Origin of the sequence: Streptomyces cavernicola (genome assembly GCF_029968035.1) — a bacterium.
Classification (GTDB): Bacteria; Actinomycetota; Actinomycetes; order Streptomycetales; family Streptomycetaceae; genus Streptomyces; species Streptomyces cavernicola.
Genome location: NZ_JASCIQ010000052.1, coordinates 1 through 55,128, shown reverse-complemented (window position 1 = coordinate 55,128; position 55,128 = coordinate 1). Strand labels below are relative to the sequence as shown.

The 55,128-nt window shown below is 72.9% G+C and carries 52 protein-coding genes and 1 tRNA gene; 23 read left to right on the top strand and 30 right to left on the bottom strand.

The window, feature by feature from the left end:
- Nucleotides 1-59 precede the first annotated feature (59 nt).
- The 3 genes from QIS96_RS33990 to QIS96_RS33980 form a co-directional block, all read right to left on the bottom strand.
- Entirely contained in the window at nucleotides 60-257 is a 198-nt protein-coding gene (locus tag QIS96_RS33990; RefSeq protein WP_282546695.1) for a hypothetical protein, read from the bottom strand.
- 41 nt (nucleotides 258-298) lie between these two features.
- Entirely contained in the window at nucleotides 299-1,171 is an 873-nt protein-coding gene (locus QIS96_RS33985; protein ID WP_282546694.1) for a hypothetical protein, read from the bottom strand.
- A gap of 62 nt (nucleotides 1,172-1,233) precedes the next feature.
- Nucleotides 1,234-2,565, bottom strand: a complete 1,332-nt coding sequence (locus tag QIS96_RS33980) for a MalY/PatB family protein (RefSeq protein ID WP_408907302.1) — start codon at nucleotides 2,563-2,565, stop codon at nucleotides 1,234-1,236.
- 245 nt (nucleotides 2,566-2,810) lie between these two features.
- On the opposite strand from QIS96_RS33980, the gene QIS96_RS33975 reads away from it, so the two are divergent.
- Nucleotides 2,811-3,998, top strand: a complete 1,188-nt coding sequence (locus QIS96_RS33975) for an MFS transporter (protein WP_282546692.1) — start codon at nucleotides 2,811-2,813, stop codon at nucleotides 3,996-3,998.
- A 192-nt stretch (nucleotides 3,999-4,190) separates the two neighbouring features.
- On the opposite strand, the gene QIS96_RS33970 is transcribed toward QIS96_RS33975, so the two are convergent.
- The gene (locus QIS96_RS33970) at nucleotides 4,191-4,631 is read right to left on the bottom strand and encodes an SPW repeat protein (RefSeq protein WP_282546691.1); all 441 of its coding nucleotides are present in this window, start codon (nucleotides 4,629-4,631) and stop codon (nucleotides 4,191-4,193) included.
- 372 nt (nucleotides 4,632-5,003) lie between these two features.
- Here QIS96_RS33970 and QIS96_RS33965 point away from each other — a divergent pair, with 372 nt between their 5' ends.
- Nucleotides 5,004-7,115, top strand: coding sequence for a hypothetical protein (locus QIS96_RS33965; protein WP_282546690.1), 2,112 nt, complete (start codon nucleotides 5,004-5,006; stop codon nucleotides 7,113-7,115).
- A gap of 154 nt (nucleotides 7,116-7,269) precedes the next feature.
- Nucleotides 7,270-7,986 carry a response regulator gene (locus QIS96_RS33960; RefSeq protein WP_282546689.1) on the top strand — a complete coding sequence of 239 codons (717 nt, stop codon included), beginning with the start codon at nucleotides 7,270-7,272 and terminating at the stop codon, nucleotides 7,984-7,986.
- Nucleotides 7,987-8,067: 81 nt separating this feature from the next.
- Here the strand turns inward: QIS96_RS33960 and QIS96_RS33955 are convergent, their stop codons facing one another.
- A complete protein-coding gene (locus QIS96_RS33955; protein ID WP_282546688.1) occupies nucleotides 8,068-9,801 on the bottom strand; it encodes a sensor histidine kinase in 1,734 nt (577 codons plus the stop codon).
- Between the two features lie 805 nt (nucleotides 9,802-10,606).
- Here QIS96_RS33955 and QIS96_RS33950 point away from each other — a divergent pair.
- Entirely contained in the window at nucleotides 10,607-11,593 is a 987-nt protein-coding gene (locus tag QIS96_RS33950) for an Acg family FMN-binding oxidoreductase (protein ID WP_282546687.1), read from the top strand.
- 300 nt (nucleotides 11,594-11,893) lie between these two features.
- Here QIS96_RS33950 and QIS96_RS33945 read toward each other — a convergent pair whose 3' ends face one another.
- A complete protein-coding gene (locus QIS96_RS33945; RefSeq protein WP_282546686.1) occupies nucleotides 11,894-12,802 on the bottom strand; it encodes a universal stress protein in 909 nt (302 codons plus the stop codon).
- Nucleotides 12,803-13,055: 253 nt separating this feature from the next.
- On the opposite strand from QIS96_RS33945, the gene QIS96_RS33940 reads away from it, so the two are divergent.
- The 4 genes from QIS96_RS33940 to QIS96_RS33925 all read left to right on the top strand — a co-directional run bounded on the left by QIS96_RS33940 (nucleotide 13,056) and on the right by QIS96_RS33925 (nucleotide 17,301).
- Nucleotides 13,056-13,137 (top strand) — tRNA-Trp (locus QIS96_RS33940).
- 84 nt (nucleotides 13,138-13,221) lie between these two features.
- The gene (locus QIS96_RS33935) at nucleotides 13,222-15,576 is read left to right on the top strand and encodes an ABC transporter ATP-binding protein/permease (protein WP_282546685.1); all 2,355 of its coding nucleotides are present in this window, start codon (nucleotides 13,222-13,224) and stop codon (nucleotides 15,574-15,576) included.
- Between the two features lie 52 nt (nucleotides 15,577-15,628).
- Nucleotides 15,629-16,258 (top strand): hypothetical protein, encoded by a 630-nt coding sequence (locus QIS96_RS33930; RefSeq protein ID WP_282546684.1) that lies wholly within the window; start codon nucleotides 15,629-15,631, stop codon nucleotides 16,256-16,258.
- 59 nt (nucleotides 16,259-16,317) lie between these two features.
- Nucleotides 16,318-17,301, top strand: coding sequence for a serine/threonine-protein kinase (locus QIS96_RS33925; RefSeq protein WP_282546696.1), 984 nt, complete (start codon nucleotides 16,318-16,320; stop codon nucleotides 17,299-17,301).
- 70 nt (nucleotides 17,302-17,371) lie between these two features.
- On the opposite strand, the gene QIS96_RS33920 is transcribed toward QIS96_RS33925, so the two are convergent.
- Nucleotides 17,372-18,631, bottom strand: a complete 1,260-nt coding sequence (locus tag QIS96_RS33920; RefSeq protein ID WP_282546683.1) for a streptophobe family protein — start codon at nucleotides 18,629-18,631, stop codon at nucleotides 17,372-17,374.
- Between the two features lie 261 nt (nucleotides 18,632-18,892).
- On the opposite strand from QIS96_RS33920, the gene QIS96_RS33915 reads away from it, so the two are divergent.
- On the top strand, nucleotides 18,893-20,158 hold the full coding sequence (locus tag QIS96_RS33915; protein ID WP_282546682.1) for a DUF6777 domain-containing protein: 1,266 nt from the start codon (nucleotides 18,893-18,895) through the stop codon (nucleotides 20,156-20,158).
- 18 nt (nucleotides 20,159-20,176) lie between these two features.
- Here the strand turns inward: QIS96_RS33915 and QIS96_RS33910 are convergent, their stop codons facing one another.
- The 9 genes from QIS96_RS33910 to hsaA (QIS96_RS33870) form a co-directional block, all read right to left on the bottom strand.
- Entirely contained in the window at nucleotides 20,177-21,619 is a 1,443-nt protein-coding gene (locus QIS96_RS33910; protein WP_282546681.1) for an MDR family MFS transporter, read from the bottom strand.
- Between the two features lie 143 nt (nucleotides 21,620-21,762).
- Nucleotides 21,763-22,383 (bottom strand): DUF998 domain-containing protein, encoded by a 621-nt coding sequence (locus QIS96_RS33905; RefSeq protein WP_282546680.1) that lies wholly within the window; start codon nucleotides 22,381-22,383, stop codon nucleotides 21,763-21,765.
- 108 nt (nucleotides 22,384-22,491) lie between these two features.
- Complete coding sequence (locus QIS96_RS33900) at nucleotides 22,492-23,268, bottom strand: SDR family oxidoreductase (protein WP_282546679.1); 777 nt, start codon at nucleotides 23,266-23,268, stop codon at nucleotides 22,492-22,494.
- A gap of 10 nt (nucleotides 23,269-23,278) precedes the next feature.
- Entirely contained in the window at nucleotides 23,279-23,497 is a 219-nt protein-coding gene (locus QIS96_RS33895; RefSeq protein ID WP_282546678.1) for a hypothetical protein, read from the bottom strand.
- Entirely contained in the window at nucleotides 23,490-24,380 is an 891-nt protein-coding gene (locus QIS96_RS33890; RefSeq protein ID WP_282546677.1) for a MaoC/PaaZ C-terminal domain-containing protein, read from the bottom strand. Before QIS96_RS33890 ends, QIS96_RS33895 begins: the two co-directional genes overlap by 8 nt.
- On the bottom strand, nucleotides 24,380-24,862 hold the full coding sequence (locus QIS96_RS33885) for a flavin reductase family protein (protein WP_282546676.1): 483 nt from the start codon (nucleotides 24,860-24,862) through the stop codon (nucleotides 24,380-24,382). Before QIS96_RS33885 ends, QIS96_RS33890 begins: the two co-directional genes overlap by 1 nt.
- Complete coding sequence (locus QIS96_RS33880) at nucleotides 24,850-25,743, bottom strand: VOC family protein (RefSeq protein WP_282546675.1); 894 nt, start codon at nucleotides 25,741-25,743, stop codon at nucleotides 24,850-24,852. Before QIS96_RS33880 ends, QIS96_RS33885 begins: the two co-directional genes overlap by 13 nt.
- 42 nt (nucleotides 25,744-25,785) lie before the next feature.
- Entirely contained in the window at nucleotides 25,786-26,667 is an 882-nt protein-coding gene (hsaD, locus tag QIS96_RS33875; RefSeq protein ID WP_282546674.1) for a 4,5:9,10-diseco-3-hydroxy-5,9,17-trioxoandrosta-1(10),2-diene-4-oate hydrolase, read from the bottom strand.
- Nucleotides 26,667-27,833, bottom strand: a complete 1,167-nt coding sequence (gene hsaA / locus QIS96_RS33870; RefSeq protein WP_282546673.1) for a 3-hydroxy-9,10-secoandrosta-1,3,5(10)-triene-9,17-dione monooxygenase oxygenase subunit — start codon at nucleotides 27,831-27,833, stop codon at nucleotides 26,667-26,669. The genes hsaD and hsaA (QIS96_RS33870) overlap by 1 nt, the downstream gene beginning before the upstream one ends.
- A 218-nt stretch (nucleotides 27,834-28,051) precedes the next feature.
- On the opposite strand from hsaA (QIS96_RS33870), the gene QIS96_RS33865 reads away from it, so the two are divergent.
- Both QIS96_RS33865 and QIS96_RS33860 read left to right on the top strand, forming a co-directional pair.
- The gene (locus QIS96_RS33865; RefSeq protein ID WP_282546672.1) at nucleotides 28,052-28,408 is read left to right on the top strand and encodes an FAD-dependent oxidoreductase; all 357 of its coding nucleotides are present in this window, start codon (nucleotides 28,052-28,054) and stop codon (nucleotides 28,406-28,408) included.
- Nucleotides 28,409-28,613: 205 nt separating this feature from the next.
- Nucleotides 28,614-29,432: an FAD-binding protein gene (locus QIS96_RS33860; RefSeq protein ID WP_282546671.1), complete on the top strand. Its 819-nt coding sequence runs from the start codon at nucleotides 28,614-28,616 to the stop codon at nucleotides 29,430-29,432.
- Nucleotides 29,433-29,636: 204 nt separating this feature from the next.
- Here QIS96_RS33860 and QIS96_RS33855 read toward each other — a convergent pair whose 3' ends face one another.
- Together QIS96_RS33855 and hsaA (QIS96_RS33850) are read right to left on the bottom strand one after the other, a co-directional pair.
- Nucleotides 29,637-31,232, bottom strand: a complete 1,596-nt coding sequence (locus tag QIS96_RS33855) for an FAD-dependent oxidoreductase (protein WP_282546670.1) — start codon at nucleotides 31,230-31,232, stop codon at nucleotides 29,637-29,639.
- Between the two features lie 176 nt (nucleotides 31,233-31,408).
- Entirely contained in the window at nucleotides 31,409-32,578 is a 1,170-nt protein-coding gene (gene hsaA, locus QIS96_RS33850) for a 3-hydroxy-9,10-secoandrosta-1,3,5(10)-triene-9,17-dione monooxygenase oxygenase subunit (RefSeq protein WP_282546669.1), read from the bottom strand.
- A 211-nt stretch (nucleotides 32,579-32,789) separates the two neighbouring features.
- On the opposite strand from hsaA (QIS96_RS33850), the gene QIS96_RS33845 reads away from it, so the two are divergent.
- The 3 genes from QIS96_RS33845 to QIS96_RS33835 all read left to right on the top strand — a co-directional run bounded on the left by QIS96_RS33845 (nucleotide 32,790) and on the right by QIS96_RS33835 (nucleotide 37,040).
- Nucleotides 32,790-33,653 (top strand): IclR family transcriptional regulator, encoded by an 864-nt coding sequence (locus tag QIS96_RS33845; protein WP_282546668.1) that lies wholly within the window; start codon nucleotides 32,790-32,792, stop codon nucleotides 33,651-33,653.
- A gap of 208 nt (nucleotides 33,654-33,861) precedes the next feature.
- Nucleotides 33,862-35,400 carry a FadD3 family acyl-CoA ligase gene (locus QIS96_RS33840; protein ID WP_282546667.1) on the top strand — a complete coding sequence of 513 codons (1,539 nt, stop codon included), beginning with the start codon at nucleotides 33,862-33,864 and terminating at the stop codon, nucleotides 35,398-35,400.
- Between the two features lie 14 nt (nucleotides 35,401-35,414).
- Nucleotides 35,415-37,040 carry a flavin-containing monooxygenase gene (locus QIS96_RS33835; RefSeq protein ID WP_282546666.1) on the top strand — a complete coding sequence of 542 codons (1,626 nt, stop codon included), beginning with the start codon at nucleotides 35,415-35,417 and terminating at the stop codon, nucleotides 37,038-37,040.
- Between the two features lie 373 nt (nucleotides 37,041-37,413).
- On the opposite strand, the gene QIS96_RS33830 is transcribed toward QIS96_RS33835, so the two are convergent.
- Both QIS96_RS33830 and QIS96_RS33825 read right to left on the bottom strand, forming a co-directional pair.
- Complete coding sequence (locus QIS96_RS33830) at nucleotides 37,414-38,340, bottom strand: alpha/beta hydrolase (RefSeq protein ID WP_282546665.1); 927 nt, start codon at nucleotides 38,338-38,340, stop codon at nucleotides 37,414-37,416.
- A gap of 20 nt (nucleotides 38,341-38,360) precedes the next feature.
- Nucleotides 38,361-39,125, bottom strand: coding sequence for a glucose 1-dehydrogenase (locus QIS96_RS33825; RefSeq protein WP_282546664.1), 765 nt, complete (start codon nucleotides 39,123-39,125; stop codon nucleotides 38,361-38,363).
- A gap of 206 nt (nucleotides 39,126-39,331) precedes the next feature.
- Here QIS96_RS33825 and QIS96_RS33820 point away from each other — a divergent pair, with 206 nt between their 5' ends.
- The gene (locus QIS96_RS33820) at nucleotides 39,332-40,069 is read left to right on the top strand and encodes a glucose 1-dehydrogenase (protein ID WP_282546663.1); all 738 of its coding nucleotides are present in this window, start codon (nucleotides 39,332-39,334) and stop codon (nucleotides 40,067-40,069) included.
- Nucleotides 40,070-40,192: 123 nt separating this feature from the next.
- On the opposite strand, the gene QIS96_RS33815 is transcribed toward QIS96_RS33820, so the two are convergent.
- The 10 genes from QIS96_RS33815 to QIS96_RS33770 all read right to left on the bottom strand — a co-directional run bounded on the left by QIS96_RS33815 (nucleotide 40,193) and on the right by QIS96_RS33770 (nucleotide 48,456).
- Nucleotides 40,193-41,278, bottom strand: a complete 1,086-nt coding sequence (locus QIS96_RS33815; RefSeq protein WP_282546662.1) for a ferredoxin--NADP reductase — start codon at nucleotides 41,276-41,278, stop codon at nucleotides 40,193-40,195.
- A complete protein-coding gene (locus tag QIS96_RS33810; RefSeq protein WP_282546661.1) occupies nucleotides 41,271-41,501 on the bottom strand; it encodes a hypothetical protein in 231 nt (76 codons plus the stop codon). The genes QIS96_RS33815 and QIS96_RS33810 overlap by 8 nt, the downstream gene beginning before the upstream one ends.
- A 1-nt stretch (nucleotide 41,502) precedes the next feature.
- Complete coding sequence (locus QIS96_RS33805; protein ID WP_282546660.1) at nucleotides 41,503-42,669, bottom strand: Rieske 2Fe-2S domain-containing protein; 1,167 nt, start codon at nucleotides 42,667-42,669, stop codon at nucleotides 41,503-41,505.
- Nucleotides 42,670-42,743: 74 nt separating this feature from the next.
- A complete protein-coding gene (gene dmpG / locus QIS96_RS33800) occupies nucleotides 42,744-43,784 on the bottom strand; it encodes a 4-hydroxy-2-oxovalerate aldolase (protein ID WP_282546659.1) in 1,041 nt (346 codons plus the stop codon).
- A complete protein-coding gene (locus QIS96_RS33795; protein ID WP_282546658.1) occupies nucleotides 43,781-44,755 on the bottom strand; it encodes an acetaldehyde dehydrogenase (acetylating) in 975 nt (324 codons plus the stop codon). The genes dmpG and QIS96_RS33795 overlap by 4 nt, the downstream gene beginning before the upstream one ends.
- A gap of 7 nt (nucleotides 44,756-44,762) precedes the next feature.
- A complete protein-coding gene (locus tag QIS96_RS33790) occupies nucleotides 44,763-45,545 on the bottom strand; it encodes a 2-keto-4-pentenoate hydratase (RefSeq protein WP_282546657.1) in 783 nt (260 codons plus the stop codon).
- 250 nt (nucleotides 45,546-45,795) lie between these two features.
- A complete protein-coding gene (locus QIS96_RS33785) occupies nucleotides 45,796-45,960 on the bottom strand; it encodes a hypothetical protein (RefSeq protein WP_282546656.1) in 165 nt (54 codons plus the stop codon).
- 147 nt (nucleotides 45,961-46,107) lie between these two features.
- On the bottom strand, nucleotides 46,108-46,683 hold the full coding sequence (locus QIS96_RS33780) for an SDR family NAD(P)-dependent oxidoreductase (protein WP_282546655.1): 576 nt from the start codon (nucleotides 46,681-46,683) through the stop codon (nucleotides 46,108-46,110).
- Nucleotides 46,684-46,695: 12 nt separating this feature from the next.
- A complete protein-coding gene (locus QIS96_RS33775) occupies nucleotides 46,696-47,616 on the bottom strand; it encodes an SDR family oxidoreductase (RefSeq protein WP_282546654.1) in 921 nt (306 codons plus the stop codon).
- Between the two features lie 63 nt (nucleotides 47,617-47,679).
- Complete coding sequence (locus QIS96_RS33770; RefSeq protein ID WP_282546653.1) at nucleotides 47,680-48,456, bottom strand: SDR family oxidoreductase; 777 nt, start codon at nucleotides 48,454-48,456, stop codon at nucleotides 47,680-47,682.
- A gap of 78 nt (nucleotides 48,457-48,534) precedes the next feature.
- Here QIS96_RS33770 and QIS96_RS33765 point away from each other — a divergent pair, with 78 nt between their 5' ends.
- From QIS96_RS33765 to QIS96_RS33730, 8 genes are all read left to right on the top strand, one after another.
- Complete coding sequence (locus QIS96_RS33765) at nucleotides 48,535-49,326, top strand: enoyl-CoA hydratase family protein (protein WP_282546652.1); 792 nt, start codon at nucleotides 48,535-48,537, stop codon at nucleotides 49,324-49,326.
- Complete coding sequence (locus QIS96_RS33760) at nucleotides 49,323-50,192, top strand: CoA transferase subunit A (protein ID WP_282546651.1); 870 nt, start codon at nucleotides 49,323-49,325, stop codon at nucleotides 50,190-50,192. The genes QIS96_RS33765 and QIS96_RS33760 overlap by 4 nt, the downstream gene beginning before the upstream one ends.
- Entirely contained in the window at nucleotides 50,189-50,956 is a 768-nt protein-coding gene (locus tag QIS96_RS33755; protein WP_282546650.1) for a CoA-transferase subunit beta, read from the top strand. Before QIS96_RS33760 ends, QIS96_RS33755 begins: the two co-directional genes overlap by 4 nt.
- Nucleotides 50,953-52,020, top strand: coding sequence for an NAD(P)H-dependent flavin oxidoreductase (locus QIS96_RS33750; protein ID WP_282546649.1), 1,068 nt, complete (start codon nucleotides 50,953-50,955; stop codon nucleotides 52,018-52,020). The genes QIS96_RS33755 and QIS96_RS33750 overlap by 4 nt, the downstream gene beginning before the upstream one ends.
- A 212-nt stretch (nucleotides 52,021-52,232) precedes the next feature.
- Nucleotides 52,233-53,168, top strand: a complete 936-nt coding sequence (locus tag QIS96_RS33745; RefSeq protein ID WP_282546648.1) for a tyrosine-protein phosphatase — start codon at nucleotides 52,233-52,235, stop codon at nucleotides 53,166-53,168.
- A gap of 13 nt (nucleotides 53,169-53,181) precedes the next feature.
- Nucleotides 53,182-54,099 (top strand): TIGR03619 family F420-dependent LLM class oxidoreductase, encoded by a 918-nt coding sequence (locus QIS96_RS33740; RefSeq protein WP_282546647.1) that lies wholly within the window; start codon nucleotides 53,182-53,184, stop codon nucleotides 54,097-54,099.
- A complete protein-coding gene (locus QIS96_RS33735; protein ID WP_282546646.1) occupies nucleotides 54,096-54,455 on the top strand; it encodes an NIPSNAP family protein in 360 nt (119 codons plus the stop codon). Before QIS96_RS33740 ends, QIS96_RS33735 begins: the two co-directional genes overlap by 4 nt.
- Nucleotides 54,452-55,048 carry a Dabb family protein gene (locus tag QIS96_RS33730; protein WP_282546645.1) on the top strand — a complete coding sequence of 199 codons (597 nt, stop codon included), beginning with the start codon at nucleotides 54,452-54,454 and terminating at the stop codon, nucleotides 55,046-55,048. Before QIS96_RS33735 ends, QIS96_RS33730 begins: the two co-directional genes overlap by 4 nt.
- Nucleotides 55,049-55,128 lie beyond the last annotated feature (80 nt).

Here is a 55,128-nt window from a genome sequence, read left to right as displayed (position 1 = left end):
CCCGCCCCGCCCCCCCCCCCCCCCCCCCCCCCCCCCCCCCACGGCCGTGTCGGTGTACGTCAACTGCCGTCGGGCTCTTGGCACTTGAGTCGCAGCAGCTGCCGGAGACGGCGGACCTCGGCGACGAGCGCGGGCACGTCTTCGCGGGCTGCGGCGATGAACCGGGCGTTCTCGTCCCAGCGTTCGTCGGCTGCGTCTGCGTGGCGCGGCTGCCGTACGAGGGTGGTGGCCACGATGTCGCGGTGGTGGGTGTTCATGGGCTACCGGTCCGTGGGCGTCCGGGCGGGCTGTCGGTCTCTCAGTCCTCGTTGCTCGGGATGGTGCGGGTGCGGATGCGCGGGCGGGTGCCGGGGGGTGTGTCCTTGCGGTGTTCGGTGAGGGCGGCTTCGGCGAGGTGGCGGGTGGCGATGCGGGCCAGGGTCTGCAGGGCCGCCTGCGCCTCCAGGTGGTCGAGGCCGTCGATGTCCCCGGTGACGAGGGGGCTGTCGCTCGTCAGGGTGGTCAACCCGGCCTCGTCGCGCCCCAGTTGGAGTGTGACGACCTCGCCCGTCGGCAGCGTGAGCGCGACACTCGCCCCGTCGGCGACCGCCCGGCGGCCGGTATGGAGCAGGGCCTTCCGCTCGTCTTCGGAGCTCGCGGCGAGCTCGCCCCGCTCGGCGAGGGCGGCCAGGGCCCGGTGGCTGTGGTGCGCGATCTTCTCCCCCTCGCCCGCGAGACCGGGCAGCGTCTCGCGGGGCGTCCAGCCGGGCCCCTGATCCGTGGGCGGTTCCAGTACGTCGGCCACGCCCTCCAGGGCGCGCGCCGCGGCGAGTGTCACACGTACGAGCGGATCGTCGGGGTCGTGGGTGGAGGCGGGCCGGGCGACGGCGTCGGCGACCTTGGCGACGGTCCGCACGGAGTCGCCCCGCAGCGGCGTTGCGCCGGCCTTCGGCGGGCCGGATGCCTGCTGCTCGCGCGAGCGGTGGTCGACGCCCCTCGCGGCCAGGTCGGCGTAGACGGTGTCGCGTGTGACACGGGCGAGCCGGGCCAGCTCGGCGACGTTGCGCGTACCGGTGCGCCAGGCCGCTGCCACGGCGTCGGCGCGGTCCGCGCTGAGCCGCTCCCGGCGCTCGGCCCAGGCGATGAGCTCGGACAGGGCGGCGATGCGTGCTGCTTCGTTGGGTTCGGTCACACCGACCACGCTATGTCGACTCACTCGACATGTCGAGTGAGTCGACACATTCGGTATCGGGTCTAGCTCGTGCGGTGCGCGGTCGCGCGGCCCATGCGGGTCAGCGCCTCCGTCAGGACGGACTGCGAGGTGGCGAAGTTGAGGCGTACGTGGCCGGCTCCGCCCGTGCCGAAGATGTGGCCGGAGGAGAGCGCCACCCGGGCGTGGTCGAGGAAGAATTTGGCGGGGCCCGACAGATCCGTCACGACCGCGAGGTCCGTACCGGCCTCCTCCGACACGAGGCCGGGGCCGGGTTCGTGGTTGAGGCCGGGCTCAGGGTTGGGGCCGGGCTCGGGGTTGGGGCCGGGCTCAGGCTCGGGTTCGGATTCAGGCTCGGGTTCGGATTCGGGGTCGAGCGAGCGGCAGTCGAGCCAGGCCAGGTACGTCCCCTCGGGCCTCGCGTACCCGACTCCGGGCAGGTGCTCGGCGACGAGCCGGCCGAGGAGGTCTCGGTTGGCGTCGAGCCCGGCGAGGAGCGCGTCGAGCCACTCGTCCCCGTGGCGGTAGGCCGCGGTGTGGGCGATGACGCCGAGGTAGCTGGCGCCGTGGCCGACCTCCTCGGGCATCCGGCGCAGATCCGCGGCGGCCTCCGGCCCGGCGAGGGCGAGGGCCGCCTTGATCCCGGCGAGGTTCCAGCCCTTGGTCGCGGACATGAGCGAGAACGCGTCCTCCGCGCCGGGCACGCTCAGATAGGGCGTGAACTCGGCGCCCGGCAGGACGAGCGGGGCATGGATCTCGTCGGCGACGACCCGCACCCCGTACCGCCGGGCCACCTCGGCGACGGCCACGAGCTCCTCGCGGGTGTGCACGGTGCCGGTGGGGTTGTGGGGGTTGCTGAGCAGGTACGCGATCTTGCCGCGACTGTTCCGATCCCTGAGGCGCCGGAACGTCTCGTCCAACGTCCGCGGGTCGATCCGCAGGTCCGGTCCGAGGGGCGCTTCGACGATGCGGCGGTCGTCGTGGGTGACGAAGGCGTAGAACGGCGCGTACACAGGGGAGTTGACGACGACCGGGTCGCCGGGGTCGGTGATCAGGCGCAGCACCTGGACCGCGCCCATCATCACGTCCGGGATCATCGCGGTGCGGTCGATCTCCACCCCGTCCCACTTCCAGCGCCGGGCGGCGAAGCCGGCGAGGGACTCGGCGAACTCGGTACCGGCGGGGTAGCCGGTGTCACCGGCGTCGATCGCCTCGCGCAGCGCGTCCGCGACCGGGCGCGCGAGCGGGACGTCCATCTCCGCGACCCACAGCGGCAGGACGTCCGCGGGATGCGCCCGCCACTTCATGCTGCGGCGCCTGCGGAGTTGGTCGAGGGACAGCTGCTCGAGCGGGTTCGCAACACCATCGCTAGTCATCCTCAGCATTGGACTGCCATCGCGACGGGGGCGCAAGAGCGAGGCGGACCCCTGCGGCCGGGCTCGGCCGGCCGGTGGCCGATGATGGGTTGGGGACCGCCAGGCGGAAACGCGTACGCGGACATGGCCGCACCGCACCCAGACCCTGGCCCAGCCCCGTGACCAGACCCATAACCAGCCCGAGACCCATAACCAGCCCGAGACCCAGACCCAGCCCGAGACCCAGACCCAGCCCGAGGGGAACCGTGAACGCTGCTGCGCAACGCGGCATGATCGCCGCCGTACAAGTGCTGGGGCTCGCCGTCTGGTTCTCCATGTCGGCCGTGGTGCCCAGCCTGCGCGGCGAGTGGGGGCTCGGCTCCACCGGCGCCGTGTGGCTGACCGCGTCCGTGCAGCTCGGCTTCGTCAGCGGGGCGCTCACGTCCGCCGCCCTCACCCTCGCCGACCGGTTCCCGCCGCAGCGTCTCCTCGCGTGCGGCGCGGGCGCGGCGTCCGCCTGCACGGTGCTGCTCGCGCTGACGGTCGACGGGCCGGCCGCCGCGTTCCCCCTGCGGTTCCTGACCGGCGTGTGCCTGGCCGCGGTCTACCCGGTGGGCATGAAGCTGATGGCCTCCTGGTCGAGCAGCGCGCAGCGCGGCCGGAACATGGGCGTGCTCATCGGCGCGCTCACGCTCGGCTCGACGCTCCCCCACCTCATCGCGGGCCTCGGCCGGCTGCCCTGGCGCGGCGTGCTGCTCGCCGCGGCGACGGCCGGGGCCCTCGCGGCCCTCGTCGCCCTGGCGTTCATCCGCGTCGGACCGTACGCCGCCCCGACCGCGCCCGCCCGCAACCCCCGCTACGCCCTCACCATGTTCACCGAGCGCCGCCCGCGCCTGGCCAACCTCGGCTATTTCGGGCACATGTGGGAGCTGTACGCGCTGTGGACCTGGATCCCGGCGTACCTCGCGGCGACGTCCGGCGCCGAGGGCCTGCCCGGCTCGGTCGGGACGACCGTCTTCCTGACCATGGGCATCGGCGGGGCGGTCGGCTGCCTGCTCGGCGGCTGGGGCGCGGACCGGTTCGGCCGGCCCTCCGCGGCCATGACGGCCCTGCTCGCCAGCGGCGCCTGCTGCCTCCTCTCCCCCTTGCTGGTCGACGCCCCGGCCGTACTTCTGGTCGTCTTCTGCGCGGTGTGGGGCGCGGCGGTGATCGCCGACTCCGGGGTGTTCTCCACGTCCCTGAGCGAGGTCGTCGACCAGCGCTACGTCGGCACCGCCCTCACCGCCCAGACGGCCATCGGCTTCGCCCTCACCGTCGTCACCATCCAGCTCACCCCGCTCCTGGCCGACGCGTTCGGCTGGCAGTACGCACTCCTGCTCCTGGCACCGGGACCGCTGGCCGGCGCGGTCGCGATGCGGGCACTGAAGACCGCCGAGCCGCTCCGGTCGAGGTGATCCAGCCGAGGTGATCCGGTCGAGGTGATCCGGTTTGGATGATCCGCTCGCGCGACCGCCCTCGGACCGGGGGGCGAACAACCCGCAACCACCCGCCCCTGCCCACCAGTTCGCACAACGTGAGATCGCACGGCATGAACAGGCCGGCCCGCGGGTGCGGACCGGCCTGCAGGGTTCCTCTCCTGTGTGCTCCTACGGCTTGGGGACGCTCTTCGCCGCCGTGCCTGCGCACAGCAGCCCGAGGCACACCGCCACTGCGCCGATGATGATGTTGTTCAGCGCGACACCGGTGTCGGGGCTCTCGCCGACGACCCACGGAGCGACGATCATCCAGATGCCCATCGCGCAGAAGGCCCAGCTGAGGCCGTACATGCGGTCCGGGGCCCGGGTGAAGCCGAGGGCCAGGAGTCCGATCGCGATGCCGAGGATCAGGTTGTGGGTGACGAGCGCGGGCTGGCTCGTCGTGTAGTGGAGTATCCAGGGGGATACGGCGCAGTACAGACCGAGCAGGAAGACCGGTCCGTCCACGAGCGCCACGTCGCGGCCGCCGAGCATACGTGCGTAGCGGTCCCGCATCTCGGAGACATCAGGGTGGGCAGTTATGTCACCTCTGGTGGGCTGCACGTTGGCCATGGCTCGTCTCCTTTGACTCACAGGCCTCACCGCGTCTGATGCGGTGTGCGGTGTGCGCCGCCTACGGACATTCTGCGCTTACTTTCCCTTTATGTGTAGAGCTTGTCGGGTTCATGTAGAAGTCGTGATGAATTGCCAGAAAAGCGTGCGCGATCTTGGTGCTCCTGGGCGTGGGCCGGGGGCGACGGCCCCCTGCGCACCGCCCCCGTCGGCGGCGTTGTCAGTGCTCCGGATTAGGGTTCCCAAGACACACGCGCAAGTGATCAAGACAGTGCGACGAGGGGGACGGCGACCGTGCGGAGCCGAGGAGTTGGGGCGGGACGTGCCCGCGGGGCGGGGGCTCTGGTCGTGCTCGCGTTGACCCTGGTTGTGTTGTTCACGCCGGCCGCGGGCGCGGCCGCGGCGCAGCCCGTCTCCAGCGCCCCGCAAGCCGCCGCGGACCCCGCCGGGCTCGACGCCCGCGCCGCGTACTTCGCCGGGCAGCTGCGCAAGTCCCCGATCTACGTCACGGACCAGACCCCACGCGTCATGCCCCGCTCCGCGTGGCCGGCGTTCCTGGAGCAGGCCCGGCGGACCGGCGTGCCCACGTACGTGCTCGTACTGCCGTACGCGGCGACCGCGGACGGGGAGGAACTGCTCACCGCGGTACGGGAGAAACTCGGCCGCAAGGGGATGTACATCCTGCTCGATGCCGAGGGCGGCGGCAGCTGGACCGACGTGACCGTCGAGTCCCACGGCGTGCGCGAGCTGCCCATCCAGGCCTCCCTCGACTCCGCGGACGAGTGGCTTCCGTCCGACGCCACGGCCCTCGACTACTTCACCGCGTTCGTCGACGGACTGCTCAACGAGGGCGACGCGAGCGGCAGCGGGAAGTCCCCGAGCGCCTTCTACACGACGCCGGACGCGCGGGCGACGCAGTCCACGACGACCGGGGTGTTCACCGGTCTCGTCCCGGTGCTCGTCCTGCTGATCGGCGTGCCCCTCGCCCTGCGGCGCGGGACGCGGCGGCGCCTGCTCGTCCCCATCACCCTGGCAGGGGTGCTCGCCGTGGCCGTGCCGCTGGGCGCGCAGAACGCCCTCTCCGAGGTCAGCTCCACCGGCGACCCCGACCCGACCGGACGGGACATGCAGCTGCGGGCCGAGCGGTTCGCGGCCGGGCTGCGCCACCGTTCCGTCTATCTCGACGCGGAGATCCCGCCCGCGCTCACGCCCCGTCAACTGCGGTCCGTGGAACGGCACTTCGCTGCGCTCGATGTTCCCGTGCACGTCACGGTGGCGCCGCTCTCCCGCGCCGACGAGTCGGAGGGCCGCCCCGAGCGATTCGCCGAGCGGCTGCACGACACGCTCGGCAAGGACGGCCTCTACGTCACCGCCTCCATCGGCGAGTTCGACGACATCTCCCTGGACATCGTCAACTACGGGGCGAAACTCGACGAGTTGGAGCTGTACGAGCTCGACGAGTGGGTGGCCTACGGCCCCGAGGACCTGGACGCGGACCCGCAGCTGCACGCCCGCCTCCTCAAGCTCGCCCAGCACATCAGGGCGACACCCGCGGGCCCGCCCGGCCGGCCGTACGCGGACGACGAGCCGCTCACGGACCCGGTCGCGGAGGACGCACTGCCCCCGCTGCTCACCGACCCCGCCGGCCCGCTCGGGCTCTCCGGCCTGTTCCTCGCCGGTCTCGCCGGTGGCGCCGGGGTGCCCGCGGCGATCGCCGGCGCGGTGTGGCTCGTACGTCGGGTGCGGCGCGGGGACGGACGATCGGAGCGCACGCGGTCGGGTCGTACGGGTTCGGGGCGCACGGGCTCGGGTCGTGCGGGTTCCGGGAGTCGCGGCAGTACGAGCACTGCGGGTGGCGGGGCGCTCGGGCGGGACGTCTCGGCCGAGGACGCACGGCCGGACGTCGCCTGGCTGCACAGCACGGCACAGCGTGAACTCGGCTCGCTGCGCGAGAAATCGGCCGCCGCACGACGGCGCAGCGGAGGCGACAGCGAGACCGAGACGCTGGCCGCTGCCCGGGACTGCCTGGAGGCGGCCGGGCTCGTGCTCGACCGGGACCACGACCGGCGCGTGGACGAGGACGCCGCCGCCGTGGACCTCGCCTCCGGGCTCGCCCTGATACGCGCCGGACGCGCGGCGCTCGACGCGGCCCACGGCAACGGCCGCTTCGCGCCCGACACGAAGCTGTGCACCCTCAACCCGCTGCACGGCCCGTCCCCGATGTCCGCCCGCCTCTCCCCCACCCCAGGGGCACGCGCCCGCCTGTACCCGGTGTGCGCCGACTGCGGGTCGACGCTCGGGAAGGTGGCCTCGGCCCACCGCGGTGGGGCAGTGGACCGGTTGCGCCTCAGCCTGCCCGGCCGAGCGGGCCGGACCCCGTACACCGCGCTGCCGGGACCGCTGGGCGAGGCCGGGGCGAGCGGCAGCGTCGAGGTGACCGGGCTCGTCCGCGGCATACGCGAGAGACACGGCGCGCAGCGCTGAGACCGCCGAGCCGGACCCGGCGCGCCGGGTCCGCCCTCGTCGGCGCCCGCCTCACCCCCCTCACCGCCCTCTTCACCGCCCGCCCGGACGCGTCCTGGCGGACAATCTTCGTGAAGGCGTACGTCTGCCGGGTGAGCGCAGCGCAGGGGGTTCCATGTCAGAGCCGTCAGGCCGGTCAGGGCCGTCGGAGCCGCAGAGTGTCGGCGCACCCGCGCGGGTCTTCCTCGTGGACGACCACGAGGTCGTCCGGCGCGGGCTGCACGACCTCATCGACGACGAGCCCGACATGGTGGTGGTCGGGGAGGCGTCGACCGCGCAGGAGGCGCTGGCCCGAGGAACCGCACTACGTCCGGACGTGGCCGTGCTCGACGTACGGCTGCCCGACGGCGACGGGATCTCCGTGTGCCGGGAGTTGCGCTCGCGCATGCCCGACCTGTCCTGTCTGATGCTGACCTCGTTCGACGACGAGGAAGCGCTGCTCGACGCGATCATGGCGGGTGCGGCGGGGTACGTCCTCAAGCAGATCAAGGGCTCGGACCTGGTGTCGGCGGTGCGGACCGTCGCCACCGGGCAGTCGATGCTCGACCCCGCCACCACCGCCCGGCTGATGCGTTCGCTGCGCACGCCCGAGGCGGAGGAGCGGCCCACGCAGGACGAGCGGCTCGCGGTGCTGTCCGATCGGGAGCGGTCCGTACTCGACCTGATCGGCGAGGGGCTCACCAACCGGCAGATCGCCGAGCAGCTCCACCTCTCGGAGAAGACCGTCAAGAACCACATCTCGCGGCTGCTCGGAAAGCTGGGCGTCGAGCGCCGCGTACAGGCCGCCGTGATCGCCACCCAGGCGCACGGCCGTGCCCCCGGGGCGAGTTGAGCCGTCGTCCGCCGGTATGCAGGTCCGTCGGTCCGCCGCTCCGCCCGTCACTCAGGGTTGACCGTCACTCGGGGTCGGCCGTCACTCAGGGTTGGCCGCGAGCGGGATCCGCCACTCCAGAACGGTGCCGGTGCCCGGCTCCGGCCGGGCCAGGACGGACAGGGTGCCGCCGAGGCGCTCCGCGCGTTCCGCGAGGTTCCGCAGTCCGCTGCGGGGGCCGTCCTGCGGGATGCCGTGGCCGTCGTCGCTCACGACGACCGCGAGTACGCCCGCGTCGGCGACGATGGACACCTCCGCGCGGTGGGCGTCCGCGTGCCGCGCCACATTGGTGAGGGCTTCGCCGACGACGGCGATGACCTCCGCGGCCGCGTCCGGCGCCACGTCCGTGTCGAGCAGGCCCTCCATGCGCAGGGCCGGGGCGAAGCCCAGGGTCGCCGTGGCCGACTCGACCGCTTTGACGATGCGGCTCCTCAGCTTCAGAGCCGTACCGGGGGAGTCGTGTTCGCGCAGGCCGAAGACGGTGGACCGGATGATCTTGATGGTGGCGTCGAGGTCTTCGATGGCCCGGCCGAGGCGGTCCATGGCCTGCGGATGCTCGACGAACCTGCGGGCGCTCTGCAGCGTCATGCCGGTGGCGAAGAGGCGCTGGATCGCCAGGTCGTGCAGCTCGCGGGCGATCCGGTCGCGGTCCTCCAGGAGACTCACCTGCTCGGCGTCCCGCCGCCGGTCGGCGAGTTCGAGGGCCAGCGCGGCCTGGCCCGCGAATCCGGGCAGGGCGGCCGTCTCGGCGCTGGTGAACTGGGCGCGCCCACGGCGACGGACGAGCATCAGCACACCGCTCAGGCGTTCCTTCGTACCGACCGTGACGACCACCGCGGGGCCGAAACCGCGCCAGCGTTCGGGCTCCACCGTGACGGCGGGCTCGTGCTCCACGTCCGGGACCTGGACCAGGCCTTCCTCGCCGAGCGCGAGCCCGGCGAGCGTCCCCTCGCTGCTCGGCAGCACCACGCCCCGGTGCTCGTCGGCGTCCTCGCCCCGGGCGAGCGAGCCGTTGAGCTCGCCGTCGGCGCCCACCAGGTAGAACGCCGCCAGGTCGGCGTCGGCGATGTCCATGGCCCGCACCAGCATCCCGTCGAGCACCTCATGCTCCCCCACCCCCGACAGGAGCGCGCTCGTGAGGTCGGAGCTCGCGGCCAGCCAGCGCTGTCGGCGACGCCCCTCCTCGTACAGGCGGGCGTTCTCGACGGCGATGCCCGCGGCGACGGCGAGGGTCGTCACGACGGCCTCGTCCTCCGCGTCGAAGTCGGCCCCGCCCCGCTTCTGCGTCAGGTACAGGTTGCCGAACACGTCGTCGCGTACGCGGATGGGGACGCCCAGGAAGGAGTGCATCGGCGGGTGGTGCGGCGGGAAGCCGTACGAGGCCGGGTGGTCGGACAGCTCCGAGAGGCGCAGCGGCTGCGGGTTGCGGATCAGCTCGCCCAGCAGGCCGTGCCCGGAGGGCAGGTCGCCGATCTGCTCCCACACGTCGTCGCTGATGCCGACCGGGATGAACTCCGAGAGGTTCTGGTCGTCGCCGATCACGCCCAGGGCGCCGTACTCGGCGTCCACGAGGGTCACCGCGGACTGCACGATGCCGCGCAGCACCTGCGGGAGATCCAGCTCCCGGCCCACGGACATGACGGCCTCTAGCAGGCCGTTGAGCCGGTCCCTCGTGCCCCGCACCTCGGCGATGCGCACCTGGAGCTCGTCGAGCAGCTCGTCCAGCCTCTGCCGTGGCATCCCGCCGCCCGGCCGCTCCGGACGCTGACCCGCCATCGCCACCTCCGCCCGCGCCGAACGCTCACTCGGCGCACGGGCGGACCTCCTTCACCGTAATCCCGGCTCAGCGGACCTTCCTGCCGGATGCGACTCGCGCCTACGGCGCACTGGTCCGGGGCGGGGCGGCCGTCGGAGCCCTTGCCTGGGCCGGGGGCGTCGGCGTCCTCCGGTTGGCCCTGGCGCGTGGCGGTCCAGTGCCAGGACCCCGCCCCGCCCCGCCCCTTCCCGGCTGTGCGGCTGGCGCCGCGTGGCTGCGGCGCTTCGGGGGCCAGCCCCCTCCCCCATCTCAAACGCCGGAGGGGCTGAGTTCGGGCGGCGACACGTGCCCCGACAGCGGCGCGGGGAACTGCGCGACCAGCCACGACGGAGCCGCAGTCGAACGACGGCGCGGGCCGGGGCGAAGCCCCGATCGGTCCGCGCGGCCCGGTGGCAGGGCCGGGGCAGTCCGACACCTGCGACCCGGACGATCCAGCGCCACGACCCTGGCAGTCAGGTGCCAAGATCCAGACGGTGCGGGCGGTCCGGTTGGGCCTCGGGGGGTCCGTTCGGCCCCTCGCGGATCGGTGGCGCGCGAGGGACGGTGGTGGCGAGGGCAGGTCGAGGGCCGCTCCTTCTCCCGCCGCTCGCCGACCGGCACGACGCCCGGGGCGCCGCCTGCACATCTCCCGGGTGCCCGTGATCGTTCGGCGGCGCGGACTGACCGGCGGCCCACGGCCTCGCCCAGCCGGCGCCCGTGAAGCCTGGCGCTCCCCGGCCCCCGTGGCCCGTACACCCTGGCCGACCGCGACAGACAGGACGCACCGTGCCCACCACCGCTCTGACCCGACCGCTCGTGACGTCGCTGGTCGAGGACGCCGTCACCGCGCCCTCGATGCACAACGCGCAGCCGTGGAGGTTCGTCCATGTGGCGGAGACCGACACCGTCGAACTGCACGGCGACCCCGGCCGCGGTCTGCCGCGTGAGGACCCCGATCACCGGGCCCTGCACATCGGCTGCGGCGCCGCCCTGTTCGGCCTCCGCGTGGCCGCCGCGCACAGCGGACTGCGCGCCGCCACCCGGCTGCTTCCCGACCCCGGCGACGCCTGGCATCTCGCCGACGCACGGCTGACCGGAGCGGACGCCGAGGAAGCCGACCTGCAGCCGCTGCACACGGCCCTGCCCCGTCGGCACACCAGCCGCTTCCCGTTCTCCGACGAGCGGGTGCCCGAGGAGATCCTCGACGGGCTGCGCGCGGCGGCCCTGCTCGAGGGGTGCCGGCTCGTCGTGCCCGACCCCTGGCACACCGACGCCGTACTCGAACTCGTCCACGACTCCGAGCGGTTCGAGGCCTCGGACGAGGCGGTACGGGCGGAGATCGCCGCCTGGACGCGCACGGGCGCCGCCGGCGAGAAGGCGACGGAGGGCATCCCCTCGTACGCCTTCGGCCCGCGGCAGTACGACGTGACCTCGCCGGTCCGGGACTTCGACGCGTCCCGCCGGGACGCGTCGCGCGCCTCCGCGCCGTTCGAGAAGCGGCCCCAGATCGTGCTGCTCAGCACGGCGGACGACACCCCCGAGGCGTGGCTGCGGTCGGGCGAGGCGATGCAGCGGGTCCTCCTCCAGGCCACCCTGGACGGGCTCTCGACCTCCCTCCTCTCGCAGCCCCTGGAGTGGCCCGAACTCCGTTCGCTGGTACGCGATCCGCAGTCCGAGGCACGGTTCGTCCAGATGGTCATCCGCGTCGGCTACGGCCCCACCGGCCGCCCCACCCCACGCAGGCCCGCGTCCGAGGTACTCACGGTGCGCTGAACGGCGGGGCCAGGCCGGGGGTTCTTGTTCCTCGGGAACGACGAGTCGGCCGCTGGGGGCGACCGCCTGGAGACAGCCGCTGTGTCCCCCTGCGGAAGCTCCCCTGGCCCGACGTCCGCGACGCCGGGCGCGCGGCGCCTGGGCCGGCTCGGCGGTTGCCTACAGCCAGGGTTCGGTTGCCTGCGGCCAGGGTTTCGGCCTGGTCCGCCCGAATCTGCCCAGCTCCGGGCTCGGGCGCGCTTCCGCTTCCGGCCTCGCGGCGGGGGACGGCGACGGGCCGCCGCACGCGAAGTGCTCCCGTCACCCGCCCGGAGCCCCCGCGTCGAACCCCGGCGGTACGACCTCCACGGGGCAGTGGGCGTGGTGGAGGGCCGCGTGGGGGATGCGGCCCAGGTGGGAGCCGAGGTGCAGGGGGCGGCGGTGGCTGCCGAGGACGAGGAGGTCGGTGTGGGCGCTCGCCTCGACGAGGGCACCGGGGACGCTCGTCGCCGTGTCGACGCCGTGGCTGACGGTCAGGCCCGGGTACGCGTTCCGGACGGCGTCGCCGAGCTCCTTCACCTCCCGTACGCGCGCGTGCGCGATCTCGTCGAGGTCGTCGAGCATGGTGACGACGCTGCCGGCGTACCGGAGCACGTTCCAGACGCCGAGCAGCCGGAGCGAGGCCTTGCGCGCCTCCGCCTCGGCGGCCGCGACGAACAGCCACTTCAGGTCCGCGGCGCTGCGGACGGCCGCGGTGACGGTGCCGGTCTCGGGGCGGTCCGTCTCGCCGCGTACGACGATCACGGGAACCTCCGAGCGTGCCACCACGCCAAGGCCGACCGAGCCGAGCAGCAGCGCGGAGAACCCGCCGAGGCCCCGGCTGCCCACGACGATCGTGCCGCGGGTGCCGGCCGCGGCGCGCAGCGCGGCCATCGGCTGCAGGCTGCTGAGCTCCTCGGTCACGGTCAGGCCGGCGAACCGGTCCCGTACGGCCGTGGCGGTCTCGGCCAGCAGGTCGCGGCCCGCCTGGCGGGTGGCTTCGATCGTCTCGGCCGGGGCGAACAAGGCCTTCCGGTCGGTGTCGGCCGCGTGCACGAGGCGCAGCGCGTGCCCGCGGCGGGCGGCTTCGTCCGCGGCCCACAGGGTCGCCGTGTGCGCCTGCGGGGAGCCGTCGACGCCCACGACGAGAGGGCCGAGCTCCGGGAGGACGGCAGGAAAGTCGCTGTTCATGGCTCCTCCTCGGGGTAATCGCCCCGGGCGTCGGGGTAGCGCCCCGGGCGGGCGGTCCGTGCCCGTACACCTCCCACGCTGCCACCCCGCGCCCGTCCCCGGCTTGGGCCCTTCGGACCCCATCACGACCGCTCCGCCCCTCCGCACCCCCTCCGACCCCCGACGCCCGCCGCCGGTCCGCCTCAAGTGGCCTGCGTACAGGCCGAGTTGCCCCGCCTCCGACCGCTCTCCGCGTGATCGGTAGGATCCCGGCGGGCGGGTGTAGCGCAGAGGTCGACGCGCGCGGTCTCCAAAACCGCGAGGACGCCGGTTCGAATCCGGCCGCCCGTCCACCAGCTCCTCACCCGACGCGCCCGCGAGCCCAGTTGTGGCTCCCGCACGGACAGGCGAGGCCCCCGGCACGGCCGTAAAATCCAGGTATGGGAGAGCGGCCAGATGCTCTGACGGCGCCCGAGCTCGTCGTCGAGGCCGAGGGTCACACCCAGGTGCTGAGTCCGCTCCGGACCTACCACGTGGGGCGCGACCCCGCGAGCGAGCTGGTCCTCGACGACGCCCGGGTCTCCTGGCACCACGCGGTGCTGCGCGCCACGGCCGGGCACTGGGTGGTGGAGGACGAGCGGAGCACCAACGGCACGTACGCGGACGGGCGCCGGGTGCGGCAGTCCGACGTCGGACCCGGGAGTGTGCTCAGGTTCGGCAGTTCCCTCGACGGGCCGTGCGCGGTGCTCGCCGACGCGCCACGGCCGGCCCCGCCCGCGGCCCGGCCGTCCGCCGTCACGATCGTCTCGCACCCCGACGCCACGGGGACGTTCCGCCGGCCGAGCGCCGTGCGCCCGCTGCCCCCGGCGCGCACCACCCGCATCGGGCGGGCGCCCGACAACGACCTGGTGGTGCCCGACCTGCTCGTCTCGCGCCGGCACGCGGAGCTGCGGGCGGGGCCGCAGGGCTACGAGATCGTCGACCTCGGCAGCCACAACGGCACGTACCTCAACGGCCAGCCGGTGAGCCGCGCGCCCGTGATTCCCGGCGACGTGATCGGCGTCGGGCACTCCGCGTTCGTCCTCGTCGGCGAGGAACTGCAGGAGTTCGTCGACACCGGCGAGGTCTCCCTCGACGTGCAGGACCTGGCCGTACGCGTCGACAGCGGCCGCAAGACGCTCCTCGGCGGGGTGTCGTTCCCGGTCGGCGAGAAGACGCTGCTCGCCGTGGTCGGGCCGAGCGGCGCGGGCAAGTCCACGCTCCTCAACGCCCTGACCGGGCAGCGGCCGGCCGACGAGGGCACGGTCCTCTACGACGGCCGCGACCTGTACCGGGACTACGCGGAGCTGCGGCACCGCATCGGGCTCGTGCCGCAGGACGACATCCTGCACTCCCAGCTGACCGTGCGCCGCGCCCTTCGCTACGCCGCCCAGCTGCGTTTCCCCGAGGACACCGCGAAGGCCGAGCGGGAGGCCAGGGTCGACGAGGTCATCCGTGAACTGGGCCTGGAACAGCGGGTGGACCAGCCCATCCACTCCCTCTCCGGCGGCCAGCGCAAGCGTGTGAGCGTGGCCCTGGAACTCCTCACGAAGCCGTCGCTGCTCTTCCTCGACGAGCCGACCTCCGGTCTCGACCCGGGCATGGACCGCTCGGTGATGCACATGCTGCGCGGCCTCGCCGACGACGGCCGCACCGTCATCGTCGTCACCCACAGCGTGCTCAGCCTCGACGTCTGCGACCGGCTCCTCGTGCTCGCACCCGGCGGGAGCATCGCGTACTACGGGCCGCCCGACGAGGCGCTCGCGTACTTCGGCTTCGCCGAGTGGCCGGAGGCGTTCGAGAGCTTCGAGAACGACCGGGAACGGGACTGGGCGGGGCAGTTCCACGGTTCGCTGCAGCACGGGCGCTATGTCGCCGCGGAGTCCCGGCAGCCGCACCGGCCGTCCGAGGCGCCGCGCGGCCCGGTGACCCCGCCCAAGGCCCAGAGCTGGGGCGCGCAGCTGCGCACGCTCGTGCGGCGGTACGCGGCGACCCTCAGCTCCGACCGGACCTTCCTGGTGATCATGGTCGCGCTGCCGTTCGTGATGGGGGTGATGGCACGGGCCCTGGCCGGCGGCGAGCTCACCAAGGACTCGGCGCTGAACGGTCTGTTGATCCTCAACGTCGGCGCGGTCCTCACGGGCGCCGCCAACGCCGTGCGCGAGCTGGTCAAGGAGCGGGTGATCTACCAGCGGGAGAGAGCCGTCGGCCTGTCGCGCTCGGCGTACGTGATGTCCAAGGTCCTAGTGCTCGGCACGATCACCGTCGTCCAGGCCGTGGTCCTGACGATGGTGGCGCTTGTCGGCGTGGATCTCAACGCGCCGGGCGGCGAAGGGGTGTTGATGCCGCCGCTCCTGGAGATCACGCTCGCCGTCGCGCTGTTGGCGTTCACCGCGATGATGCTCGGCCTGTTCGTGTCCGCCCTCGTGCGGAAGGAGGAGGTCACCATGCCGCTGCTCGTCCTCCTCGCGATCGTGCAGGTGGTGTTCTGCGGGGCGCTGCTCAAACTGCAGGGCGTGCCGGGGCTCGAGCAGTTGGCGTGGCTGGTGCCGTCGCGGTGGGGGCTCGGCGCCATGGCGAGCACGATCGACCTGCACCGCATCGTGCCGCAGGACCTGACCGACGATCCGCTGTTCCGGCACGAGGCGTCGGTGTGGCTGGTCGACATGGGCGCGATGGTGGCGCTCTCGCTCGTCCTGGCCTTCCTGGTCGCCAAGCTGCTGCGGCGGCACGAGCCCGAGATCATGCGCAAGTAGACCGTCCCGGACGGGGTTCCGCCGCCTCGCGCGGAGCGCCGAGGAGCCGCCAGTGACCGTCCCCGAGTTCCTCCCCACCCATGTCGTCCCGCCGGACGGCCTGGCGACCTGGTCGGCGCCCGACGCCACCCGGCCGATGGTCGCGCTCGACCCGCTGCTGCCCGTCCAGGTGATCGAGCGGCGGGGCGACTGGGCCCGCGCGCTCTGCTCCAACGGCTGGTCGGCGTGGGTGGACGGCCGGCTCCTGCTGCCGGTGCCGCACGGTCCGCCGGCCGCGGGCCAGCCCTCCGCCAGGACCGCGGACCCCCGGCCGCTGCTGCGCGAGGTCGAGCAGGACCTCGGCCGGTACCGCGGGCTCGTCGAGGAGCTGGCCAAGGGCCGCCTCGACGGCGAGTCCTTCGCGGAGCAGACGCGGGGCCTGCGGGTGGGGGTCGTCGTGGACGGCAACGCGGTCTGGCTGTACGACATGCGGCACGAGCGGTGGTGCTACTGCGACGGGCCGTCCCTGGAGACGTTCGCGGTGGGGCACCCGCCCGCGGAGAACGGCGGCGGTCCGGACGAGGACGGGCCCGGGGAACCCCCAGAGGCACCCGGGGCCCCAGAGGCAGAGGCACCGCACTCGGCGGGCTCAGCGGCGCAGGAGACGCAGGTGTCCGCCCCGTACCGCGAGGGTGAGCCGTGAGCGACGGCGACGACCGCTCGGCGGAGGAGCCGCCGGGGCCCGCCTCCGGCGCGACCGGGATGCGCGGGCGGACCATCGCCGGGTACCGGCTTGAGGACGAGATCGGGCGCGGCGGCATGGCCGTGGTGTACCGGGCGCACGACCTGCGGCTCGGGCGCACCGTCGCCGTGAAGCTCCTCGCGCCCGAGCTGGCGCGCAACGACACGTTCCGCAAGCGCTTCGCGCACGAGTCGCGGGTGGCGGCGTCCATCGACCATCCGCACATCGTGCCGATTTTCGAGGCGGGCGAGGCCGAGGGCGTGCTTTTCATCGCGATGCGGCATGTGAAGGGTCAGGATCTGCGGGTGCTGCTCGACCGCGCGGGGCGGATGCCGCTGGGGACGGCCTGCCGGATCGCCCTGCAGGTGGCCTCCGCGCTCGACGCCGCGCACGCGCACGACCTGGTGCACCGGGACGTCAAGCCGGGCAACGTCCTGGTGACCGACGGAACGGACAGCGACCACCCGGAGCACGTGTACCTGACCGACTTCGGGCTGACGAAGAAGTCCCTCTCGCTGACCGGCTTCACGCGCGTCGGGCAGTTCGTCGGCACCCTGGACTATGTGGCGCCCGAGCAGATCTCGGGCCGCCCCGTGGACGGCCGCTGCGATGTGTACAGCCTGGGCTGCGTCGTCTTCGAGATGCTGACCGGTGCGCCGCCGTTCCGGCGCGAGGAGGACATGGCGCTGCTCTGGGCGCACCAGTACGATCCGCCGCCGCCACTGACCGACCTGCGGCCCGATCTGCCGCGCGGCGTCGACGCGGTGTTCGCCCGCGCCCTGGCCAAGGCGCCCGACGACCGCTACGGCACGTGCCTCGGGTTCGTGACGGAGCTGCGGGCCGCCGGGCGGGCCCCGGCGCCCGGCGAAGCGCAGGGTTCGCCTGAGGGGGACGTGCCGGCTCCGGTGGACGCGGCCCGCGCCGCGGCCGACAGCCGCCCGTACCCCGGCCCGCCGCCCCCGCCGCGCTGGGCGACGCCGATGTTCCCGGGCCGCCCGGACTGAGCCGCCCGGACCGACACCCGAGGCCGGTCCCCGTACGCCCGTCTGCCTGTGCCCGTCCGCGTACGCCCGTCTACGTACGCCTGTCCTCCCCCACCCGTGCGTCCCGTACGTCGCCGGGGTGTCGTACGCGGCGGGCGAGGAGGCTGCCGAGGTAGCCGGTGACCAGGCCCAGGGCCGCGCCCACCGCCGCCAGGCGCAGCAGGTGCGCGGTGAGGGAGACCTCGCCGCCGAGGCCTCCGCCGAGGTCGCCGATGCCCATGAGGGAGAGGCCGAAGCGGGCGGAGATCCCGGTGAGCAGGCCGACGACGAGGAGGGTCAGGGCCAGGGCCGCCGCCATCTCCAGGGCGTGCCGCCAGGCGGGGAGCCGGGCCGGGGAGCGCACCGCGGCGGTGAACGCGGCCGCGAGCACCAGCACGACGGCCACGGCGACGAGCAGCCAGGCGCGCCCGTCCCGCTCCGCGACCGTGCCGAGGTCGAGGGTGCGGCTGCCCCCTTCGGTGCGCAGCACCTGGTCGAGTACGTCCGGCATGGGCAGTCCGATGGGCTTGTCGACGTGTCCTTCCCAGGCGCCGCCGGCCCCGAGCCCGAGGGCCATCCACACCAGGTTGGGCAGCCCGAGCAGCAGCACGGCGACGGTCTCGCCCGGGTGGCCGCGGGTGAGGAGCACGATCACGCCGACGACGAGGCCGATCGCCACGTACGCGAGGAGCACCAGGAGCATCGCGGAGGCGGGCGGTCGCACCGAGCGCTGGAAGTGCAGGAGCGGGGACGGCAGCGGCGCTCTGCGGGACACGACGAAGGCGAGCGTGAGGACGGCGAGCACCCAGACGAGTCCGACGCCGAGGGTCGCGGGCACGTCGGCGCGGAAGCCGACGGTGGGATTCGCGCCGAGCTCCGCTCCGATGTCACCGGCGGTGTCGTCCCCGACCGGGATGCGGAAGTCCTGGCGGGCGAGGAGGGCGAGGACGAGCAGCAGGAGCAGCCAGCAGCCGGCCGTGCGCGCGACGCGGTCGGCGAGCTCGCGGGTGGTGGCCACGGCGCGGTGGCGCAGCGGCAGCAGGAACACGGCGGCCATGGCGAGGGCCCCGGCCAGGGTCACCGACAGGGGGACGACGTCGACGGCGGCGTCGGCCTGCGCGAGGTCCCCGGTGTTGCCCGCGATGTCGACGGTGCCGCCGGCGGCGATGACGACGACGGCCGCGACGACCCGGGGGAAGGCGCCGCCCGGCAGATCGGCCGCGCCCGCGGCCCACAGTCCGAGGGCGGCGACCACGATCATGGTGACGATGCCCGCGCCCGCCGCGGCGAGCGCTTCTCGCGTCCGGCTCACGCTGCCTCCTCGCTCCCGCCCGCCCCTCCTTCACCCCCGGCGGCTCGTATCCGCAAGGTCCCGTTTCGTCCCCTCGGGGCTCCGCCCTCACCACGGTACGTACGCCGCCCTCGCCCCGCTTGCGGGCGGGGTCGGGGGGCGGCACAAAATGGCATAAGGCATTCATAACTGGGCGGAGTTCGGATTTCCGGACGGGGTCCACGGGGTCGTCAGGCGCCCCCGTGGAACGAGACGCCCGAACCACGTGGAACCAGGTGCCCCGTGACTTCTCAGCCGCCGCCCGACAGCAGCCCGACCGGCCCGCCGTCGGGCCCTCTCTCCGGTCCGTCCTCGGGCCCTTCGTCGCGTCCGCCCGAGGAACCCGGCTCCGGCGCTCCGGCCGGCCCCGGGCACGAGCCGACACAGGTCAGCTCCACCCCCTGGTCGGGCGGCGGGTCCGACGAGTCCGGCGGCGGGTCGGGCGGCGGTGATTCCGGCGGCGGCGGAGGTGGCGACGGCGGCGGTACGGGCGGGGAACCCGGCGGCGGAGGGCACCAGCCGTGGTGGCGGCGCTCGTCGCGCGTCGCGCTCATCACCGGGGTGATCGTGGCAGCCGTGGCGCTGACGGTGTTCCTCACGCGTCCGGACGGCGGGGGCGGCGGGGGCGGCACGGCCTCGGGCGAGATCTTCCTGGAGCCGGCCGCTTCGCAGGGCGAGGCCCCGTTCACCAAGTCGACGGCGAAGAAGTCCCACGAGACCGCCTCACCGACGGCGACGCCGAGCGTCACGCCGACCGGGGAGACCGCCGACACGGGCGGCCGCACCAGCATCTCGGGGTCGGCGCCCGGCCTGTACGGCGGCAGCCGCTCCGCGGCGAGCTGCGACGTCGAGCAGCAGATCAAGTTCCTGCAGGGCGAGCCCGCCAAGGCCAAGGCGTTCTCCGACGTCGAGGGCATCAAGCAGGCCGAACTCCCCTCGTACTTGCGGTCGTTGACGCCCGTGCAGCTGCGTGCGGACACCCGGGTGACCAACCACGGCTTCGAGAAGGGGAAGGCCACCGCCTATCAGGCGGTCCTGCAGTCGGGCACGGCCGTGCTCGTCGACCAGCGCGGTGTGCCGCGGGTGCGCTGCGCCTGCGGCAATCCGCTGCTGCCGCCGGTGGCCGTGAAGGAGACGCCGAAGTACGAGGGCAAGCGCTGGCCCTCGTACCAGCCGTCGAAGGTGGTGGTCGTGCAGGAGGCGACCACGGTGGTGAACGTCTTCGTGCTCGTCGACCCGCAGACCGGTGACTGGTTCAAGCGCGACAAGGGCGACGCGGACGGCGACACGGACACCCCGACCACGGCGCCGACCAGCGAGTCCCCCTCGCCGAGCGACAGCTCCGAGCCGCCGTCGTCGCCGGGCACCGAGAACCCGTCCGCGCCGGAGGAGCCGAGCCCCGCGCCGACGGAGGAGGCCCCCACCACGCCCCCGGAAGAGCCCGCCCCGACCCCTTCCGAGGAGGCGCCGGGCGGCAGCAGCCCTGAGGCGCCGCCGCCCAGCTCCTGACCGGACCCGACTGCCGGGCTAGTGCTCCTGCGGCTCGCTGTGCGGGACGCGGTTCGGCAGCTTCAGGGCGACGACGACGGTGATCACGGCGAGGGCGGTCACGACGGCGAAGGCCCACTTCATGCCGCTCATCTGCGCCGGCCCGGCGGCCGTTCCGTCGGCGACCAGCTGGCTCGTACGCGAGGACATCACCGTCACGACGAGTGCTGTGCCGAAGGCCGCGGCGACCTGCTGCAGCGTGCCGAGCATGGAGCTGCCGTGGGAGTACAGATGCGCGGGAAGTCCGCCCATGCCGAGCGTGAAGCAGGGCGTGAACGTCGCCGCCAGGCTGACCATGAGCAGGGCGTGCAGGCCGAGGACCACCCAGTACGGCATCGTCGTCGACACCTGGGTCAGGGCGCCGAGGGCGAGGACCATGCCGATGGAGCCGGGCAGCACCAGGGGCCGGCTGCCGAAGCGGTCGAAGGCCTTGCCGATGGACGGGCCGAGCAGGCCCATGACGAGTCCGCCGGGCATGACGAGGAGGCCCGTCTCCAGGGGGCTGAGCCCGCGCAGGTTCTGCAGGTAGAGCGGCAGCAGGATCATCGCGCCGAGCATCGCGAGGAACCCGATGGACATGAGCACCAGGGACAGCGTGAACGTGCCGTGCTTGAGGGTGCGCAGGTCCATCAGGGGTGCGCCGGTGCGCTGCAGGCGCAGCTGGCGGAAGACGAAGACGGCGATGGCCGCGGCCCCGGCGGCGACGACGCCGATGCCGGCCCCGACCTTGCCGTGACCCTCGCCGAACATGCTGAGGCCGTAGACCAGGCCGCCGAAGCCGAGGGCGGCGAGGCCGAAGCTGAACCAGTCGATGGAGCTGACCTCGGGCTCGCCGATGTTCTCGACCTTGCGCATGCCGAGGAGGGTGACCAGGCCGGCGATGGGCAGGACGACGACGAACAGCAGCCGCCAGGAGCCCGCCTGGAGGATCAGGCCCGAGACGGCGGGGCCGAGGGCGGGGGCCACCGAGATGGCCAGGGTGACGTTGCCCATCACCCGGCCGCGGTCGCTCTCGGGCACCACGATCATCAGCGTGGTCATGAGGAGCGGCATCATCACGGCGGTGCCCGCGGCCTGCACGATGCGGCCGAGGAGCAGCACTTCGAAGGAGGGCGCGACGGCCGACAGGGCGGTGCCCGCGAGGAACACGCCCATGGCTATCGCGTACGCCTGACGGGTGGTGACGCGCTGGAGGAACCAGCCGGTGACGGGGATGACGGCGGCCATGCTGAGCATGAACGCGGTGGACACCCACTGGGCGGACTGCTCGGTGATGTGCAACGAGTCCATGAGGCGCGGGATCGCGTTGATCATGATGGTCTCGTTGAGGATCACCACGAAGGTGGCCAGGACGAGCAGCCGCACCACGGTCGGCGTGCCACCCGCCTTCGTGGCCGTACGTTCCTGGGTCACGGTTGACATGACAGCACCCCGCTGGGCTTCTGGTCGCAGTCGCCTAGCAGCGGAGGCCGCCGACATGGACGTGGACGTGGATTCGGACGTGGACATGCGCACCGGTTGAGACCGGCGGACCTGGAAAAAGTCATCGGTCCGCCGAGTCTTCCTCATCCGCGTCCGGATCTCCTCCGAATTTCCGACGGCGCCCGGGAGCCGGGGCCCAGGCAGGAGGCCACCACGACGAAGGGCCACAGCGTCTGGACGGTCGTCACGACGCGTTCGGCCACGCCGGCCGCGCCCTTGCTGTGCAGTTCGAGCAGGAACCACAGCGCGCCCGCGCCCATCAGCAGGCACATCACGATCGAGAGGACGGGCCGCAGCGCCCAGGGCCCGGTTCCGTCGCGGTCGGCGGCGAGGACCGGCCAGAGCGCCATGAGGGCGAATCCGACGCCGACCACCCAGCCGTGCACGAGGGAGCCGCCGCTCTCCGGGACCGGGACGAGCGCCATCCCCATCACCGCCGCTCCCCCGCAGCCGAGCGCCACCCGGCCCGCGGGCGCGGCCGCCCGCAGGCCGAGGGCGGTGACGAGGTGGCAGGCCCCGAGCACGAACAGGGACCCGGTGAGCACAAGGCGTCCGGGGGACCCGGCGGCGGCCATGACGCTGATGGTCTCCGTGACGGGGTCGTAGCCGGGCCCGTGGAGTTCCTCCGCGACCGACCAGCCGCCGACGAGCAGCAGCGGCGCGCACGCGGACGAGAGCACGGCCCACCAAGGAACAAGCCTCATCAGGCCACCATATGTACCGGTTTGTTCTGGTTCACACCGGTGGCGTGCGCACCGCAAGCTGCCCACTGCCGGACCGCGCGCCGCTCGGCCGGGCGGGCGCGGGCCGGGTCAGAGGACCGCGTCGCCCCGCAGGACCGCGTCCGCTCCCCCGTCGGCGAAGACGATCTGGCCGGTGACGAGGGTGTTCTCCGGGGAGGTCAGCCAGGCGATCAGCGGGGCGAGGTCCTCCGGGGCGGCGTGCCCGTGCAGGGGCATGGGGACGCTCTGCTCGACCAGGGGCCGCATCTCCGGGTCGGCGAGGAGCGGCTCGGTCATGGGCGTGACGACCACGCCGGGGCCGACCGCGTTGAGCGGGATGCCCGCTCCGGCCCAGTCGGCGGTGACGGCCGCGCGCCGCACCCAGCGGGAGATCGCCGCCTTCGACGAGGAGTACGCGAGGTGTCCCTCGCCGCGGTCGACCGCTTCCTGGGCCGCGGCGACGGCCGCTTGCTCGTCGCCCGCGAGGGCCGCTTCCACGATCGCCTCGTCGGTCGGGTGGACGGCGTCGATGGAGCCGATGACGAGGGCGCGGGGCGCGTCACCGGCCGCGAGGAGGGGGCGCAGCCCTTCCAGGGTGGCGACGGCCCCGAAGTGGTTGACGCGGACGGTGCGCGGGTCGAAGTGCGCGATGCCCGCGCAGGCGACCACCGCGTCCAGGCGTCCCCCGGTCAACTCCCGGGTACGGGCGACGAGTTCGGCCCGCCCTTCGGGGGCGGCGAGGTCGGCGGAGATGTCGCTGTCCTTGAGGTCGGCGCCGATCACCGTGTGACCCTGGGCGCGCAGGAGGTCCGCGGTGGCTCTGCCGATGCCGGAGGCCGCTCCGGTGACGAGGTAGGTACGGGGCATGGGGGCTCCTTCAGGACGAGGACGAAGGCGAGGCCGAGGTTGAGGGCGAGGTCGAGGTCGAGGGCGAGGTCGAGGGCGAAGTGGGTTGTGCGGCGATGTGGTTGACCGCGATCCAGCTGAACGTCATCGCCGGTCCGATGGTCGCGCCCGGCCCCGGATATGTCTCCCCCATCACGGCGCCGGACCCGAGCACGACCACGTCGTACGTGTGGTCCCGGCGTTCAGTCAACGGGTGCTCCATGGCTGGGGCCGGCGGTGACGAGGGCGTGCTCCAGGACCGGTGCGTCCGCGCGGTCGGGGGCGGTGGCGCGCAGTCGGTAGCCGCCCGCGGCCGGGTCCGACCAGACGCTGATCCGGAGGGTCTCCCCCGGGTGGAACGCGCCCGCGAAGCGGGTGCGGCAGCCGGTGATCGCGCCGGTGTCGCCGTCGAGGAAGCGGTCGGCGACGGCCTTGACGACCATGCCGAAGGTGCACAGGCCGTGCAGGATCGGCCGGTCGTGGCCGGCCGCCCGCGCCACCGCCGGGTCGGCGTGCAGCGGGTTCCAGTCGCCCGACAGGCGGTAGAGCAGGGCCTGTTGGGGCAGGGTCGGCAGGTCGAGCACGGCGTCCGGGGCGCGGTCCGGGGCGGGCAGGCGGTCGGCGGGGCCGCGCTCGCCGCCGAAGCCGCCCTCGCCGTGCACGAAGATCTGGTTGCGCTGGGTGAGCAGCGGCTCCCCGTCCTCGCCGACGAGCGTGGACTCCTGCACGATGACGGCGGCCTTGCCCTTGTCGTACACGTCGGTGACGCGCGTGCTCGCCGAGGCCTTCGCCGCGGGCGGCAGCGGGCGGTGCACGGTGACCTGCTGGCCACCGTGCAGCGCGTTCGCCAAGTCGACGTGGACGCCCGGGAGTTCGAAGACCTGGAAGCCGACGTTGGCCGCGGTCACCCCGAACAGCGGCAGGACCTTGAGGCCCCGCGGGTGCCGCTCGTAGACGTACCGGAGTTCCTCCGGGTCGGTCTCCGGCACGCCCGCGCCGAGCGCCAGGTGGTAGAGGCGCACGTCGCGGTCGTCCCACGACACCTCGGTGCGTACGGGCGGGGCGGAGGTCAGCTTCGCCACGTCGATGGGCATCAGAACGCCCCCACGGCGTACCGGCTGCGGAAGTAGAGGAGCGGGCTGCCGTCCTCGCGGGCGCCCAGGGCCACCACCTCGGCGGTCGCCAGATAGTGGTCGCCGGCCTCGTGCACGGCCCGCAGCTCGCACTCGACGGCGGCGAGCGCGCCCTCGATGCGTACGGTGCCGTGCTCGCTGACGCTCCACGGCACGGCGGCGAACTTGTCGGGGCCGCTGCGCCCCAACCGGGCGCAGATCTCCCGCTGTTCGGCCGCGAGGATGTTGACGCAGAACCGCCCGGCCCGCTCGATCCGCGGCCAGCTGCTCGACGACCGGCCGACGGCCAGCATCACCAGCGGCGGGTCAAGGGAGAGCGAGGCGAAGGACTGGCAGGCGAAGCCGACGGGCTCGCCGTCGTCGAGTCCGGCGACGACGGTGATGCCGCTCGCGAACCGCCCGAGCACGTCCCGGAACGCGTCCGGTTCGATCAGCCGTTCCACTGGTGGCCCCAGAAGCTGTCCGCGGTGATCTCCTTCGCGACCCAGGTGGCGGGGTCCACGACCAGACCGTCCCAGCCGTACTCGACCTGGAAGCCGCCGGGCGCCTGCGCGTAGAAGGACACCATGTGGTCGTTGGTGTGGCGGCCGAGGCTGGACGCGATGGGGATGCCCGCGGCATTCATGCGGTCCAGGCCGCGGCCCACGTCGTCCAGGGTCTCCAGCTCGACCATGAAGTGCACGATGCCGGGCGGCAGGGCGCCCGGGTAGAGGCCGAGGCTGTGGTGGCGGCGGTTGGGGCTGAGGAAGTGCATCCAGTGGAAGTCGCGCTGCTCGGCGGCGGTCGGCACGGCCTGCGGCGGGAGCTTCATCGAGTCGCGCAGCTGGAAGCCGAGCAGGTTCTCGTAGAAGTCGAGCGCGGCCTCGATGTCGGAGACAGGCAGCACCACATGGCCGAGGCCGAGCTCGCCGGTGACGAAACGGTTGCCGTAGGGCGTGCCGAGGGCGGAGTGGTCCTGGGCCTGGCCCCAGTAGATCTCCAGGGGGTTGCCGCAGGGGTCGGTGACCTGGATCAGGTCGCGGACCCGGCGCTCCGCGAGCTGGGCGTCGTCGGCACGCTTGACGGCATGCCCGGCCTCCTCCAACTCGGCTGCGGCGCGGGCGAGTTCGGCGGCGTTGGCGACCTCCCAGCCGGCGGCGATCAGGCGGTCGCTCTCGCCGGCCTGGACGACGATGCGGTGGCTGCGGTCGTCGATCCGCAGGCAGAGGGTGTCCTCGGTGGAGTCGGGGCTCTCGACCATGCCGAGGATGTCGAGGGCGTACGTGCGCCACTCGTCCAACTTCGTGGTCTCGATGCGCAGATAGCCGAGCGAGCGAATGTCCATGATCGGTCTCCTAGGGGGTACGGGTGGTGGCGCAGCGACGGCTCAGTGGGTGAAGAAGTCCACGGCGAGCCGGTTGAACTCGTCGGCCTGCTCGGTCTGGGCCCAGTGCCCGCAGTGCGGGAAGACGTGCAGCCGGGCGTCCGGGATGGTCTTGAGGGCCACGAGGGCGCCGTCGAGCGGGTTGACCCGGTCCTCGCGGCCCCAGGTGAGCAGGACGGGCTGGGTGATGCGGTGCGCCTCGCGCCACAGCATCCAGTCCTCCTGCCAGGCGGGGTTGGCGAAGGCCGCGCCCATGCGGGCGTTGCCGAGGCGGGTCTCGGGGTCGGTGGCGGAGGCCCAGCGCTCCTCGACCAGCTCGTCCGTGACGATGGACTGGTCGTACGCCATGACGCTGAGGAAGCCGCGGAGCTGGTCCTTGGTCGGCTCGGGGGCGGCGTTGAACTCGAAGAGCCGCTTGATGCCCTCGGTCGGGTCCGGGGCGAACAGGTTGACCGAGACGCCGCCGGGGCCCATCAGGACGAGCTTGCCGACCTTGTCCGGGTGGTTCAGGGCCATGCGTACGGAGGTGCCGCCGCCGAGCGAGTTGCCGATGAAGTGCGCCTGGGGGACGGCGAGTTCGTCCATCAGGGCGGCGACGGCGTCCGCGCTGGAGCTGAAGTAGTCCTTGTCGAGCTCGGGCTTGTCGGAGCGGCCGAAGCAGACCTGGTCGACGAGGAGGGTGCGGAAGTGCTCGGCGAACACGGGCAGGTTGCGGCCGAAGTTGGACCAGCCGGAGGCGCCGGGGCCGCCGCCGTGCAGCATGATCACCACGGGTGCGTCGGGGCGGTCCTGCGGTCCGGCCTCGTGGTAGTGCAGCGTGAGGTCGCCGGCCTTGGCGGTGCGGGACGTCGACTCGTAGGTGTGGTCGGTCACTTGATCCCCCATCAGAGCATCGTGTCCTTGATGTCGAGTTCGAGGGCGGCCTGCCCGTAGAGGGTCAGGGCGCGCTCGGGGTCGTTGGCGGCGTGGCCGCGGCCGGTGTGCACGTCGCGCCAGGCCCGCTGGACGGGGTTGGGGCCGGTGCGCATCGCGTTGCCGCCGGCGTTCTCCATCAGCAGGTCGACAGCGGCGACGCAGCGCTCGGTGGCGAGTACCTGGTCGCGGCGGGTGCGGGCGCGCAGCTCGGTGGGGAGCTCCTCGCCGCGCTCGGCGTACGCGTACAACTCGCCGATGTTGCGGACGAGTTGGAGCCAGGACGCGTCGATGTCGCTGCCGGCGCGGGCGATCCGGACCTGCGCGAACGGGTCGTCGGCGACCTTCTGGCCGTACGAGACGCGGATGCGCTGCGTCGTCGCCTCGACGTACGCCTCGTAGGCGCCCTCGGCGATGCCGACGATCGGGGTGGAGATGGTGGTGGTGAACACCCCGGCGTACGGGAGGCGGTAGAGCGGCTCGTGGTTGAGCTCGTGGCCCGGCACGTCGAGGGCGGTGACCGGGCCGAAGCTGAGGGCGCGGTGCTCGGGGACGAACACGTCGTCGACGACGATGTCGTTGGAGCCGGTGCCGCGCAGGCCGACGGTGTCCCACACGTCGTCGACGCGGTACTCGCTGTCCGGGATCAGGAAGGTGCGCATGTCGACGGGGTTGCCGTCGGCGTCCGCGACCAGGCAGCCGAGCAGCACCCAGGTGGCGTGGTCGCAGCCGGAGGAGAAGTGCCAGCGGCCGGACAGCCTGAAGCCGCCGTCGACCGGGACGGCCTTGCCCGTCGGGGCGTACGAGGAGGCGATGCGGGTCTTGTGGTCCTCACCCCACACCTCCTGCTGGGCGCGCGGGTCGTAGAGGCCGACGTGCCAGGGGTGGACGCCGACGACGGAGGCGACCCAGCCGGTGGAGCCGCAGGCCTTGGCGATCTCCTTGACGGCGCGGTAGAAGACCGTCGGGTCCGAGGCGCGGCCGCCGAAGGCCGTGGGCTGGAGCAGTTGGAAGAAGCCGGTCTCCTCGAGCTCCTTGATGGACGTGTCGGGTACGCGGCGCCGGCTCTCGGCCTCGGCCGCGCGCTCGCGGAAGGTCGGGGCGAGGTCGCGCACCGCTGCCAGGACGTCTTCGGCCATGGGGCCATCCCCTCTCGGGTCGTGGCGGTGGAAGTGGCAGGAACGTACGGCGTGCCGCGGCGGAGCGAAATCCGCTGCTCCCACTGAGCGGGAACGGGCGTCGAGGGCCCGTACGGCCTGGGGTGTTTCCCGGTGACCGGGAGACTCGCGGGGTCTCGCGGGAGGCCACCGCCCTACGCTCCAGCCCCGTTTCGGCGAGCTGGAGGAGAGGACGACGCATGAGGCCGTACGCAGTGGAGGACATCGGCGCCTGGGACCTGACCGCGGACGTGGTGGTCGCCGGGTACGGAGTGGCGGGCGCGGCCGCGGCCGTGGAGGCGGCGCGGGCCGGGGCGGAGGTCCTGGTCCTGGAGCGCGCCGGGGGGTGGGGCGGGGCGGCGGCCCTGGCCGGCGGGTGCGGCGACGGATGGCGAACACTCGCCCAGAGGCCCACCCTTCAGGAGGAGATTCAGGGCGTCCTGCCCAGAACGGCCCGCCAGGTCGCAACGCAGTGGCTAGAATCGGCTTGTCGGACAACGGAGTTGTTCGGCCTACCGCCGGACGGGCGGGAAGTCAGGCCCGCGGAGGCCATGTAAGACCGACCCTCACCGGTCGGCAGCGGCCCGTGAAACGGGAACCCGTGGTGGTACCGCGCAGCGGTGTGCACCGGAATCACCTGTCCTCGGGCGGGTGAGGGCGTCAAATGCTGATGAAGCCGCTGGTGGAGACAGCCGAGCCGCTCAACGTGCAGGCCAGGTACGGCGTGCGCGTTGGGCGGCTCGTGACGGCTCGGTGTGCGGGGTGGTGGCCCGCAGCTACGGGGAGCGCGTCACGATCCGGGCCCGGCGCGGCGTCGTCCTCGCCACCGGGAGCTTCACGTACGACGAGAAGATGCTCGGCGCGCACGCGCCGCTGCTCGTCGGGCGGCCGGGCTCGGCGGTCGAGGAGCACGACGGGCTCGCGGTGAAGCTGGCGCAGGGCCTGGGCGCGGGGGTGGCGCACATGGACGCCAGCGAGGTGGCCGTGCACATGGACCCGCAGTATCTGATCCGCGGGATCGTGGTCAACGGGCGCGGGCAGCGGTTCGTCAACGAGGACACGTACCCCGGCCGGATCGGTCAGGCGGCGCTGCTCAAGCAGGACAACGAGACGTTCCTGGTGCTCGACGAGGAGGGCTTCGAGGAGGCCCGACGCATGTCCGCCGCCCCGGAGTTCCTGCAGCTGCGGCCGAGCTGGGTGTGCGGGACCGCGACCGAGCTGGCCGCGGAGATGGGCCTGCCGGCGGGCGCCCTGGAAGCCACGCTCGACGTGTACAACCGGCACGCCGAGGACGGCCGCGACCCGGTCCTGCACAAGGCCGGGCGCTGGGTACGCCCGCTGCGCGGCCCGCTCGGCGCGGTCGACCTGCGCGGCCAGACCTCGGGCTTCGCTCTCGGCGGCCTCACCACCGACACCGACGCCCGGGTCCTGCACGTGGACGGCGAGCCGATCCCCGGCCTGTTCGCCGCGGGCCGGGCGACGGCGGGCATCGCCGCCTGGGGGTACGCGAGCGGCGCGTCGCTCGGCGACGGGAGCTTCTTCGGACGCAGGGCGGGGGTGGGCGCGGCGGCGAAGCCGTAGGGGCTGGGTGATTCGTGCGCGGCACGGCGGCCAAGCTGTGGGACCGGCTCGCGGCTTGGTTCTGCGGCCAAGTCGGCGAGTTTGCAGGCGACTTGGCCGCCGGGGCGGGCGGGGCTCCGTGTGACGGCCACGTCGGAAGGGCCGTGCGCGGCTCGGGGCGAGGTGCCGGTCCCTGCCTGGTGGGACCGAGCCTCGCCCCTCGGGTCACGCTCCGCTCTGCCCCGCCATGTGTACGGCGGCGAGGTGGCCGAAGACCATCGCGGAGCCGATCGGCACGCCGGGGCCCGGGTAGCAGGGGCCGGAGACCGAGGCCGCCGTGTTGCCCGCCGCGTACAGGCCGGGGATCGCGGCGCCGTCCTCGCGGAGCACGCGGGCGTCGGCGTCGGTGCGCACCCCGCCCTTGGTGCCCAGGTCACCGAGGACGATCTGCACAGCGTGGAACGGGCCCTTCTCGATGGGCACCAGGCAGGGGTTGGCGCCCTCGCCCTGCGCGAAGAAGCGGTCGTAGGGGTCCTCGCCGCGGTGGAAGTCGGTGTCGACGCCCTGCTCGGCGTGGCCGTTGAAGGTCTGCACGGTGTCGCGCAGCGCCTCCGCGTCGACGCCGAGCTGTTCGGCGAGTGCCTCCAGGGTGTCGGCGGTGCGCCAGAGTCCGGCCTCGGTGAAGGCCGCGCGGTCCGCGGGGACGACGGTGATGCCGGGCAGCTCGTCCCCGAAACGGCCGTCGAACACCCACCAGACCGGGTTGTCGTGGCTCGTCCCGGCCTTGGCGGCGAGCATCTGCCGGCCCATCCGGTCGTACGGCAGCGACTCGTTGGCGAAGCGGCGGCCCGAGCCGTCGACGAAGATGCCGCCGTGCAGGCCGAGGGTGAAGGCGGCCGAGCCGTCGGGGAAGCGCAGCGAGGGGCACCACCAGGACTCGGCGAGCCCGTCGACGGCGGCGCCCGCCCCGGTGGCGGCGGTGATCGCGTCGCCGGTGTTCCCTCCGGGGGCGCCCATCGTCCAGTCGGCGCCGGGCAACTGCTGCCACTCTCGGCGCAGTTCGGCGTTGGCCTCGAAGCCGCCGGCCGCGAGCAGCACGCCGCGCCGGGCGCGGATCCGCAGCGTACGGCCGTCCTGCTCGGCGACGGCTCCGACGACCGCGCCGTCCTCGGTGATCAGCTCGGTGAGGGCGGTGTGCAGTCGGGTGCGGCCGTTGCCGGTGGACTCCAGGGCGAGCAGCAGCCGGGCGACGAGGGCGCGGCCGTCCGTCAACGGACCTTCGGGCGTGGGCAGTTGGAGGCGTTCGGCCCAGGCCGGGGGGCGTACCGCGTCGACCAGGTCGTGCGGTCCTTCGAGGGCGGGCAGCTCCACGGGGAAGACGGCGCGGCCCATGTCGAAGCGGCCGGGGGCGGCGAAGTAGTCGGGGAACGGGCGGTACTCGAACCGGACGTGCGGGCTGTCTTCCAGGAAGGCGACGGTGGCCGCGGCGTGGTCGAGGTAGGCGTCCTGCAGGGTGTGCTCGGTGGCGTCGCCGACCACCGCGCGGAAGTAGGCGCGGGCCAGGTCGGCCGAGTCCTCCAGGCCGCCGCGGGCCTGGGCCTGGTTGCCGGGCAGCCAGAGGCCGGCCCCTGCGTAGGCGGTGGTGCCGCCGAAGTGTGCGGTCTTCTCGACGACCAGGGTGTCCAGGCCGCGGGCCGCCGCGCCGTACGCGCCGGTGAGGGCGCCGCCGCCGGAGCCGACGACCAGGACGTCGCACTCCTCGTCCCATGAGTGCTGGGTCGTGTGCCGGGTCGTGTGCTCGGTCTGCGCTGTGTTCGCCATCTCGTCCCTTCCCTGGGTGGGCCGGGCCCGCGGCCACCGGGTCCTGTTGTCTTCGGACAGGGCCGGGCCGGGACCGGAAGGGGCACGAGTATCGACGGGGGCGGGGCGCGGGACCACGGCGGCTTCCCGCTGGGTGGGAAACGGGGCTCGGGCCGCTCCCGAGGGCCCGAAGTCCCTCACACCATCGAGTCGTTGACCTCGACGCCGAGTGCGTGTCTGCCGTACAGGCCGAGGGCGCGTTCCAGGTCGTTGGCGGCCTGGCCGCGTCCGGTGCGCAGGTCCCGCCAGGCGCGCTGGACCACGCCGCCGCCGGGGCCCATGATGCCGCCGCCCGCGCCCTCCACGAGGAGGTCGACGGCGGTGACCGCGCGCTCCGTGGCGAGAGCCTGGTCGCGGCGGGTGCGGGCGCGCTGGCCCGGCGTGGGCCGCTCGCCGCGCGCCACGGTCGCGTACAGCTCGCGCATGTTGCGGGTCAACTGCAGCTGCGCCGCGTCGATCTCGCTCGCCGCGCGGGCGATCCGGACCTGCGCGAACGGGTCGTCGACGGCCTGCGGCCCACGCCCGGTGCGGCTGCGGTCGCGGGCCGCGGCGAGGTGCTCCTCGTACGCGCCCTCGGCGATGCCGACCATCGCCGTCGAGATGGTCGTGGTGAAGAGCGCGGCGTACGGCAGGCGGTACAGCGGCTCGGGGTTGATCTCGTGGCCGGGGCAGTCGAGGGCGTTCACCGGGCGGTAGCCGAGGGAGCGGTGGGCCGGGACGTACACGTCCTTGACGACCAGGTCGTTGCTGCCGGTGCCGCGCAGGCCGACGGTGTCCCACACGGCGTCGACGGCGTACGCGGAGCGCGGCACGAGGAACGTCCGCATGTCGACGGGGCTGCCCTCGCCGTCCGTGACGAGCCCGCCGAGCAGCGCCCAGTCGGCGTGGTCGCAGCCGGAGGAGAAGTGCCAGCGCCCGGAGAGCCGGAAGCCGCCGTCGACGGCGGTCACCGTCCCGGTCGGGGCGTACGAGGAGCAGAGCAGGGCGTCGCGGTGGGCGCCCCACACGTCGTCCTGGGCGCGCGGGTCGAAGAGCGCCACGTGCCAGGGGTGCACGGCGAGGACGGCGGCCGCCCAGCCGGTGGAGCCGCAGGCCCTGGCGATCTCCTGGACGGCGGCGTGGTGGACGGCCGGGTCGGCGCCGAAGCCGCCGTGCGCGGCGGGCTGGAGGAGCCGGAAGAAGCCGGCGTCGCCGAGCTCGGCGACGGAGTCGTCCGGCATGCGCCGCAGTTCCTCGGTGGCGGCGGCCCGTTCGCGCAGGGCGGGGGCGAGCGCGCGGACCGCCGCGAGGACCTCGTTCTCGCGCATGCTCGTGCCTCTCGGAACTCCAGGTCGTCGCGGTGCGGGGGGACGGGACGAAACAGACAGGGTGACGAGACGGAACCTACGCGCTACCGTTCCGGAACGGAATACCGAAATACCTCTTCCCTGCAGATGGGAGCCGCTGGCACAGTCTCCGGCACTGTTGGAGGTGCGGCCGCGGCAAGGGTGCTGTCGGCTGTCCGTGTGGGAGGTGCCGATGTCGGCGCATGCTGTCGAGGCCGGAAGTACGCCGCTGTCCTTGTTGGAGAAGGCGGCCAAAGCGCTGAGCGCGTTCCAGGGGTCACGGCCCCGCCTCACGCTCACCGAGGTCGTGCAACGCTCCGGCCTCCCCCGCTCCTCCGCGCACCGCATCCTCGACCAACTCGTGCAGCTGGGCTGGCTGGAGCGGGAGGGCCGGGACTACCGCCTGGGCATGCGGATGCTGGAGCTCGGCGCGCTCGCCTCGCACCACAACCGGCTGCGGCAGGCGGCGTTGCCGCATCTGCACGCCCTGCACGAGGCCACCGGTCACCTGGTGCATCTGACGGTGCTCGACGGCGCCGAGGTGGTCTACCTGGAGCGGATCGGCAGGTCCGACGATTCGAGCGTGCCCTCGCGGGTCGGCGGCCGGCAGCCCGCGTACTGCACGGCGTCCGGCAAGGCGATCCTCGCGTTCAGTGACGCGGCGCAGGTGGACCAGGTGGTCCGGCAGGGCCTCAGGGCGCGCACGCCGCGGACCGTGACGCGGCCGGAGTTCTTCCGCAGTGAGCTGCGCCGGGCCCGGGAGCGCGGGGTCGCGTTCGACTACGAGGAGTCGTACCGGGGCGTGTTCTGTGTGGCCGCACCGCTGCGCGGCTCGGGCCGGGCGATCGCGGCGGTGTCGGTGTGCGGGAACGGCGTCCACCGCGAGCTGGAGCGGATCGCCCCGATCGTGGCGGGCTGTACGCGCTCGGTGTGGCAGTCGATGTTCGGTCCGGGCCGGGCGCCGAAGAGCCAGGCGCCGGAGGTCGCCGAGCCGCCGGTGCCGCGCGAGTCGATGGACGACATGATGGCGTGGCTGCGCTCCAGCGACTGGATGTAGGCGCTCTCGTTCGCGGCTGGACGCAGGCCCGCTCCTTCACGCCTGGATGTAGGCCTGTAGGCCCGCTCCTTCGCCTACGGCCCGGATAGGGCCGCAGATTCCCACTGGCCGGGAACTCCCCGATGTGCCGTGCCGCCTCCGCCTGTCACTCTCCGAACCGTTGTCGTCGGCCCCCGTCGAGGGGACGGTGAGGAGGACGTGACGGATCATGCGTGGCGCGCAGACGATCGCCCGGCTCTCGGACTGGGCGGCTCAGAGGTACGGGGACGAGGAGGCCCTCGTCTTCGGCGAGGAGCGCTGGACGTTCAGGCAGTTGCGCGACCGGGTCGACGAAGCCGCGCGGGCGGCCATGGCCCAGGGGCTGCGGCCCGGCGACGCGGTCGCGGTGTGGGCGCCGAACAGTGCCCGCTGGGCGGTGGCGGCGCTCGGCGCGGTGGCCGCGGGCGGCGTGCTCGTGCCCGTCAACACCCGCTACCGGGCGGCCGAGGCGGCGGACATGCTGCGCCGCTCCCGGGCCCGGCTCCTTTTCACGGAGCACGACTTCCTGGGTACGGACTACCGGGCGCTGCTCGCCGAGTCCGGTGAGCAACTCCCGCTCCTGGAGCGGACGGTGGCCCTGCACACGCCCGACTGGGACGACTTCCTCGCGGGCGCGAAGCGGGTGACGGGAGAGGAACGGCTCGACCGCACGGCCGCCGTGCAGCCCGGGGACAGCGCGGACATCCTGTTCACGTCCGGGACGACCGGCCGCCCCAAGGGCGTGCCCGCCACCCACGAGCAGACACTCACGGTGTTCGACGCCTGGGCCACCGCGGTCACCCTGCAGCGCGGCGACCGCTATCTCCTGGTCAACCCGTTCTTCCACACCTTCGGCTACAAGGCGGGCATCGTGGCGTGTCTGCTGCGCGGGGCGACGATCGTCCCGGAGCAGGTCTTCGACGCGGACACGATGCTCGACCGGATCCAGAGCGAGCGGATCTCCGTGCTCACGGGCGCCCCGACGGTGTTCACCTCGCTGATCCAGCACCCCGGCCGGGAGGCGTACGACCTGTCGTCGATGCGCATGGCGGGCACCGGCGCGGCGAACATCCCGACCGAACTGATCTACCAGATACGGGAGTTCATCGGGGCGAAGAACATCTTCACCGCGTACGGGCTCACCGAGTCGACCGGTGTGGTGAGCGTCTGCGAGCCGCACGAGTCGCCGGAAACTCTTGCCGGTACGTCAGGGACCGCCCTGGCCGGCACGGAGCTGCGGATCGACGCGCCGCCGGGGCAGCCCGGCGAGATCCTCACCCGCGGCCCGCACGTGATGCACGGCTACCTGGACGATCCGGAGGCCACCGAGGAGGCCGTCGACGCGGACGGCTGGCTGCACACCGGCGACGTGGGCGTGCTCGACGAGCGGGGCTTCCTGCGGATCACGGACCGGCTCAAGGACATGCTGGTGGTGGGCGGGTTCAACGTGTACCCGGCCGAGGTGGAGCAGGTCCTGCGCGACCACCCGGCCGTCGCTGACGCGGCGGTCGTGGGCGCGCCGGACGAGCGGCTCGGGGAGATCGGCGTCGCGTACTGCGTGCCGAGCGCCGGGGCGCGGATCGACCCGGCGGAGCTGACCGCGTACACGCGGGAGCGGCTCGCCAACTTCAAGGCCCCGCGGGCCTTCCACTCCCTGACCACGCTGCCGCACAACGCGGCGGGCAAGGTCGACAAGAACGCGCTGCGTCTGCAGGCGAAGACCGGATGAGGAGCGTTACGAACGTGAGCGACAACAACACCGAGTCCGTGGACGTCGTGGTCGTCGGCGCGGGCGTCACCGGCCTGTACGCCGTGCACAAGATGCGTCAACTGGGCTACCGCGTAAGGGGGTTCGAGCGCGGCGCGGACGTCGGCGGCGTCTGGTACTGGAACCGCTACCCGGGCGCGCGCTGCGACGTGGAGTCCGCCGACTACTCGTACTCCTTCGACGAGGAGCTGCAGCTGGAGTGGGACTGGAGCGAGAAGTACGCCACGCAGCCGGAGATCATGCGCTATCTCAGCCATGTCGCCGACCGCTTCGACCTGCGCCGCAGCTTCACCTTCAACTCCTCTGTCGTGTCAGCCGAGTTGGACGAGGAGACCTTGCGCTGGACGGTGCGCACGGACGACGGCGAGGGCGGCGGGGAGGTCCTTTCGGCGCGGTTCTGCGTGTTCGGCGTCGGCTGTCTGTCGAGCACGCATCTGCCGGCGATACCGGGGCTCGAATCGTTCGCCGGGGCCACGTACCACACGGGTGAATGGCCGCACGAGGGCGTGGACTTCACCGGTCTGCGGGTCGGCGTGATCGGCACCGGCTCGTCCGGCATCCAGTCCGTGCCGCTGATCGCCGATCAGGCCGCGCAGCTCACCGTCTTCCAGCGCTCGGCCAACTACAGCATCCCGGCCGGCAACAAGCCCCTCGACGAGGCGGCCCGGCGCGAGCTGAAGGCCACGTACGCCGAGCGGCGCCGGCTGGCCCGGCTCAGCGGCGGCGGCTCGCCCTTCATGACGCACCCGCGCCGCACCCTCGACGTGGACGAGCAGGAGCGCCGGGAGGCGTACGAGAAGCGCTGGGAACTGGGCGGCGTCCTCTACTCGAAGACCTTCCCGGACCAGCTCACCGACCTGACGGCCAATCATGCGGCCCGCGCGTTCTGGGAGGAGAAGGTCCGCGCCCGGATCGACGACCCCGCGGTGGCCGACCTGCTCGTCCCCACCGACCACCCGATCGGCACCAAACGCATCGTCACGGACTCGGACTACTACGAGACGTACAACCGTGAACACGTCCGTCTGGTCAGCCTGCGCGAGAACGCGATCGAGCGGATCGACGGGCACGACGTGGTCCTCGCGGACGGCGAGCGCGTCGAGTTGGACGCCCTGGTCCTCGCCACCGGGTTCGACGCGATGACGGGCTCCCTCGACCGGATCGACATCCGCGGCCGGGGCGGGCAACTCCTCAAGGACGCCTGGAGCGCGGGGCCCCGCACGTACCTCGGGCTCGGCACGGACGGCTTCCCGAACCTGTTCAACCTGGCCGGCGTCGGCAGCCCCTCGGTGCTCGCCAACGTGATCCTCTGCGCCGAGCAGCACGTGGACTGGCTCACCGACTGCCTCGCCCACCTCGACGCGCACGGGTACGTGGCCATCGAGGCGGCGGAGCAGGCGGTGGAGGACTGGGTGCGGGAGTGCCGCGAGCGGGCGGCGGCGACGTTGATGATGTCGGCGGACTCGTGGTACCTGGGCGCCAACATCCCTGGAAAACCTCGGGTGTTCATGCCGTTCGTGGGCGGGTTCGGGGCGTACGGAGAGATCATCGCTGCCGTTGCGGCGTCCGGCTACAAGGGGTTCGACTTGATCGCGCGCTGAGGCGCCCAACCCCACGACGCCGCCCCCTGGAGGCCTGAGGCTTCCAGGGGGCGGCGTCTGTGCCCCCCCGGTGGGGGCGCAGGACTGTGACATATGCGGCTCCACCGCATGGGCGCGCCCAGCCACGACGTGCGCGCGAAGGCCCTCTTCCTTCTTCCCCTCCCCGCCCCTTCCCGAAAGACTGCCGTCGGCTGATATTCGGGTGCTGCGCCGTCGTGGCTGGTCGCGCAGTTCCCCGCGCCCCTTTCGGGGCCCGAGTCGCCGCCCAAATTCAGCCCCTCCGGCGATTGAGGAGCGGGGTCCGGGGCGGAGCCCCGAAGCTCCGCAGGACTTTCGGGAAGGGGCGGGGAGGGGAAGAAGAGGCGGTGCGCGCCTAGCGGGGCGTGTGCAGGGCCGTACGAAGTTCGGTGAAGGCGGTCTCGCGGGCCGCGGCCGCGTCGGGCAAGGTCGGGGCCATGGTCAGGAAGCCGTGGAACATGGCCTCGTAGCGGTCGAGGCGGACCTCGACGCCCGCTGCCGTGAGCGCCGCCGCATAGGACTCGCCGTCGTCCCGCAGCGGATCGAACCCGGCCGTGACGACATGCGCGGGCGGGAGTCCGCTGAAGTCGGTGCGGCACAGCGGGGCCGCGTACGGGTCGGCGGCGTCCTGCTCGGAGGTCAGGTACTGCTGCCAGTACCAGCGCACGTGGTCGGCCGTGAGGAAGAACCCGTGCGCGTTCTCCCGGTGCGAGGCACCGGAGCGCGCGGGGTCGAGCATCGGGTAGTACAGCACCTGGAAGGCGATCTCGGGGCCGCCGCGGTCACGGGCGAGCAGCGTGAGGACGGCGGCGAGGTTGGCGCCCGCGCTGTCGCCCGCGACGGCAATGCGCCGCCCCGGGTAGCTCTTCGCGGCCCACAGGAGGGCCGTGTACGCGTCCTCGGGCGCTGCGGGGAAGGGGTGTTCGGGGGCCCGGCGGTAGTCGACGGAGACGACGACGGCCTCGGTGGCGTCGGCCGTCGCGCGGCAGAACGCGTCGTGGCTGTCGAGGTCGCAGAGGACGAAGCCGCCGCCGTGCAGGAACAGCACGACCGGCGCGTCCTCGTCCACGCCGGAGTCGTAGACGCGTACGGGCACGCCGTCGGCGTCGGTGTCCGTGACGTGGGCGACGGGGAGCGGGGCGACGGCGGGCCGGGGGCGGGCGGCGAAGAACGCCCGTACCTCGGCGATGTCGGTCATCTCCGCGCCGAGCGGCGGGAAGTTGGCGGTCGCGAGGTCGATGACGGCCTGGACCTCGGGGGCGGGGCCGACGGGGCGGCTCATTCCCCGGCTCAAACCCCGGCTCATGCCTCGGTCCCCCGCTGCGGGAAGACCGGCATCTTGCCCGCCGACGCCCCGCCGTCCACGGCGAGTTCGGCCCCGGACAGGTAGGAGGCGTCGTCGGAGGCGAGGAAGGCGACGAGCGCGGCGACCTCCGCCGGGTCGGCGACACGGCCGAGCGGCGCGCCCGGGTGCTCCTTGGTGCCGAGGTGGGCGGTCATGGCGGTGTCGACGGCGCCCGGGTGGACGGAGTTGACGCGGATGCCGTCCGGGCCGAGCTCCAGGGCGGCCGTCCTGGTGAGGCCGCGCAGCCCCCACTTCGCGGCCCCGTACGCGCCGTGCCCCCACATGCCCTGCAGGCCGGCCTGCGAGGAGATGTTCACGATGGACCCGCCGCCGCTGTCCCGCATGGCCCCGGCGGCGGCGCGGATGCCGAGGAACGGGCCGGACAGGTCGACGCGGAGCAGCGCCTCGAACCGCGCCGGGTCCTCGTCGACGAGGGGTGAAGTGCTATAGATCGCGGCGTTGTTGACGAGGACGTCGAGCCGGCCGAAACCGTCCACGGCGGCGGCCACGGCCGCGGTCCAGTCCTTCTCGTCGGTGACGTCATGGCGTACGAAGCGGGCGGCCGGTCCGATCGACGCGGCCGTGGCCCGGCCCTCCGCCTCCAGGACGTCGGTGAGCACGACCTTCGCGCCGCGGGCCGCGAACAGGCGGGCCTCGGCCTCGCCCATGCCGCGCGCGGCGCCGGTGACGAGGGCGACCTTTCCGGTCAGATCGACGGACATGGGGGTCCTCCTGGTTGCGGTCTGGTTGCGGTCGGCCGAACAGGGTCGGGCGCCCCGTCGGTGCGGGGCGTGCGTCGAGCCTGCCCGTACGGGCGCGTGGGCGGCAGTGCGGTTTCCCGGTGAGTGGGAAGCTCCGCGAGCCACCCGGCGGGGGCCGCTGCGAGCATCACGACGACCCACACCCATCGGCTTACGGAGGTCTCTCGATGAGCGGCAGGACGGACGGCAAGGTGGTCGTCGTGACGGGCGGCGCGCGTGGCCTGGGCGAGGCGCACGTACGGCGGCTCGTCGCAGAGGGCGCGAAGGTGGTGATCGGCGACGTCCTCGTGTCGGAGGGCAAGGAGCTCGCGGCCGAACTGGGCCCGGAACGCGCCCTGTTCGTGGAGCTCGACGTGTCGTCCGAGGCGGCCTGGAAGGCGGCCGTGGCCCGTACGGAGGAGGCGTTCGGGCACATCACGGGCCTGGTGAACAACGCCGGTCTGGTGCACCGCTGCGCCATCGAGGACATGACGGAGGCCGACTACCGGCGTGTGATGGACGTCAACGAGGTCGGCGTGTTCCTCGGCATGAAGACGGTGCTGCCGTCGATGCGCGCCGCGGGCGGCGGCTCGATCGTCAACATCTCGTCGACCTGCGGGCTCGTCGCGTTCTCGCACATCCTCAGCTACACGGCGTCCAAGTGGGCGGTGCGCGGCATGACGAAGGCGGCGGCGCAGGAGTTCGCCCCGGACAACATCCGCGTCAACTCGGTGCACCCCGGGTTCGTGGCGACGCCCATGACGGCCGGCTCGGACCGCTCGCACGAGAAGGCGAAGCAGCAGCCGATCCAGCGGGAGGCACAGCCCGCGGAGGTGGCGAACATGGTGCTGTATCTCCTCTCGGACGAGGCCAGTTACTCGACAGGTTCGGAGTTCGTCGTGGACGGCGGCTTCACCAGTCAGTGAGCTGCACCAGCCAGTAAGCTGCACCGGCCGGTGAGCGAGTCGGCACAGCGGTGAAGGGGCGGACCGGCATCCCGGTCCGCCCCTTCACCATCTCGCCTTGTCCGTACGGAAGTTGACGTGCCCTCAGTCGTACGTGACCTCGACCCGTTCCGTGAGGGGTACGGCCTGGCAGGCCAGGACGTAGCCGTCGGTGAGGTCCTGCTCGTCGAGGACCTCGTTGCGCAGCAGCTTCACCTCGCCGTTCACCACCCGGCAGGTGCAGGCCGCGCAGGCGCCCTCGCGGCAGGAGTACGGGGCGTCGACCCCGGCGGCGAGCAGGACGTCGAGCAGGGGTGTGCCGGAGGGCCAGTCGACGGTGTGGGTCTCGCCGTCGAGCGCCACCTGCGCGGTGCGGACCGCCGCGGCCGGGTCGGCGACGACGGGGCCGGGCGCGGGGGTGTCGAAGACGTCGCCGCTGAGGGAGAAGAACCGCTCGCGGTGGATGCGGTCGCCCGGGGTTCCGGCCGCCCGGAGCGCCTGTTCGGCGGCGTCCATCAGCGGCGGCGGGCCGCAGAGGAACGCGTCCCGGCCCGCGTACGAGGCGAGCACGGCGGACAGGCGGCCGATGTCGGGCAGGCCGAGGAGCGTCTCCAGCCAGTGGATCACCACGAGGCGGTCCGGGTACTGCTCGGTCAGCCCCCACAGCTCGTCCCGGAAGACCACGGAGGCGTCGTCCCGGTTGGCGTACAGGAGCGCCACCCGGCCCTGCCCCCTCGACAGGGCCGACTTGGCGATCGAGAGCACCGGGGTGATGCCGCTGCCGCCCGCGACGAGCAGCAGGTCGTCGTCGAGGGATTCCGGGGTGAACGTGCCGGCGGGGGCGAGGACTTCGATCTCGTCCCCGGCGGCGACCCGGTCGCAGACCCAGTTGGAGCACTGGCCGCCCGCGACCCGTTTCACGGTGACCTTCAGGGGCTCGCCGGTGTGCGGCGAGCTGGAGAGGGAGTAGCAGCGGGCGGCGGGGCGGCCGTCCGCGCCGGGCAGCCGCAGGGTGAGGAACTGGCCCGGCCGGTAGGCGAAGCGGTCCGCGTCCTCGGGCGCGGGCCGCAGGACCAGGGAGTGCGTGTCCGCGGTCTCGGCGACGACCTCGGTGACGCGCACGCGCAGCCGGTGCGGGCCCGCGGACGGGGCGGGCGGCGAGGGCGCGGCGGCGGCGTCGGGCTCAGACATCGAGGACCTCCAACTCCCCTGTGTCGACGGCCCGTTCGATGCTGGCGCGCAGTCCGCCGCAGGTCCGTATCCGGGCGCTGCTGCCGCCCTCGGCGGCCACCTGGTCGCGGAACTCCGCGCAGGCGACGGCCGCGTCGGCGGTCCACTGCACGGAGGTGTGGGCCAGGCTGAACTTCTCGCACAGGACCTGGTTGCCACAGGTCAGGCACTCCACGGGTTGCATGTCAGGCTCCGGTCCCCGTCGCTGCCGGCTGCTCGGCGCGGCGGCGTTCGATGTTCTCGGCCACCTCCGCGCGCCAGGCCTCGTTGGCCCGCTCGGTGTCGATCTCGAACTCGAATCGGCGTGTCATCTCGTCCTTCACGTCGGCGGCGTCGACGTAGAACTGCTCGTACCAGCGCCGGAGTTGGTAGACCGGGCCGTCCTCCTCGGTGAGCAGCGGGTTGTCGATCCGGGTCTTGTTCTTCCAGATCTCCACGTCCTGCTCGAAGCCGACGGCCACGCCCTCGGCGGTCTGGCGCGCGGTGTCGTCGGCCTGCTCGTCGGTCATGCCGGGCAGCTTCTTGACGATGGCGCCGTACTGCAGCAGGAAGCTGTTCTCGTCGATCGGGTAGTGGCAGTTGATGAGCACGACTTCCATCTCAAGGCCGCCGCCGACGTCGCTGTACAGATAGTCGATCATGTACGAGGGGCCGTAGTACGAGGCGTCCGAGCGCAGGTTCCCGGCGCTGAGGGTGCCGAGCTCCAGGTCGGGGCGGGGGCTCGACTCCATGTACTGGTTGGCTATGTGGCCCTCGAACACGTTCTTGAAGTACTCGGGGAACGAGTAGTGCACGTAGAAGAAGTGCGCCATGTCGACGACGTTGTCCACGATCTCGCGGCAGTTGGAGCCCTCGACGCGGAGCGTCTTCCAGGTCCACTCGCTCCACTCCCCCGCCTCGGGGCCGTGGACGCCGGGGATCTCGGGGATCGTGACGTCGGCGGGCGGCGGGTTGCCCTCGGGGTCGTGCCAGACGAAGAGCTGCTTGTTGCGCTCCAGGGTGGTCCAGGAGCGGGTCCTGGCGCGCGGCGGCACCCGGCGGGCGTACGGGATGCCGGCGCAGCGCCCGTTGCCCGACCAGCGCCAGTCGTGGAACGGGCAGGCCACCGCGTCGCCCTTGACGGTGCCGTGGGCCAGGTTGCCGCCCATGTGCGGGCAGTAGGCGTTGAGGACGTGCAGTTCGCCGTCGTCCTGGCCCTGGAAGACCACGAGCTTGGTGCCGAACGCCTCGATCTCGTGCGGCTGTCCGTCCTTGAAGGCCTCGGCGAGGCCGAGGCAGTGCCAGCCGCGGGCGAAGCGCGTCGGCGGCTTGCCCGCATCGATGACCCGGACCTCTTCGTTGAGAGCAGTCATCCCGTCCTCCGGTTTCGGCTCAGTGCTCGGTACTGCTCAGTGCTCGGTGCTGCTGAGGGTTCGGTGCTCGGTGCTCAGTTCTGCGCTGCGAGTTCGACGGCGATGTCAATGAGCTGGTCCTCCTGGCCGCCGACGAGGCGCCGCTCGCCCGCCTTGAGGAGGATCTCGGCGCCGGAGACGCCATAGCGCTCGGCCTGCCGGTAGGCGTGCTTGAGGAAGCTGGAGTAGACCCCGGCGTGGCCCATCAGGAGGGCCATGCGGTCGAGTCGGCACTCCTCGTCCATCACGGGCCGGACCACGTCCTCGGCCGCGTCGATGATCTTCAGTACGTCGATGCCGGTACGGATGCCCATCTTGGCGCAGACCGCGACGAGGGCCTCGACGGCGGTGTTGCCCGCGCCCGCGCCGAGGCGGCGGGTGGAGCCGTCGATCTGCAGGGCGCCCGCCTTGATCGCGGCGATGGAGTTGCCGGTGCCGAGGGCGAGGTTCTCGTGGCCGTGGAAGCCGATCTGCGCGTCGTCGCCCAACTCGGCCTTCAGGGCGGCCACTCGGTCGGTCACGTCGTCCATGACCATGGCGCCGGCCGAGTCGACGACGTACACGCACTGGCAGCCCGCGTCGGCCATGATGCGGCCCTGCTCGGCGAGTTTCTCGGGCGTCGTCGAGTGGGCCATCATCAGGAAGCCGACGGTCTCCAGACCCATCTCCCGGGCCAGGCCGAAGTGCTGGACGGCGACGTCGGCCTCGGTGCAGTGGGTGGCGATCCGGCAGACGCTCGCGCCGTTGCCGTGCGCGGCCCTGATGTCGTCCTTCACGCCGAGGCCCGGCAGCATCAGGAAAGCGATCTTCGCGCGCTGCGCGGTGTCCACGGCGATCTTGATGAGCTCCTGCTCGGGCGTCTTCGAGAAGCCGTAGTTGAAGGAGGAGCCGCCGAGCCCGTCGCCGTGCGTCACCTCGATCACCGGCACCCCGGCGTCGTCGAGAGCGGCGACGACGTTGCGTACGTCCTCGCCCGTGAACTGGTGCCGCTTGGCGTGCGAGCCGTCGCGGAGCGAGGAGTCGGTGACGCGGATGTCGAGGCTGTCCGAGTACGCCTGTGCGTTGTGGTTCGTCATGCCAGGATGCCCTTCGCGAACTCCTCGCCGACCTTGGTGGCGGCGGCGGTCATGATGTCGAGGTTTCCGGCGTACGGCGGCAGGTAGTCGCCCGCGCCCTCCACCTCCAGGAAGAGCGCGACGCGCGCCATCCCGCCGTTCTCCGGGCGGGGGTCGTCGAACTGCGGCTCGCTGCGCAGCCGGTAGCCCGGTACGTACGTGGCGACCTGCTCGGCGATCTCCTTCACGGACTGCGTGATGGCCTCGCGGTCGGCGTCCTCGGGGATCGCGCAGAAGACCGTGTCCCGCATGATGACGGGAGGCTCGGCCGGGTTGAGGATGATGATCGCCTTGCCGCGCTCGGCGCCGCCGATGGTCTCGATGCCGCGCGAGGTGGTCCGCGTGAACTCGTCGATGTTGGCGCGCGTTCCGGGCCCGGCCGATACGGAGGCCACCGAGGCGACGATCTCCGCGTACGCCACGGGCACGATCCGGGAGACCGCGTACACCATGGGGATGGTGGCCTGGCCGCCGCAGGTGATCATGTTGACGTTGGGCGCGTCCAGGTGCTCGCGCAGGTTCGCGGGCGGCACGACGGCCGGGCCGATGGCTGCGGGCGTCAAGTCGACTGCCTTGATGCCGAGTTCGGCGTAGCGCGGGGCGTTGGCGCGGTGCACGTAGGCGCTGGTGGCCTCGAAGACGAGGTCGGGCAGCTCGTCCTGGGCGAGCAGCCAGTCGACGCCTTCGTGGCTGGCCTCCAGGCCTGCGGCGCGGGCGCGGGCGAGGCCCTCGCTGTCCGGGTCGACGCCGATCATCCAGCGGGGTTCGACGAGTTCGGAGCGCTGCAGCTTGTAGAGCAGGTCGGTTCCGATGTTGCCGGAGCCGACGATGGCGGCGGTCGCCTTGGTCTTGCCCGTGCTCGTACTCGTACTCGTGCTCGTGCTGTTGCTCGTGCTCTTACGGGCGGGGTCGGGGCTGGTCTTGGGGGTCATGGGCACCTCAGGTGAACGAGAGGGAGACCGGGCCGAGCCCGGTGAAGTCGGCGGTGCAGGTCTGTCCCGCCGCCACGTCGACGGCCCGTGTGCAGGAGCCGGGCAGCACCACGTGCCCCTTCTTCAGGGGCACGCCGAAGCGGGCCACCGTGCGGGCGAGCCAGGCGACGGAGGTCGTCGGGTCGCCGAGCACGGCGTCGCTGCGGCCCTCGGCGAGCAGGTCGCGGCCGCTGGTGAGGCGGGCCTCGACGGCCTTGAGGTCGAGTTCGCGGGGGTCGCGGCCCTCGCCGATGACGTAGCCGGCGGAGGAGGCGTTGTCCGCGATGGTGTCGGCGATGCTGATCCGCCAGTCGCGGATCCGGCTGTCGATCAACTCCAGGGCGGGCACGACGCGTTCGGTGGCGGCGAGCACATCCGCCTCGGTGCAGTTCTCGCCCGGCAGGTCGTCGCCGAGCACGAAGCCGACCTCGACCTCGATCCGCGGGTAGCAGTACGCGTCCACCGGGACCGGGCGGTCCTCGCGCAGTTCCATGTCGGCGAGGAGGTGGCCGTAGTCCGGCTCGTCCACGCCCATCATCTGCTGCATGACGGGCGAGGACAGGCCGACCTTGTGCCCGCGCACCTCGGCCCCGGCGGCGAGGCGGTGCCGGATGTTGATGAGCTGGATCTCGTAGGCGTCCTCGGTGTCGATCTCCGGGAACGCCTCGATCAGCGGGGCGACCGGTGCGCGACGCTGCTCGGCGGAGCGCAGGATCTCCGCGGCGTGCTGCCTCTGGTGGTCGGTAAGCATGTGTCCTCGCGGGGGCGGGGGTGGGATGTGCGGCGAGGTTAGGTGGGGGGTCGGCGTTGGGGGGAGGTCGAATTCCCGCTCACCGGGAAAGGGGGTGCGTGCCTTGGGTTCGTTGCCGGGTGCGGGTGCGTCGTGCGTTTTTTGCGCAGTTCCCCGCGCCCCTATCTCGCCACTGCGGGTGCGTCGTGGTTGCTCGCGCAGTTCCCCGCGCCCCAAAAAAGTGGGGCGCCCCCAGCGGGGCGCCCCTGGCCTACAGGCCCGAAGGGTCGATGTTCGGGTTGGCCCAAGGCGGGGGCTCTCGGCGTGGGAGCAGACCGCGGCCGTCGAGGGTGTGCACCTCCAACTCGTGATGGTGCGGGTAGTGGAGGCTGAAGGCGAGGAGGCCTGTGCGGGTTTCTGCCGGGGCCGTGCACATGGCCAGGACTGTTTCCGCGAGGTATTCGACGGGTTCCGTCTCGTAGCCGTCGGGGATGAGGGACGCCGCGCCCGGGGTGGCGATCGCCGTTGACGGGGCTACGCAGTTGACCGCGATGCCGTCGTCGAGGAGTTCGGCCGCGAGGCCCTAGGTGAAGCGGTGGACGGCGGCCTTGGCCGAGGCGTAAATGACGTCGCCGCCGCGTTTGTTGTAGGCGCGGTACGGGCGTTGCGGGCTCACGCCGGTGACCGAGCCGATGTTGACGATCCAGCCCGCGCCGCGCGCCCGCAGCTGCGGGATCGCCGCCCGGGACAGCGCGAACGGGATGCGCAGATAGTGGTCGAGGGTGCGGTCGAAGGTGTCGAGGGCCATGTCCTCGACGCGGGCGTAGTCGGCGTACCCGGCGTTGTTGACCAGGATGTCGAGCCCGCCCGCCCGCTCGACGACCCGGTCGATCAGGCCGTCACGGGCCGCGGGGTCCGCCAGGTCGGCGGGGATGGCGTACGCGCGTCCGCCGGCGGCCTCGATCAGGGCGACGGTCTCGTCGAGGGTGCCGGGCAGGATGTCGTCCCGGCCCGATCTCGTCGACGGCGTAGGGGCGTTGGCCCGTGCCGTCACCACCACCGTCGCGCCCTCGGCCGCGAGGCGCTGCGCGATCGCCCTGCCGATGCCGCGGCTGCTGCCGGTGACGAGGGCCACCTTGTCCTTGAGTGAGGTGTTCATCCCGTACTCCTCTCAGCGCGCCCCGTACACCGGCTGCGGCTTCTCCGCATCGGACAGAAGCTTCAGGGCCGTCTCGCCCGCCTCGGCCGGAGTCCAGCGGGCGCCCTTGTCCGCGGTGGGGCCGGGGCGCCAGCCCTCCATGACGGTGATGCGGCCCGCCTCCGCCTCGAAGACCCGGCCCGTGACGCCCGCGGAGGACTCGGAGCCCAGCCAGACGACGAGGGGCGAGACGTTCTCCGGGGCCATCGCGTCGAAGGCGCCGTCCTCGGGAGCCGCCATCGTGTCCGCGAAGGTCTGCTCCGTCATCCGGGTCCGGGCGGCCGGTGCGATCGCGTTGACCTGGACCCCGTAGCGGCCCATCTCGGCCGCGGCGACGAGGGTGAGGCCGAGGATGCCCGCCTTGGCCGCGGAGTAGTTGCCCTGTCCGACGCTGCCCAACAGGCCTGCCCCGGAACTGGTGTTGACGACCCGCGCATCGGGCGTACGGCCCGCCTTGGCCTCGGCCCGCCAGTGCGCGGCGGCGTGCTTGAGGGGCAGGAAGTGGCCCTTGAGGTGGACGCGCATGACGGCGTCCCAGTCGTCCTCGTCGAGGTTGACGAGCATCCGGTCGCGCAGGAAGCCCGCGTTGTTGACCAGGGTGTCGAGGCGGCCGAACGCGTCCAGGGCGGTGGTGATCAGCGAGGCCGCGCCGTCGGAGGTGGCGATGTCGCCGGCGTGCGCGACGGCCTCGCCGCCCGCCGCGCGGATCTCTCCGACGACCTCGTCGGCGGGCCCGGCGGCGGCGCCGCTGCCGTCGAGCGCGGCCCCGATGTCGTTCACGACGACCTTCGCGCCCTCGGCGGCCAGGGCGAGTGCGTGCGCCCGGCCGAGGCCGCGGCCCGCTCCGGTGACGACGGCCACGCGGCCGGCGCAGATTCCCGTGCTCGTGCTCATGGTGACTCCCGATCTAGAGGGTGTGGGGGCGGGTGACATTGCTCAACTCCCGCCCGGCAGCCGTCAGTTGTTGACGTTGGCGGCGTCGAGGAACGCGGGCCGCTCCCCGCCGCCGTGGACGTGCAGGCTCGCCCCGCTGACGTACGCGGCCCGGTCCGAGGCGAGGAAGACGCAGGCGTCGCCCACGTCGGCGGGCTCGGCGAGGCGGCCGAGCGGGACGGTGCGGCCGACGGCGGCGATGCCGTCCTCGTCGCCGTAGTGCAGGTGGGACAGCTCGGTGCGGACCGGGCCGAGGACGACGGTGTTGACCCGCACCTCGGGCGCCCACTCCACGGCCATGGAGGCGGCGAGGTTCTCCAGGCCCGCCTTGGCCGCCCCGTAGGCCGCCGTGCCCGGCGAGGGCCGGGTGCCGCTGACGCTGCCGACCATCACCATCGACCCGCCGCCCGCCTGCCCGCGCATCACCTCGTACGCGGCGAGCGAGGCGGTCAGCGGGGCGAGCAGGTTCAGTTCGACGACCCTGGCGTGCCGGGCCGGTCCGCCCTCGCCGAGCATCCGGAACGGGGCTCCCCCGGCGTTGTTGACGAGGGTGTCGAGCCGTCCGTACTCCTCCCTGACCTGCGTGAAGAAGGCGGTGACGGCGTCCGCGTCGCGCAGGTCGAGGGCATGGAACCGCACGGTGCGCCCGGCTGCCTCGACGGGCTTCTCCGGTGGGCGGCGGGCGCAGGTCACGACGTCCGCGCCCGCTTCGAGGAACGCCCGTGTGATGCCTGCTCCGACGCCCCGGGTGCCGCCGGTGACGACGGCGACCGTTCCGGACAGATCGATGATCGCTGCCAATGGACACCTCCCGCAGCGGGCGAACCGCTGCTATGTTCCGCCTAACAAACGTTTGGTGGAAAGGTAGCTGATTCGCTCATGGGTGTCTCCACCTCCGCCCCGGAAGAGGGCATCGCGGTCGTCACCGTGGACTTCCCGCCCGTCAACGCCCTTCCCGTGCAGGGCTGGTACGACCTGGCGGCCGCGGTGCGCGCCGCCGGGGCCGACCCGAAGGTGCGCTGTGTCGTGCTCACCGCCGAGGGGCGCGGGTTCAACGCGGGCGTCGACATCAAGGAGGTCCAGCGGACCGACGGGCACGAGGCGCTGATCGGCGCCAACCGCGGCTGCTACGAGGCGTTCGCCGCGGTCTACGACTGCGAGGTCCCCGTCGTCGCCGCGGTGCACGGCTTCTGCCTCGGCGGCGGCATCGGTCTCGTCGGCAACGCGGACGCGATCGTGGCCAGCGAGGACTCCACGTTCGGCCTGCCCGAGCTGGACCGGGGCGCGCTCGGCGCGGCCACGCATCTGGCCCGCCTCGTCCCGCAGCACCTGATGCGGGCCCTGTACTACACCTCGCGCACCGCGACCGCGGAGGAACTGCACCGGCACGGCTCGGTGTGGGAGGTCGTGCCGCGCACCCAACTCATGGAATCTGCCTTGGAGTTGGCGCGGGAGATCGCCGCGAAGGACGCCTATCTGATCCGGCTCGCCAAGGCCGCGATCAACGGCATCGACCCCGTGGACGTACGCCGCAGCTACCGCTTCGAGCAGGGCTTCACCTTCGAGGCCAACCTCAGCGGGGTCGCCGACCGGGTGCGCGACACCTTCGGCGACTCCCCCTCGTCGAACGGCTCGACCGCCGCCGGCACCGGAAAGGAGCACCAGTCATGAGCAGGGACAAGACGATGACCGCCGAGGAGGTGGTCGGGCGCCTGCGAAGCGGCATGACCATCGGCATCGGCGGCTGGGGCTCGCGGCGCAAGCCCATGGCCCTGGTGCGGGCGCTGCTGCGCTCCGACCTCACCGATCTGACCGTGGTCTCCTACGGCGGCCCCGACCTCGGCCTGCTCGCCGCCGCGGGCAAGGTCCGCAAGGTCGTCGCGGCCTTCGCCACGCTCGACTCGATCCCGCTGGAGCCGCACTTCGGCGCGGCCCGGCAGCGCGGCGACTTCGAGTTCGTCGAGCTGGACGAGGCCATGTTCATGTGGGGCCTGACCGCGGCCGCGCACCGGCTGCCGTTCATGCCGATCCGCGCCGGCCTCGGCACCGACCTGCTGAAGGTCAACCCCGCGCTGCGCACGGTCACTTCGCCGTACGAGGACGGCGAGGAGCTGGTCGCCGCGCCCGCGCTGCGGCTCGACGCGGCGCTCGTCCACCTGAACCGCGCGGACGCGCAGGGCAACGGCCAGTACCTGGGGCCCGACCCGTACTTCGACGACCTGTTCTGCGAGGCCGCGGACACGGCGTACGTCTCGTGCGAGCGGGTCGTGGACAGCGCGGACCTGCTGAAGGAGGCCGGACCGCAGACGCTCCTGGTGAAGCGGGCGTTCGTCGACGGTGTCGTGGAGACCCCGAACGGCGCGCACTTCACGTCCTGCGCGCCGGACTACGACCGCGACGAGGCCTTCCAGCGCGCCTACGCCAAGGCGGCCCGCGACCCCGAGGCCTGGCAGGCGTTCGTCGCGCGGTTCCTCTCCGGCGACGAGGACACGTACCAGGCCGCGGTGACGGCCTTCCACGAGGAGGAGTCCGCATGAGCAGCACGATCACCGCTACTCGCGCCGAGTACTGCGTCGTGGCCTGCGCCGAGGCCTGGCGCGGCGCGGGCGAGGTGCTCGCCACCCCCATGGGCACCGTCCCGACGATCGGCGCCCGGCTCGCGAAGCTGACGTTCTCCCCCGAGCTGCTGCTCACCGACGGCGAGGCGATGCTGATCGGCGACGTCCCGGCGGTCGGCGCCAAGGCCGAGGTCGTGGAGGGCTGGCTGCCGTACCGCCAGCATCTGGCCCTGGTCGCGATGGGGCGACGGCACGTGATGATGGGCGCCTCGCAGATCGACCGGCACGGCAACCAGAACATCTCCTGCATCGGCGACTGGGCGAAGCCCAAGCGGCAGCTGCTCGGGGTGCGCGGCGCGCCGGTCAACACCCTGAACAACCCGACGAGTTACTGGGTGCCGAAGCACTCCACCCGCGTCTTCGTGGAGAAGGTCGACATGGTGAGCGGCGTCGGCTACGACAGCGCCGCCGCGGCCGGGCCCGCCGCGACCCGCTACCACCGCATCCCCGAAGTCATCAGCGACCTGGGCGTGTTCGACTTCGAGACCCCGGACCGGTCGATGCGGCTGCGCTCCCTGCACCCCGGCGTCACCGTCGACCAGGTGCGCGAGGCCACCGGCTTCGACCTCGTCGTACCGGACGACGTGCCGTACACCCGCGAGCCCGAGGCCGAGGAGCTCCGGCTGATCCGCGAGGTGCTCGACCCGAAGGGGCTGCGCGAGCGCGAGGTGCCGACGGCATGAGCGACCTCACCCTGCCGACCCGGCTCACCGAACTGGTCGGCGTACGGCATCCGATCGTGCAGACCGGGATGGGCTGGGTGGCAGGACCGCGCCTGGTCTCCGCCTCGGCCAACGCGGGCGCGCTCGGCATTCTCGCCTCGGCCACCATGACGGTCGACCAGCTGCGTTCGGCCGTACGCGAGGTCAAGTCCCGTACGGACGCGCCGTTCGGGGTGAATCTGCGGGCGGACGCGGGAGACGCCGAGGAGCGCGTGCGCGTGATCGTCGACGAGGGCGTGAAGGTGGCGTCGTTCGCGCTCGCCCCCTCGCGTGAGCTGATCGCCCGGCTCAAGGACGCCGGGGTGGTCGTGATCCCGTCCATCGGTGCGCGTCGGCACGCCGAGAAGGTCGCGGCGTGGGGCGCGGACGCCGTGGTCGTGCAGGGCGGCGAGGGCGGCGGGCACACCGGTGACGTCGCGACGACCGTGCTGCTTCCGCAGGTCGTGGACGCCGTGGACATCCCGGTGATCGCGGCGGGCGGCTTCCACGACGGGCGCGGCCTGGTCGCCGCGCTCTCGTACGGGGCGGCCGGGGTCGCGATGGGCACCCGCTTCCTGCTCACCTCGGACTCGACCGTCCCGGACGCCGTCAAGGCCCGCTACCTCGCGGCGACCGTCAAGGACGTCACCGTCACCACCAAGGTCGACGGGCTCCCGCACCGGATGCTCCGTACCGAATTGGTCGAGGAGTTGGAGCGGTCCGGACGGGTCAGCTCGCTGCTCCGGGCGGTGCGGCACGCGTCGGCGTTCCGGCGCGAGACCAAGATGAGCTGGCCCCAACTGGTCCGTGACGGGCTCGCGATGAAGCACGGCAAGGACATGACGTGGAGTCAGATCCTGCTCGCCGCCAACACCCCGATGCTGCTCAAGGCCTCCATGGTCGAGGGCCGCACCGATCTCGGCGTGATGGCCTCGGGCCAGGTCGCGGGGCTCATCGACGACCTGCCCTCGTGCGCCGAGCTCGTCGACCGCGTCATGGCCGAGGCCGAGGCGACCCTGCGCGCGCTGCCCGTGCCGGGCGCCTGAGCGCTTCCTGGCGCCAGAGCGCCACCTGGAACACCGCGGCGGGGGCGCCGCATCCCGCCCCCGCACCGCGCCTGTACCGCACTGCACCGCACCTGAACGGCACTGTCGCACTGGGGCGGTGCACCCCTGAACCGCACCGGAAACACCGCACACGCACAGCACACGTACACCGCACCCCTGAACCTCCCTACCACGCCCAGGAGTTGATCTCCGTGCGTACCACCAGAATCCGCCGCACCACCGCCGCCGGTCTCGTCTCGGCCGCGCTGCTCGGCGCCCTCACCTCCTGCTCGTCCGCCGAGGCGCCGAAGTCCGCCGACGCCCCGGCGAAGCCCGTGTCCCACAGCCGTACGTCGAACGGCGGCCTCGTCGAGCTCGAAGGCGCCGTCAACGTCCGCGACCTGGGCGGAATCCGCACCGCCCACGGCGGGCAGCTGCGCGCCGGGCAGGTCTTCCGCGCCGACTCGCTCGGCAAGCTGACCGACGCCGACGTGCGGAAGGTCGGCGACCTGGACCTGCGTACCGTCGTCGACTACCGCGTCCCCTTCGAGGTCGAGCGCGACGGCGCCGACCGGCTGCCCAAGGGCGTCGAGGTCACGGCCCGGCCCGTCAACGACAACGGCCTGTACGCCAAGACCATGGAGGCCATCGGCTCCAAGGACCCGGTCAAGCAGCAGGAGATGCTCGGCGACGGCAAGGCCGAGCAGATGATGGAGGACATCTACAGCTCCTTCGTCACCTCCGCCGAGACCCGCGCCCAGTTCGCGGCGACGCTCCGCGACCTCGCGCAGTCCGGGAAGGCCCCGCTCCTCTTCCACTGCACCTCCGGCAAGGACCGCACCGGCTGGACCTCGTACGTCCTGCTGCGCGCCGTGGGCGTGTCGGAGGAGACCGCGGAGAAGGACTACCTGAAGTCCAACGAGTACCGCGCCGAGGCCGACCGCAAGACCCGCGAGGGCCTGAAGGCCGGCGGCTACATGGAGAACCCGGACCTGCTCATCCCCCTGCAGGAGGTACGCGAGGACTACCTCGACGCGGCCCTCGACCAGGTGGAGCGCGAGCACGGCAGCTTCGGCCGCTACCTCACCGAGGGCCTCGGCCTCGACCGGTCGACGCTGCTCAAGCTCCGCGCGCGCCTGGTGCGTTGAGAGGGGCGGGCCGATGATCCGACTCGGCATGATGGCCCCGTTCGCCGACGGTCTGATCACGTCCGGCGGGTTCCTCCGCGACCTCGCGGGCACCCTTGAGGAGTGCGGCGTCGAGTCCCTCTGGACCGTCGAGCACGTCGCCGTGGCCGAGAGCTACGAGCCGCTCTATCCGTACGCGGCCGACGGGCGCATACCCGGCAGCTCCGGGGCCGTGCCCATGCCCGACCCCCTGGAGACCATCGCGTTCATCGCGGGCTCCTGCGACACCCTGCGGTTCGGCACCGCGATGATGGTCGCCCCGCTGCACAGCCCGGTGGTGCTCGCCAAGCGCGCCGCCACCCTGGACCGGCTCACCGGCGGCCGCCTCCTGCTCGGCCTCGGCATCGGCTGGCAGAAGGAGGAGTACGCGGCGGTCGGCGTGCCCTACCGGGACCGGGGCCGCCGCCTGGAGGAGGGCATCGGCGCGATGCGGGCCCTGTGGTCGTCAAGTCCCGCCTCGTACACGGGAGTTCACTGCTCCTTCGAGGACCTGCACTCGCTGCCCCGGCCGGCGAGCGGGGCGGTGCCCGTCGTGCTCGGCGGCAACAGCGACCCCGCCGTGCGGCGCGCCGGGCGGATCGGCGACGGCTGGTTCCCGTACACGATCACCCCGGAGGACTTCGCCCGCCAGGCCGATCTGCTGCGCGACTGCGCGCGGCGGGCGGGGCGGGCGGAGGACTCCGTCGAGATCACGGTGTGGCCGGGGTCGTGCAGCCCCGAACGCGCCGACGACCCGTCGTGGGTGGGCCGGTACGTCGCCGCGGGCGCCGGCCGGCTCGTCCTCTCCCCGCGCATCGGCGGCGCGGACGGGCTCGCGGGCCCGCGCGGCCTCGACGCCCTGCGCGAACAGATCGACCGCTACCGCTCCGAGGTCCTGGAGAAGCTGTCATGAACCGTGAACCTGCCCCTGAGGGCGGGGTCGAGATCCTCGACCTCGTGGTCCTCGCCGCGTCCGACGTCGAAGCCTGGCTGCGGAGTTGGCGCACCGAGTACCTGCCGGGCGCCCGCGAGCGCGGCATGTCCCTGCAGCGGCTGTGGCAGAGCTGGACGGGCCCGGACACGGTGGCCGTCCGCGTCCTGTGGTCGCTGCGCGACGACCGTGCGTTCTACGGCTCGCGCTCGGCGGCCAACCGCGACCCGCGCGTCCCCGAGTTCTGGGCGCGTACGGACGCGCTCGCCCTGGACCGGGACCGCCAGGTGCTCCAGCCGGTGGCCCTGGGTGCAGCTGCAACGGAGGTGCCCGCATGACCCGCTGGGTGGCCCTGCTCCCCGCCGAGGGAAGCGAGTCGTACGAGAAGGCGGGCACGGCCGCCGGGGTGTCCGCCTCGGCGGTCGGGCCCGACCTGCCGGGCAGCTTCGGCGGGTTGGGCGCCACCTGGGACCTCACGTCCGAACGGTCGCCGGCCGAGGTCGCCGCCGGGCTCGGCCTGCCCGAGCCGCTGGAAGCGGTGGCGCTGACGCCGATGCACTGGTCTGTGGTGCCGCTCGACGGGCAGCGGGTCAAGCGCACGCTGCTGCTCGCCGTACGGCCCGGCACGGCGGCGGAACTCGTCGCACGCCTGGAGGCGGAGCTGCTCGCCATGCCCGCACACATCTCCACGATCCGCTCGTGGGCGCTGAGCCGGGTGGACCAGGAGCGCACGCCGAGCCGCTGGACGCACTGCTGGGAGCAGGAGTTCGCCGATGTGGAGGGCCTGACCGGGGAGTATCTCGGCCATCCCTTCCACTGGACCTGCGTCGACCGCTGGTTCGACAACGAGGTGCCGGGCGCCGGCGTCGTGGAGCCACTCGTGGCACACGTGTTCTGCTGGAGCGAGCGGGCGGTTCTGGTGGACGACTGATCCGCGCCTGGTGTGTGTGGGCCTGACACATGTGGCCCCACCACACCTGCTCACCGCACACCGAAAGGCCCGCGGGTTTC

What these genes read in the sequence shown, in the direction of transcription:
- QIS96_RS33990 (WP_282546695.1), bottom strand. Translation starts at nt 257, where the DNA reads ATGAACACCCACCACCGCGACATCGTGGCCACCACCCTCGTACGGCAG.
- QIS96_RS33980 (WP_408907302.1), bottom strand. Translation starts at nt 2,565, where the DNA reads ATGACTAGCGATGGTGTTGCGAACCCGCTCGAGCAGCTGTCCCTCGAC.
- QIS96_RS33970 (WP_282546691.1), bottom strand. Translation starts at nt 4,631, where the DNA reads ATGGCCAACGTGCAGCCCACCAGAGGTGACATAACTGCCCACCCTGAT.
- QIS96_RS33960 (WP_282546689.1), top strand. Translation starts at nt 7,270, where the DNA reads ATGTCAGAGCCGTCAGGCCGGTCAGGGCCGTCGGAGCCGCAGAGTGTC.
- QIS96_RS33955 (WP_282546688.1), bottom strand. Translation starts at nt 9,801, where the DNA reads ATGGCGGGTCAGCGTCCGGAGCGGCCGGGCGGCGGGATGCCACGGCAG.
- QIS96_RS33945 (WP_282546686.1), bottom strand. Translation starts at nt 12,802, where the DNA reads ATGAACAGCGACTTTCCTGCCGTCCTCCCGGAGCTCGGCCCTCTCGTC.
- QIS96_RS33935 (WP_282546685.1), top strand. Translation starts at nt 13,222, where the DNA reads ATGGGAGAGCGGCCAGATGCTCTGACGGCGCCCGAGCTCGTCGTCGAG.
- QIS96_RS33925 (WP_282546696.1), top strand. Translation starts at nt 16,318, where the DNA reads ATGCGCGGGCGGACCATCGCCGGGTACCGGCTTGAGGACGAGATCGGG.
- QIS96_RS33910 (WP_282546681.1), bottom strand. Translation starts at nt 21,619, where the DNA reads ATGTCAACCGTGACCCAGGAACGTACGGCCACGAAGGCGGGTGGCACG.
- QIS96_RS33905 (WP_282546680.1), bottom strand. Translation starts at nt 22,383, where the DNA reads ATGAGGCTTGTTCCTTGGTGGGCCGTGCTCTCGTCCGCGTGCGCGCCG.
- QIS96_RS33900 (WP_282546679.1), bottom strand. Translation starts at nt 23,268, where the DNA reads ATGCCCCGTACCTACCTCGTCACCGGAGCGGCCTCCGGCATCGGCAGA.
- QIS96_RS33890 (WP_282546677.1), bottom strand. Translation starts at nt 24,380, where the DNA reads ATGCCCATCGACGTGGCGAAGCTGACCTCCGCCCCGCCCGTACGCACC.
- QIS96_RS33880 (WP_282546675.1), bottom strand. Translation starts at nt 25,743, where the DNA reads ATGGACATTCGCTCGCTCGGCTATCTGCGCATCGAGACCACGAAGTTG.
- hsaD (WP_282546674.1), bottom strand. Translation starts at nt 26,667, where the DNA reads ATGGGGGATCAAGTGACCGACCACACCTACGAGTCGACGTCCCGCACC.
- hsaA (WP_282546673.1), bottom strand. Translation starts at nt 27,833, where the DNA reads ATGGCCGAAGACGTCCTGGCAGCGGTGCGCGACCTCGCCCCGACCTTC.
- QIS96_RS33865 (WP_282546672.1), top strand. Translation starts at nt 28,052, where the DNA reads ATGAGGCCGTACGCAGTGGAGGACATCGGCGCCTGGGACCTGACCGCG.
- QIS96_RS33855 (WP_282546670.1), bottom strand. Translation starts at nt 31,232, where the DNA reads ATGGCGAACACAGCGCAGACCGAGCACACGACCCGGCACACGACCCAG.
- hsaA (WP_282546669.1), bottom strand. Translation starts at nt 32,578, where the DNA reads ATGCGCGAGAACGAGGTCCTCGCGGCGGTCCGCGCGCTCGCCCCCGCC.
- QIS96_RS33845 (WP_282546668.1), top strand. Translation starts at nt 32,790, where the DNA reads ATGTCGGCGCATGCTGTCGAGGCCGGAAGTACGCCGCTGTCCTTGTTG.
- QIS96_RS33840 (WP_282546667.1), top strand. Translation starts at nt 33,862, where the DNA reads ATGCGTGGCGCGCAGACGATCGCCCGGCTCTCGGACTGGGCGGCTCAG.
- QIS96_RS33830 (WP_282546665.1), bottom strand. Translation starts at nt 38,340, where the DNA reads ATGAGCCGCCCCGTCGGCCCCGCCCCCGAGGTCCAGGCCGTCATCGAC.
- QIS96_RS33825 (WP_282546664.1), bottom strand. Translation starts at nt 39,125, where the DNA reads ATGTCCGTCGATCTGACCGGAAAGGTCGCCCTCGTCACCGGCGCCGCG.
- QIS96_RS33820 (WP_282546663.1), top strand. Translation starts at nt 39,332, where the DNA reads ATGAGCGGCAGGACGGACGGCAAGGTGGTCGTCGTGACGGGCGGCGCG.
- QIS96_RS33815 (WP_282546662.1), bottom strand. Translation starts at nt 41,278, where the DNA reads ATGTCTGAGCCCGACGCCGCCGCCGCGCCCTCGCCGCCCGCCCCGTCC.
- QIS96_RS33810 (WP_282546661.1), bottom strand. Translation starts at nt 41,501, where the DNA reads ATGCAACCCGTGGAGTGCCTGACCTGTGGCAACCAGGTCCTGTGCGAG.
- QIS96_RS33805 (WP_282546660.1), bottom strand. Translation starts at nt 42,669, where the DNA reads ATGACTGCTCTCAACGAAGAGGTCCGGGTCATCGATGCGGGCAAGCCG.
- dmpG (WP_282546659.1), bottom strand. Translation starts at nt 43,784, where the DNA reads ATGACGAACCACAACGCACAGGCGTACTCGGACAGCCTCGACATCCGC.
- QIS96_RS33795 (WP_282546658.1), bottom strand. Translation starts at nt 44,755, where the DNA reads ATGACCCCCAAGACCAGCCCCGACCCCGCCCGTAAGAGCACGAGCAAC.
- QIS96_RS33790 (WP_282546657.1), bottom strand. Translation starts at nt 45,545, where the DNA reads ATGCTTACCGACCACCAGAGGCAGCACGCCGCGGAGATCCTGCGCTCC.
- QIS96_RS33785 (WP_282546656.1), bottom strand. Translation starts at nt 45,960, where the DNA reads ATGTGCACGGCCCCGGCAGAAACCCGCACAGGCCTCCTCGCCTTCAGC.
- QIS96_RS33780 (WP_282546655.1), bottom strand. Translation starts at nt 46,683, where the DNA reads ATGAACACCTCACTCAAGGACAAGGTGGCCCTCGTCACCGGCAGCAGC.
- QIS96_RS33775 (WP_282546654.1), bottom strand. Translation starts at nt 47,616, where the DNA reads ATGAGCACGAGCACGGGAATCTGCGCCGGCCGCGTGGCCGTCGTCACC.
- QIS96_RS33765 (WP_282546652.1), top strand. Translation starts at nt 48,535, where the DNA reads ATGGGTGTCTCCACCTCCGCCCCGGAAGAGGGCATCGCGGTCGTCACC.
- QIS96_RS33760 (WP_282546651.1), top strand. Translation starts at nt 49,323, where the DNA reads ATGAGCAGGGACAAGACGATGACCGCCGAGGAGGTGGTCGGGCGCCTG.
- QIS96_RS33755 (WP_282546650.1), top strand. Translation starts at nt 50,189, where the DNA reads ATGAGCAGCACGATCACCGCTACTCGCGCCGAGTACTGCGTCGTGGCC.
- QIS96_RS33750 (WP_282546649.1), top strand. Translation starts at nt 50,953, where the DNA reads ATGAGCGACCTCACCCTGCCGACCCGGCTCACCGAACTGGTCGGCGTA.
- QIS96_RS33740 (WP_282546647.1), top strand. Translation starts at nt 53,182, where the DNA reads ATGATCCGACTCGGCATGATGGCCCCGTTCGCCGACGGTCTGATCACG.
- QIS96_RS33735 (WP_282546646.1), top strand. Translation starts at nt 54,096, where the DNA reads ATGAACCGTGAACCTGCCCCTGAGGGCGGGGTCGAGATCCTCGACCTC.
- QIS96_RS33730 (WP_282546645.1), top strand. Translation starts at nt 54,452, where the DNA reads ATGACCCGCTGGGTGGCCCTGCTCCCCGCCGAGGGAAGCGAGTCGTAC.